The 56126-nt window shown below is 63.0% G+C and carries 56 protein-coding genes (2 of these 56 running past the window's edge); 23 read left to right on the forward strand and 33 right to left on the reverse strand.

From position 1 onward, the window contains the following. Positions 1-550 carry the 3' end of a methyl-accepting chemotaxis protein gene (locus LAC81_RS16970; RefSeq protein ID WP_223725746.1) on the forward strand. It extends 1235 nt beyond the left edge of the window, so 550 of the gene's 1785 nt are visible here — the last part of the coding sequence; its start codon lies beyond the left edge, outside the window; it ends in the stop codon at positions 548-550. Between the two features lie 145 nt (positions 551-695). On the opposite strand, the gene LAC81_RS16975 is transcribed toward LAC81_RS16970, so the two are convergent. The 7 genes from LAC81_RS16975 to LAC81_RS17005 form a co-directional block, all read right to left on the reverse strand. Beyond that, positions 696-929, reverse strand: coding sequence for a formate dehydrogenase subunit delta (locus LAC81_RS16975; RefSeq protein WP_113541011.1), 234 nt, complete (start codon positions 927-929; stop codon positions 696-698). Next, on the reverse strand, positions 919-1758 hold the full coding sequence (gene fdhD / locus LAC81_RS16980) for a formate dehydrogenase accessory sulfurtransferase FdhD (RefSeq protein WP_223725747.1): 840 nt from the start codon (positions 1756-1758) through the stop codon (positions 919-921). Before fdhD ends, LAC81_RS16975 begins: the two co-directional genes overlap by 11 nt. Before the next feature lie 21 nt (positions 1759-1779). Beyond that, entirely contained in the window at positions 1780-4659 is a 2880-nt protein-coding gene (gene fdhF / locus LAC81_RS16985; protein ID WP_223725748.1) for a formate dehydrogenase subunit alpha, read from the reverse strand. Positions 4660-4670: 11 nt separating this feature from the next. Continuing rightward, positions 4671-6227 carry a formate dehydrogenase beta subunit gene (locus tag LAC81_RS16990; RefSeq protein WP_223725749.1) on the reverse strand — a complete coding sequence of 519 codons (1557 nt, stop codon included), beginning with the start codon at positions 6225-6227 and terminating at the stop codon, positions 4671-4673. Continuing rightward, complete coding sequence (locus LAC81_RS16995) at positions 6224-6703, reverse strand: formate dehydrogenase subunit gamma (protein WP_223725750.1); 480 nt, start codon at positions 6701-6703, stop codon at positions 6224-6226. Before LAC81_RS16995 ends, LAC81_RS16990 begins: the two co-directional genes overlap by 4 nt. 179 nt (positions 6704-6882) lie before the next feature. After that, a complete protein-coding gene (locus LAC81_RS17000; RefSeq protein WP_223725751.1) occupies positions 6883-7776 on the reverse strand; it encodes a LysR family transcriptional regulator in 894 nt (297 codons plus the stop codon). 159 nt (positions 7777-7935) lie between these two features. Continuing rightward, positions 7936-8703 (reverse strand): SDR family NAD(P)-dependent oxidoreductase, encoded by a 768-nt coding sequence (locus LAC81_RS17005; protein ID WP_223725752.1) that lies wholly within the window; start codon positions 8701-8703, stop codon positions 7936-7938. Between the two features lie 172 nt (positions 8704-8875). Between LAC81_RS17005 and LAC81_RS17010 the strand changes: the two genes are divergently transcribed. The 8 genes from LAC81_RS17010 to LAC81_RS17045 all read left to right on the forward strand — a co-directional run bounded on the left by LAC81_RS17010 (position 8876) and on the right by LAC81_RS17045 (position 17527). Then, complete coding sequence (locus tag LAC81_RS17010; protein WP_077967971.1) at positions 8876-9640, forward strand: DeoR/GlpR family DNA-binding transcription regulator; 765 nt, start codon at positions 8876-8878, stop codon at positions 9638-9640. Between the two features lie 131 nt (positions 9641-9771). Next, on the forward strand, positions 9772-11289 hold the full coding sequence (gene glpD, locus LAC81_RS17015; RefSeq protein WP_223725753.1) for a glycerol-3-phosphate dehydrogenase: 1518 nt from the start codon (positions 9772-9774) through the stop codon (positions 11287-11289). Between the two features lie 139 nt (positions 11290-11428). Then, positions 11429-12499, forward strand: a complete 1071-nt coding sequence (locus tag LAC81_RS17020) for an ABC transporter ATP-binding protein (RefSeq protein WP_223725754.1) — start codon at positions 11429-11431, stop codon at positions 12497-12499. A 21-nt stretch (positions 12500-12520) separates the two neighbouring features. Next, positions 12521-13591: an ABC transporter ATP-binding protein gene (locus LAC81_RS17025; RefSeq protein ID WP_223725755.1), complete on the forward strand. Its 1071-nt coding sequence runs from the start codon at positions 12521-12523 to the stop codon at positions 13589-13591. Positions 13592-13593: 2 nt separating this feature from the next. After that, complete coding sequence (locus LAC81_RS17030) at positions 13594-14460, forward strand: carbohydrate ABC transporter permease (protein WP_223725756.1); 867 nt, start codon at positions 13594-13596, stop codon at positions 14458-14460. A gap of 22 nt (positions 14461-14482) precedes the next feature. Beyond that, positions 14483-15301, forward strand: a complete 819-nt coding sequence (locus LAC81_RS17035; protein ID WP_113540999.1) for a carbohydrate ABC transporter permease — start codon at positions 14483-14485, stop codon at positions 15299-15301. Next, a complete protein-coding gene (locus LAC81_RS17040) occupies positions 15301-15723 on the forward strand; it encodes a DUF2160 domain-containing protein (protein WP_223725757.1) in 423 nt (140 codons plus the stop codon). The genes LAC81_RS17035 and LAC81_RS17040 overlap by 1 nt, the downstream gene beginning before the upstream one ends. Positions 15724-15805: 82 nt before the next feature. After that, complete coding sequence (locus LAC81_RS17045; RefSeq protein WP_223725758.1) at positions 15806-17527, forward strand: ABC transporter substrate-binding protein; 1722 nt, start codon at positions 15806-15808, stop codon at positions 17525-17527. Positions 17528-17622: 95 nt separating this feature from the next. Here LAC81_RS17045 and LAC81_RS17050 read toward each other — a convergent pair whose 3' ends face one another. Then, a complete protein-coding gene (locus tag LAC81_RS17050) occupies positions 17623-18843 on the reverse strand; it encodes an MFS transporter (protein WP_223725759.1) in 1221 nt (406 codons plus the stop codon). A gap of 94 nt (positions 18844-18937) precedes the next feature. Continuing rightward, positions 18938-19306: an antibiotic biosynthesis monooxygenase gene (locus tag LAC81_RS17055; RefSeq protein WP_223725760.1), complete on the reverse strand. Its 369-nt coding sequence runs from the start codon at positions 19304-19306 to the stop codon at positions 18938-18940. Between the two features lie 155 nt (positions 19307-19461). Here LAC81_RS17055 and LAC81_RS17060 point away from each other — a divergent pair, with 155 nt between their 5' ends. Further along, positions 19462-20367 (forward strand): LysR family transcriptional regulator, encoded by a 906-nt coding sequence (locus tag LAC81_RS17060; RefSeq protein ID WP_223725761.1) that lies wholly within the window; start codon positions 19462-19464, stop codon positions 20365-20367. A 109-nt stretch (positions 20368-20476) separates the two neighbouring features. Here LAC81_RS17060 and LAC81_RS17065 read toward each other — a convergent pair whose 3' ends face one another. Next, positions 20477-20932 carry a hypothetical protein gene (locus LAC81_RS17065; RefSeq protein WP_223725762.1) on the reverse strand — a complete coding sequence of 152 codons (456 nt, stop codon included), beginning with the start codon at positions 20930-20932 and terminating at the stop codon, positions 20477-20479. A gap of 336 nt (positions 20933-21268) precedes the next feature. On the opposite strand from LAC81_RS17065, the gene LAC81_RS17070 reads away from it, so the two are divergent. Together LAC81_RS17070 and LAC81_RS17075 are read left to right on the forward strand one after the other, a co-directional pair. Then, positions 21269-22753, forward strand: a complete 1485-nt coding sequence (locus tag LAC81_RS17070) for a nucleobase:cation symporter-2 family protein (RefSeq protein WP_223725763.1) — start codon at positions 21269-21271, stop codon at positions 22751-22753. 160 nt (positions 22754-22913) lie between these two features. Then, positions 22914-23828 (forward strand): DMT family transporter, encoded by a 915-nt coding sequence (locus LAC81_RS17075; protein WP_223725764.1) that lies wholly within the window; start codon positions 22914-22916, stop codon positions 23826-23828. A gap of 64 nt (positions 23829-23892) precedes the next feature. Here LAC81_RS17075 and LAC81_RS17080 read toward each other — a convergent pair whose 3' ends face one another. Then, entirely contained in the window at positions 23893-24321 is a 429-nt protein-coding gene (locus LAC81_RS17080) for a Fur family transcriptional regulator (RefSeq protein WP_034802472.1), read from the reverse strand. Positions 24322-24442: 121 nt separating this feature from the next. On the opposite strand from LAC81_RS17080, the gene LAC81_RS17085 reads away from it, so the two are divergent. The 4 genes from LAC81_RS17085 to LAC81_RS17100 are packed head-to-tail and all read left to right on the forward strand — an operon-like array spanning position 24443 to position 27985. Then, the gene (locus LAC81_RS17085) at positions 24443-25348 is read left to right on the forward strand and encodes a metal ABC transporter substrate-binding protein (protein ID WP_223725765.1); all 906 of its coding nucleotides are present in this window, start codon (positions 24443-24445) and stop codon (positions 25346-25348) included. Then, on the forward strand, positions 25345-26280 hold the full coding sequence (locus LAC81_RS17090) for a manganese/iron ABC transporter ATP-binding protein (protein WP_223725766.1): 936 nt from the start codon (positions 25345-25347) through the stop codon (positions 26278-26280). Before LAC81_RS17085 ends, LAC81_RS17090 begins: the two co-directional genes overlap by 4 nt. After that, the gene (locus LAC81_RS17095) at positions 26277-27137 is read left to right on the forward strand and encodes a metal ABC transporter permease (RefSeq protein WP_223725767.1); all 861 of its coding nucleotides are present in this window, start codon (positions 26277-26279) and stop codon (positions 27135-27137) included. Before LAC81_RS17090 ends, LAC81_RS17095 begins: the two co-directional genes overlap by 4 nt. Then, positions 27134-27985, forward strand: coding sequence for a metal ABC transporter permease (locus LAC81_RS17100; protein WP_223725768.1), 852 nt, complete (start codon positions 27134-27136; stop codon positions 27983-27985). The genes LAC81_RS17095 and LAC81_RS17100 overlap by 4 nt, the downstream gene beginning before the upstream one ends. A 40-nt stretch (positions 27986-28025) precedes the next feature. On the opposite strand, the gene LAC81_RS17105 is transcribed toward LAC81_RS17100, so the two are convergent. Next, positions 28026-28775: a F0F1 ATP synthase subunit A gene (locus LAC81_RS17105; RefSeq protein WP_223725769.1), complete on the reverse strand. Its 750-nt coding sequence runs from the start codon at positions 28773-28775 to the stop codon at positions 28026-28028. Between the two features lie 331 nt (positions 28776-29106). Beyond that, positions 29107-30009, reverse strand: coding sequence for an aminoglycoside phosphotransferase family protein (locus LAC81_RS17110; RefSeq protein WP_223725770.1), 903 nt, complete (start codon positions 30007-30009; stop codon positions 29107-29109). 275 nt (positions 30010-30284) lie between these two features. Between LAC81_RS17110 and LAC81_RS17115 the strand changes: the two genes are divergently transcribed. Then, positions 30285-31175 (forward strand): DUF6030 family protein, encoded by an 891-nt coding sequence (locus tag LAC81_RS17115; protein ID WP_223725771.1) that lies wholly within the window; start codon positions 30285-30287, stop codon positions 31173-31175. A 36-nt stretch (positions 31176-31211) separates the two neighbouring features. Here the strand turns inward: LAC81_RS17115 and LAC81_RS17120 are convergent, their stop codons facing one another. Further along, the gene (locus tag LAC81_RS17120; protein ID WP_223725772.1) at positions 31212-31643 is read right to left on the reverse strand and encodes an Lrp/AsnC family transcriptional regulator; all 432 of its coding nucleotides are present in this window, start codon (positions 31641-31643) and stop codon (positions 31212-31214) included. Positions 31644-31768: 125 nt separating this feature from the next. Between LAC81_RS17120 and LAC81_RS17125 the strand changes: the two genes are divergently transcribed. Further along, positions 31769-32872 (forward strand): saccharopine dehydrogenase family protein, encoded by a 1104-nt coding sequence (locus LAC81_RS17125; protein ID WP_113535242.1) that lies wholly within the window; start codon positions 31769-31771, stop codon positions 32870-32872. 122 nt (positions 32873-32994) lie between these two features. On the opposite strand, the gene LAC81_RS17130 is transcribed toward LAC81_RS17125, so the two are convergent. The 8 genes from LAC81_RS17130 to LAC81_RS17165 form a co-directional block, all read right to left on the reverse strand. Then, positions 32995-34422, reverse strand: coding sequence for a mannose-1-phosphate guanylyltransferase/mannose-6-phosphate isomerase (locus LAC81_RS17130; RefSeq protein WP_223725773.1), 1428 nt, complete (start codon positions 34420-34422; stop codon positions 32995-32997). Between the two features lie 257 nt (positions 34423-34679). Next, positions 34680-35081, reverse strand: coding sequence for a F0F1 ATP synthase subunit epsilon (locus tag LAC81_RS17135; protein ID WP_223725774.1), 402 nt, complete (start codon positions 35079-35081; stop codon positions 34680-34682). A gap of 119 nt (positions 35082-35200) precedes the next feature. Beyond that, a complete protein-coding gene (gene atpD / locus LAC81_RS17140; protein WP_113535244.1) occupies positions 35201-36718 on the reverse strand; it encodes a F0F1 ATP synthase subunit beta in 1518 nt (505 codons plus the stop codon). Between the two features lie 24 nt (positions 36719-36742). Continuing rightward, the gene (locus tag LAC81_RS17145) at positions 36743-37624 is read right to left on the reverse strand and encodes a F0F1 ATP synthase subunit gamma (RefSeq protein ID WP_223725775.1); all 882 of its coding nucleotides are present in this window, start codon (positions 37622-37624) and stop codon (positions 36743-36745) included. 27 nt (positions 37625-37651) lie between these two features. Further along, positions 37652-39181, reverse strand: a complete 1530-nt coding sequence (gene atpA / locus LAC81_RS17150) for a F0F1 ATP synthase subunit alpha (protein WP_057255020.1) — start codon at positions 39179-39181, stop codon at positions 37652-37654. Further along, entirely contained in the window at positions 39181-39741 is a 561-nt protein-coding gene (locus tag LAC81_RS17155) for a F0F1 ATP synthase subunit delta (RefSeq protein ID WP_291153236.1), read from the reverse strand. The genes atpA and LAC81_RS17155 overlap by 1 nt, the downstream gene beginning before the upstream one ends. Positions 39742-40003: 262 nt before the next feature. After that, positions 40004-40390 carry a DUF4345 domain-containing protein gene (locus LAC81_RS17160; RefSeq protein WP_223725776.1) on the reverse strand — a complete coding sequence of 129 codons (387 nt, stop codon included), beginning with the start codon at positions 40388-40390 and terminating at the stop codon, positions 40004-40006. Between the two features lie 140 nt (positions 40391-40530). Then, positions 40531-42747 carry a primosomal protein N' gene (locus LAC81_RS17165; protein WP_223725777.1) on the reverse strand — a complete coding sequence of 739 codons (2217 nt, stop codon included), beginning with the start codon at positions 42745-42747 and terminating at the stop codon, positions 40531-40533. Between the two features lie 179 nt (positions 42748-42926). Between LAC81_RS17165 and fsa the strand changes: the two genes are divergently transcribed. Next, complete coding sequence (gene fsa, locus LAC81_RS17170) at positions 42927-43580, forward strand: fructose-6-phosphate aldolase (RefSeq protein ID WP_043613920.1); 654 nt, start codon at positions 42927-42929, stop codon at positions 43578-43580. Between the two features lie 53 nt (positions 43581-43633). Here the strand turns inward: fsa and LAC81_RS17175 are convergent, their stop codons facing one another. Next, positions 43634-44767 (reverse strand): AAA family ATPase, encoded by a 1134-nt coding sequence (locus tag LAC81_RS17175; protein ID WP_223725778.1) that lies wholly within the window; start codon positions 44765-44767, stop codon positions 43634-43636. A 62-nt stretch (positions 44768-44829) separates the two neighbouring features. Continuing rightward, positions 44830-45753 (reverse strand): GNAT family N-acetyltransferase, encoded by a 924-nt coding sequence (locus LAC81_RS17180; RefSeq protein WP_223725779.1) that lies wholly within the window; start codon positions 45751-45753, stop codon positions 44830-44832. A gap of 134 nt (positions 45754-45887) precedes the next feature. Between LAC81_RS17180 and LAC81_RS17185 the strand changes: the two genes are divergently transcribed. Further along, positions 45888-46823 (forward strand): tyrosine recombinase XerC, encoded by a 936-nt coding sequence (locus tag LAC81_RS17185; protein ID WP_113535251.1) that lies wholly within the window; start codon positions 45888-45890, stop codon positions 46821-46823. Positions 46824-46922: 99 nt separating this feature from the next. After that, positions 46923-48008: a TraB/GumN family protein gene (locus tag LAC81_RS17190; RefSeq protein WP_223725780.1), complete on the forward strand. Its 1086-nt coding sequence runs from the start codon at positions 46923-46925 to the stop codon at positions 48006-48008. A gap of 38 nt (positions 48009-48046) precedes the next feature. Here the strand turns inward: LAC81_RS17190 and LAC81_RS17195 are convergent, their stop codons facing one another. Then, positions 48047-49285 (reverse strand): MFS transporter, encoded by a 1239-nt coding sequence (locus tag LAC81_RS17195; RefSeq protein ID WP_223725781.1) that lies wholly within the window; start codon positions 49283-49285, stop codon positions 48047-48049. A gap of 143 nt (positions 49286-49428) precedes the next feature. Here LAC81_RS17195 and LAC81_RS17200 point away from each other — a divergent pair, with 143 nt between their 5' ends. After that, a complete protein-coding gene (locus tag LAC81_RS17200) occupies positions 49429-50001 on the forward strand; it encodes a TetR/AcrR family transcriptional regulator (RefSeq protein ID WP_223725782.1) in 573 nt (190 codons plus the stop codon). Here the strand turns inward: LAC81_RS17200 and LAC81_RS17205 are convergent. Then, a complete protein-coding gene (locus LAC81_RS17205; protein ID WP_223725783.1) occupies positions 49998-50477 on the reverse strand; it encodes a DUF2867 domain-containing protein in 480 nt (159 codons plus the stop codon). The genes LAC81_RS17200 and LAC81_RS17205 overlap by 4 nt on opposite strands. Before the next feature lie 213 nt (positions 50478-50690). Here LAC81_RS17205 and LAC81_RS17210 point away from each other — a divergent pair, with 213 nt between their 5' ends. Beyond that, a complete protein-coding gene (locus tag LAC81_RS17210) occupies positions 50691-51185 on the forward strand; it encodes an acyl-CoA thioesterase (protein ID WP_223725784.1) in 495 nt (164 codons plus the stop codon). A 138-nt stretch (positions 51186-51323) separates the two neighbouring features. Here LAC81_RS17210 and lpdA read toward each other — a convergent pair whose 3' ends face one another. The 7 genes from lpdA to odhB form a co-directional block, all read right to left on the reverse strand. Further along, the gene (gene lpdA, locus LAC81_RS17215) at positions 51324-52730 is read right to left on the reverse strand and encodes a dihydrolipoyl dehydrogenase (protein WP_223725785.1); all 1407 of its coding nucleotides are present in this window, start codon (positions 52728-52730) and stop codon (positions 51324-51326) included. A 25-nt stretch (positions 52731-52755) separates the two neighbouring features. After that, positions 52756-53508 carry an SDR family oxidoreductase gene (locus LAC81_RS17220; RefSeq protein ID WP_223725786.1) on the reverse strand — a complete coding sequence of 251 codons (753 nt, stop codon included), beginning with the start codon at positions 53506-53508 and terminating at the stop codon, positions 52756-52758. Continuing rightward, positions 53505-54005: a hypothetical protein gene (locus LAC81_RS17225; RefSeq protein ID WP_223725787.1), complete on the reverse strand. Its 501-nt coding sequence runs from the start codon at positions 54003-54005 to the stop codon at positions 53505-53507. Before LAC81_RS17225 ends, LAC81_RS17220 begins: the two co-directional genes overlap by 4 nt. A gap of 2 nt (positions 54006-54007) precedes the next feature. Next, the gene (locus tag LAC81_RS17230; RefSeq protein ID WP_223725788.1) at positions 54008-54649 is read right to left on the reverse strand and encodes a LysE family translocator; all 642 of its coding nucleotides are present in this window, start codon (positions 54647-54649) and stop codon (positions 54008-54010) included. Then, positions 54646-55071 (reverse strand): VOC family protein, encoded by a 426-nt coding sequence (locus tag LAC81_RS17235; protein ID WP_223725789.1) that lies wholly within the window; start codon positions 55069-55071, stop codon positions 54646-54648. Before LAC81_RS17235 ends, LAC81_RS17230 begins: the two co-directional genes overlap by 4 nt. A gap of 31 nt (positions 55072-55102) precedes the next feature. Continuing rightward, the gene (locus LAC81_RS17240) at positions 55103-55516 is read right to left on the reverse strand and encodes an MAPEG family protein (RefSeq protein ID WP_223725790.1); all 414 of its coding nucleotides are present in this window, start codon (positions 55514-55516) and stop codon (positions 55103-55105) included. Between the two features lie 155 nt (positions 55517-55671). Further along, positions 55672-56126, reverse strand: partial view of a 2-oxoglutarate dehydrogenase complex dihydrolipoyllysine-residue succinyltransferase gene (gene odhB, locus LAC81_RS17245; RefSeq protein WP_223725791.1) — the 3' end only. Its footprint extends 781 nt past the window's final position; the window shows 455 of its 1236 coding nt (coding positions 782-1236); its start codon lies off the right edge, out of view; it ends in the stop codon at positions 55672-55674.

Raw genomic sequence — 56126 nt, forward strand, 5'->3', positions numbered from 1 at the left:
CGAGGCGGCGCGGGCCGGAGAAGCCGGCAAGGGTTTTGCGGTCGTCGCCCAGGAGGTGCGCGAACTGGCGCAACGATCGGCCAGCGCGGCCAAGGACATCAAGGCACTGATCGGCGCCTCGACCGAACACGTCAAGAACGGCGTGTCGCTCGTCGGCCAGACCGGCACAGCCCTCGAAGAGATCCTGACCCAGGTCCAGGAAATCAACGCCAACGTCTCGGCGATCGTCGAGGCCGCCCGCGAACAATCGACCGGCCTCAAGGAAATCAACCAGGCGGTCAACTCGATGGACCAGGCGACCCAGCAGAACGCCGCGATGGTCGAAGAAAGCACGGCCGCAAGCCACGCCATGGCCCGTGAAGCCGAAGCCTTGCACGAACTGCTGAGGCAGTTCCGCTACGGCCATGAAGCCCAGATCATCGACGCGAATCGCCACTTCGACGATCGCGCGCAGCCAACCCGGCTGCATTCAACCGCCCGCGCCATGCGCGGCGGACAAAGAACAAGCCTTGCCGCGGCACCGGCCGCGGATGGCTGGCAGAATTTCTGAGCGCACATCCCTGCACCCCGCGCTCGGGAATGGGGAAGGCGGCGACCGGTCGTCGCCTTCCCTTAAATCTTTTCAGGAGAAGTGCTCGTTTGGAAAGCGCTCTATCGGCTGAGCGCGTAGAGCCTGCCGCGGTGGCGAAGGTAGGTTAAGCGGCTTCCGGACGTTTGATCTTCGGCGCCGCTTCCAGCACCAGCGGCGTCAGCCCCTCGCCGCCCTTGTCGATGTGCTCGAACAATTTGCGCCGCATGCGCGGCTCCCAGTATTTGTTGATATGGGTTGCGACGCCCTGGGCCGCCTCGCTCTGCGGCTGGCTTTTGAAGAAAGTGGCGATCTGGTTCGCCATGTAGATCAGCTTGGCGTTGGTGTTGTCATGCGACATCGGCTACAGCTCCGGACTTGATACGTTCGGCATGGGTGAAAATCTCGAATTCATCGCCGCGCACGAGCGCAATCAGCGTCATGCCCGCGGCTTCGGCCGTGCGGATGGCAAGCGCCGTCGGTGCCGAAATGGCGATGATGACGGGGCTGCCGACGACGGCCGTCTTCTGCACCATCTCGACGGACACCCGGCTGGTGACGACGACGGCGCCCTCGCTCCCCTTGAAGCCGGCGCGCGCGGCAGCACCCACCAGCTTGTCGAGGGCATTGTGGCGACCGACATCCTCACGGACTGCGATGAGCCCGCGGCCCGGGACGTAGAAAGCGGCACCGTGCACGGCGCGCGTCTCGAAATGCAGCGGCTGCTGGCCGTTGAGCAGCGACACGGCCGAAACCACATCCTCTTGCGACAGCGTCAGCTTCGAGCGGGAAACATCCGGCGTCGGCCGCACCGCCTGCTCGATCGATTCGATACCGCAAAGGCCGCAGCCGACCGGCCCCGCCATGTGGCGGCGGCGCTTGCGCAGCATGTCGTTCTCTTCGTCCTGAAGCACGATCTGCAAGTCGATGCCGAGATTGCCGGCGACCGTCTCGGCGACGACCTCGACCGTTTCGATCTGACCGGGATCGGTAATGATGCCCTCGGTCAGGCTGAAGCCGACGGCGAAATCCTCGAGATCACCGGGTGTCGCCATCATCACCGCATGGGTCGAACCACCATAGCTGAAGGCAATCGGCGTCTCCTCGGGCACGGCACGCGCGCCGTCCCGAAGCGCGCCGTTGCGGCGGGCGGCCTCGGGTACGGTCTTGGATGTTTTAAACGTCGCCATGATCGATCGCGGTGCGAGCCGTCACTCCGCCGCCTCCAGCTTGCCGGAAATCCGGCGCGACTGGCGGGCTTGCTCGTCGTAATCCTGTTGCCAGTCGGACGGCCCGTTCGACGGCATCACCTGCACCGCGGTCACCTTGTATTCCGGGCAGTTCGTCGCCCAGTCGGAGAAGTCGGTGGTGATGACGTTCGCCTGCGTCGTCGGATGGTGGAAGGTCGTGTAGACGACGCCGGGCGCGACGCGATCGGTGATCAGCGAGCGAAGGGTCGTTTCTCCCGCACGGCTGGTCAGCCTGATCCAGTCGCCGTCACGGATGCCGCGCTGTTCGGCATCGTGCGGATGGATTTCCAGGCGGTCTTCCGCATGCCAGACGACGTTGTCTGTGCGCCGCGTCTGGGCGCCGACATTGTACTGGCTGAGGATACGGCCTGTCGTCAGCAGCAACGGGAAGCGCGGGCCGGTGCGTTCGTCCGTCGCAACATATTCGGTGCGGATGAACTTGCCCTTGCCGCGCACGAAGCCATCGACATGCATGATCGGCGATCCCTCGGGATGCGCCTCGTTGCAGGGCCACTGCACGGAACCCATCTTCTCGAGATAGTCGTAGGAAACGAGCGCGAAGCTCGGTGTGGTCGCGGCGATCTCGTCCATGATCTCGGAGGGGTGGCGGTAGTTCCAGTTGAGCCCCATCGCCTGGGCGAGCTTCTGCGTGACTTCCCAGTCGGCATAGCCGTTCTTCGGCGTCATCACCTTGCGCACCCGGTTGATGCGGCGCTCCGCATTGGTGAAGGTGCCGTCCTTTTCGAGGAACGTCGAGCCCGGCAGGAAGACATGCGCATAGTTGGCCGTCTCGTTGAGGAAGAGGTCGTGCACGACGACGCATTCCATCGCGGCGAGGCCGGCGGCGACATGCTTGGTGTCCGGGTCGGACTGCAGGATGTCCTCGCCCTGGATGTAAAGGGCCTTGAAGGTGCCGTCGACCGCGGCATCGAGCATGTTGGGGATGCGCAGGCCGGGCTCGTTGGAGATCTCGACGCCCCAGAGCTTCTCGAAAGTCTCGCGGGTCGCGTCGTCGGAGATGTGGCGGTAGCCCGGCAGCTCGTGCGGGAACGAACCCATGTCGCAGGAGCCCTGCACGTTGTTCTGGCCGCGCAGCGGGTTCACGCCGACGCCGGGCCGGCCGATGTTGCCGGTGACCATGGCGAGGTTGGCGATCGCCATGACCGTGGTCGAGCCCTGGCTGTGCTCGGTAACGCCGAGGCCGTAATAGATCGCGCCGTTGCCGCCGGTGGCATAGAGCCTGGCCGCGCCACGCACGAGATCGGCCGGTACGCCGGTATAGGCTTCCGTCGCTTCCGGGCTGTGCTGCGGCTCCGCAACGAAGGCTGCCCAGTCTTCATATTCCGACCAGTCGCAACGCTCGCGGATGAACTTTTCGTCCGAGAGGCCTTCAGTGACGATCACATGGGCGATCGCCGTCAGGATCGCGACATTGGTGCCGGGTTTCAGCGGCAGGTGATAGGCGGCTTCCACATGCGGCGAGCGGACGATGTCGGTGCGGCGCGGATCGATGACGATCAGCTTGGCGCCTTCACGCAGCCGCTTCTTCAGCCGCGAGCCGAAGACCGGATGACCGTCGGTCGGGTTGGCGCCGATGATGACCGCGACATCGGTGAATTCGACCGAATCGAAATTCTGCGTGCCGGCCGACGTGCCGAAGGCCTGGCCGAGACCGTATCCGGTCGGCGAGTGGCACACGCGGGCACAGGTGTCGACATTGTTGTTGCCGAAGCCGGCGCGCACCAGCTTCTGCACCAGGTAGGTCTCTTCATTGGTGCAGCGCGACGAGGTGATGCCACCGACCGAATCGCGGCCGTACTGATACTGGATCCGCCGGAACTCGGAAGCCACATGCGCATAGGCCTCCTCCCAGGTGACCTCGCGCCAGGGATCGGAGATCTTCTCGCGGATCATCGGGTTGAGGATGCGGTCCTTGTGGTTGGAATAGCCATAGGCGAAGCGGCCCTTGACGCAGGAATGGCCGCGGTTCGCCTGACCATCCTTCCACGGCACCATGCGCACCAGTTCTTCGCCGCGCATTTCCGCCTTGAACGAGCAGCCGACGCCGCAATAGGCGCAGGTCGTCACGACCGAATGCTCGGGCTGGCCGATCTCGATCACCGACTTCTCGGTGAGCGTCGCGGTTGGACAGGCCTGCACGCAGGCGCCGCAGGAGACGCATTCCGAAGACAGGAAGTCTTCCGCCATGCCGGCCGAAACGCGGCTGTCGAAACCACGGCCGCCGATCGTCAGCGCGAACGTACCCTGCACTTCCTCGCAGGCGCGCACACAGCGCGAGCAGACGATGCATTTGGCGGGATCATAGGTGAAGTAGGGATTGGACTCGTCCTTCGGCATCCACTTGGCGTTGATCTCGCCATTGTTGCGCGCCGTCACGTGGTTCTCGCCCTCATAGCCGTAGCGCACGTCGCGCAGCCCCACGGCGCCGGCCATGTCCTGCAACTCGCAATCGCCATTGGCCGCACAGGTCAGACAGTCGAGCGGGTGGTCGGAGATATAGAGCTCCATCACCCCGCGCCGCACATCCTTCAGACGCGGCGTCTGGGTGGAGACTTCGATGCCGGCTGCGACCGGCGTCGTGCAGGATGCCGGCATGCCGGCGCGTCCCTTGATCTCGACGAGACAGAGCCGGCAGGAGCCGAACGCATCCATCATGTCCGACGCACAGAGCTTCGGCACTTCGATGCCGGCATCCATCGCCGCCCGCATGATCGAGGTACCCTCGGGCACAGTAACCTCGCGCCCGTCGATCTTGAGCGTCACCAGCTTTTCGGACTTCGAAGCAGGAGTGCCGTAGTCGATTTCATGAATGAGAGACATGGTCTTCCTCCTCACTCCGCCGCTTCAACGCGCGGTGCCGGCTGAAAATCATCCGGGAAATGGGTCATGGCGCTCATGACGGGATAGGGCGTAAAGCCGCCCAGCGCACAGAGCGAACCGAACTTCATCGTGTTGCAGAGATCGGCGAGCAGTTCGCGGTTCTTCTCCGGCTCGATGCCGGCGGCGATCTTGTCGGCGACCTCGACACCGCGCGTCGACCCTATGCGGCAGGGCGTGCACTTGCCGCAGCTTTCGACCGCGCAAAACTCCATGGCGAAACGTGCCTGGTGCAGCATGTCGACGGTATCGTCGAAGACGACGATGCCGGCATGGCCGATGAGGCCGTCACGCGCGGCAAAGGCTTCGTAGTCGAACGGCGTGTCGAACAGCGCCCGCGGGAAATAGGCGCCGAGCGGGCCGCCGACCTGCACGGCCTTCACCGGCCGGCCGCTTGCCGTGCCGCCGCCGATGTGATCGACGATCTCGCCGAGCGCCAGGCCGAAGGCGGTCTCAAAGAGGCCGGCATGCTTGACGTTGCCGGCGATCTGGATCGGGATCGTGCCGCGCGAACGGCCCATGCCGAAGTCGCGGTAGTAGGCAGCGCCCTTGTCCATGATGATGGGGACGGAGGCGAGCGAGATCACGTTGTTGATCACGGTCGGGCAGTCGAAGAGGCCCTTGTGCGCCGGAAGCGGCGGCTTGGCCCGCACGATGCCGCGCTTGCCTTCGAGGCTGTTCAGAAGCGCCGTCTCCTCGCCGCAGACATAGGCGCCGGCGCCGGTGCGCACCTCCATGTCGAAGGCACGGCCGGAGCCGAGCACCGAGGTGCCGAGCACGCCGGCCTTGCGGGCGATCTCGATCGCCTCGGCCATCGCCGCGATCGCATGCGGGTATTCGGAGCGGGTGTAGATGAAACCCTTGCTGGCGCCCGTCGCGATGCCGGCGATCGCCATGCCCTCGATCAGCACGAAGGGATCACCCTCCATGATCATCCGGTCGGCAAAGGTGCCGCTATCGCCTTCATCCGCGTTGCAGACGATGTACTTCCGGTCGCCCGCAGCATCGAGAACGGTCTTCCACTTGATGCCGGTCGGAAAGCCCGCGCCGCCACGACCGCGAAGGCCGCTTTCGGTCACCTGCGCGACAATGTCCTGCGGCGCCATGGCAATGGCATTGCGCAGACCGGCGAGCCCACCATGGGCCTGGTAGTCGTCGAGCGACAGGGGATCGATGATGCCGCAGCGGGCAAAGGTCAGTCTCGTCTGCTGCTTGAGGAAGGGGATGTCCTCGGTCTTCCCGAGACAGAGCGCGTGATCGCCGCCGTCAAGCAGGCCGGCATCCAGCAGCGAGATCACGTCGCGGGCCTTGACCGGGCCATAGGCAACACGGCCACCCGCCGTTTCCACCTCGACCAGGGGTTCCAGCCAGTGCATGCCGCGCGAACCGTTGCGCACGATCGTGGCATCGAGGCCGCGTGCGCCGATCGCCTCGGCCATGGCCTTGGCAACCTTCTCCGCACCGAGCGCTATCGCCGCGGCATCGCGCGGGATGTAGATCTTGGCCGTCATCGCCGGGCCTCCTGAACGAGCGCTTCGAGTTCAGCGGCATCGACCCGGGCATGCACCTCTCCGTCGAGCATGGCGGAGGGTGCGCAGGAACAGAGCCCGAGACAGTAGACCGGCTCCAGCGTCACGGCGCCATCCGGGGTCGTCTGGTGAAAATCGATGCCGAGCAACCGCTTCGCCCGCTCGGCAAGCTGATCGCCACCCATCGACTGACAGGCTTCGGCCCGACAGAGCTTCAGCACGTGGCGCCCGGCCGGATGCTCGCGGAAGTCATGGTAGAAGGTCATGACCCCGTAGACTTCGGCGCGCGACAGGTTGAGCTCGCGCGCTATCACCGGAAGACATTCCTGCGGCACATGGCCGAATTCTTCCTGGATCTCGTGCAGGATCGGCAGCAGCGGCCCTTCGAGCCCCTTCAGCGCCTCGACGATGGCGAGCGTGGTATCCGCGATATCGGCGCGCGGCTGATGGATATTCAACGGGAGCCCTCCCGGCTCGTGGGCGAGGCGGCGACACCCGAAACGGGCGAGCGGCCCAGCCGACATTTCACTTCTGGCGAAGGCCGTTCCTCGGCGGTCTCCGGCCATGATCAAAAAGCTTCGCGCTTATGGCCCCATGGGTCAATAAGGCTGTTCCGTCGATCGATAGAAAAAATCTATCAAGCCTGGTTTCGCTCGCCCAGGATACGCGCCTCGTGCAGCAAAGCGGAGACGAGTGGCGTAAACGGTTCGCGATGTGTCGCAACCAGGCCGACCGTGTGGCGGGCATCCGGATCGACGATCGGGATCATCCGGATATCCTCGTGAAAACCAAATGATTTCGCGACGTTGAACGGCATGATGCTGGCCCATCGGCCGGTGCGCACGTGCGAAAAAAGCACGATCATCGAGTTCGATTCGAGCGTCGGCTTGGCCACGGCGCCCGCTTCGGAAAAATGCTGGTTTATGATGCGACGGTTCTGCATGTCGGCCGTCAATAGACAAAGCCGAACGTCGCTAACCTCTTTCCACGTCACGCTTTCCCGCTCCGAAAGCGGCGTACCGGCGGCGGTGACGAGGTGGTAGCGCTCGACCTGAAGCGGAACGCTGGTCACCCGGCCGAGCGGCTCGTTCTCCAGATAGGTCAAGCCGGCATCGATCTCGAGGTTTTCGAGCAGCGCCAGGATCTGCACCGATGTCGTCGACAGCACGGAAAAGGTAACGTCCGGGTGCTTTTCCTGGAACGGCGCCGTCAGCATCGGCACCATGGCGAGCGTCGTCGGCACGGCCGCCAGGCGGATGTGACCGGAAAGACCCTTGCGCGCCGCCCGCATCTCCTCCCGCATGGTGCGGGTGTCGCCGACAATGCGCCGAGCCCATTCGAGCACCCGCTGACCCTCCGGCGTCAGCCCCTGGAAGCGCGAACCACGGCTGACCAGCATGACACCGAGCTGATCCTCCAGCTGGCGAATGGCCGCAGACAGCGTCGGCTGCGTCACCCCGCATTCCTCCGCCGCGCGACCGAAGTGCCGTTCGCGCGCAAGGACGAGGAACATTTCCAGCTTATCGATCATATCCGGCTTTCAGTTATTGTGGCTCTGCCCCTCACCCTGACCCTCTCCCCGCTTGCGGGGCGAGGGGACGTGGCGCTTCGCGTGGTAGCCCCTTCAGGATGCGAGCCCCGAATGGAGTGGACGAAGCCAGCGGACGCCGCAGCCGACTTCATCTACCGCTCAAACGATCAACTGGCCACCATTGACCTCGAGCACCTGCCCCGTGATGTAGCCCGACAGCGCATGCGAGGCGAGGAAGAGATAAGCAGGCGCACAATCCTCCGCCGTTCCAAGCCGCCCGAGCGGGATGGTCTTGCGGGTCGCCTCCAGTTTCTCCGGCGACGAATAGCGTTCGTGGAAATCGGTGGTAATCGTGCCGGGCGAGACGCAATTGACCCGGATCCCCTCGGGCGCGAGTTCGCGGGCCAGCGCCTTGGAATAGGTGGAAACGAAAGCCTTGGTCGCCGAATAGATCGAAGAGCCGGCGCTGCCCCCGGTCAGTGCCGAGATCGACACCGTGTTGACGACGGCCGGATGCGTGCCCTTGCGCAGGAGCGGCAGCATGGCCCGCGTCATCTCTACGACCGCCGTCTGGTTGAGCTGAACGACAGTCTGATACTGCTCGTCAGTGAGCTCCGCCGCGGGAAAGCGACCGACCATCGTGCCGGCATTGTTGATGAGGATATCGACGCTGCCGAACCGGCTGCGCACCACGTCGGCCAGCCCCTCGACACCACCGGGTGCCAGGAAGTCTGCAGTGGCGACGTGCGCCCGGCCTTCCGTTGCCGCCGATTCGAGAAAATCGGGCAATTCACCGATCGACCGGCCGGCATGAACCAGCACGTGCGCGCCGCAATCCAGAAACTGCCGCGCCACCTCCAGCCCGATGCCGCGCCCGGCCCCGGTGACGACGACGGTCATGCCTTTGAACAAGGCCGGATGAAACATGTCTTTCCCCTCTTCATTCCTCGGGCAGCGTCGCCCATCGCCGAAACGAATGCAACGCGCTCCGGCATTTTAAACCATGACGAAACCGGTTTCACGATAAACGCCGATTTAGGAAATTGCGCAGCTTTCGTTTTCGCATATTATGAAAGAAAACGAAAATGAGGAGGATGGAATGTATCTGACAGGTCGGCAGGCGGAGATTCTGGAATTGGCAAAAAGCGAAGGTCGTGTGCTCGTGGAAGAGCTGGCGCAGCGCTTTTCCGTGACCCCGCAAACGATCCGAAAGGACCTGAACGATCTCTGCGACGCCAAGGTTCTGAACCGCATTCACGGCGGTGCGATCTTCCCGAGTGGCAAGGAAAACGTCAAATACGATGCCCGCCGCCAGATCGCGGCGCCGGAGAAACAGGCAATCGGCAAGGCTGCCGCCGAGCTCATCCCCGACAATGCCTCGCTCTTCATCAATATCGGCACTACGACGGAAGCCGTCGGCGAGGCCCTTCTCGACCACAAGGAATTGATGGTCATCACCAACAACATCAATGTCGCCAACCGCTTACGTGTTTTCCCCTCGATCGAGGTGGTGATCACCGGTGGCGTCGTGCGCGGCTCGGACGGCGGCATCGTCGGCGAGGCCGCCGTCGACTTCATCAAGCAGTTCAAGGTCGACTTCGCCGTCATCGGCGCCTCGGCGATCGACCATGACGGCGCGCTGCTCGATTTCGATTTCCGCGAAGTGAAAGTCGCGCAGGCGATCATCGCCAATGCGCGCCATGTCATCCTCGTTTCCGATTCGACCAAGTTCGAAAGAACCGCACCGGTGCGTATCGGTCATATCTCGCAGGTTCAGACCTTCATCACCGATCGTTGCACACTCGAAAACGTGAGAAAAATCTGTGCTGAACAGGACGTTCGGCTGATCGAAACCGACGCCTGAATCGGGAGGATTAGGCACCCCTAAAGATTCGGGGCGCATTCGTTTGACATTCGATATGTTTTCGTTTTAACTGATTTCACTTTCGCTGACGCATCAATTTGTGCATCGCGAAACGTGGAGGGGAAACAGCAGTGTCAGAGCAGGCAATCTACGACGTCTTCGTCATCGGCGGCGGCATCAACGGATGCGGCATCGCGCGCGACGCGGTCGGCCGCGGATATTCGGTCGCATTGGCCGAAATGAACGATTTCGCTTCCGGCACCTCTTCCGGCTCCACCAAGCTCATTCACGGCGGCCTGCGCTATCTCGAACATTACGAGTTCCGGCTGGTGCGCGAAGCGCTGATGGAGCGCGAAGTGCTCTGGGCGATGGCGCCGCATGTCATCTGGCCGATGCGCTTCGTGCTGCCTTATCACAAGGGTGGCCTGCGACCGGCCTGGCTCATCCGCCTCGGCCTCTTCCTTTACGATCATATCGGCGGCCGAAAGCTGCTGCCGGCGACGGCGACGCTGGACATGAACCGCGACCCAGCCGGAAAGCCGCTGAAGCGCCTGTTCAACAAGGCATTCGAATACTCCGACGGCTGGGTCAACGATGCCCGCCTCGTGGTCTTGAACGCCCGCGACGCAGCAGACCGCGGCGCCGTCATCATGGCGCGCACCCGTGTCGTCTCCGCGCGCCGCGACGGCGCGCTCTGGACGATCGAAACCGAAAACCAGGCGACGGGCGAACGCAAGACCCTGAAGGCCCGCATGCTCATCAATGCCGCCGGTCCCTGGGTCGATGCGGTGCTTTCCGGCGCGCTCGGCAAGAACGATGTCCACAATGTCCGCCTCGTGCAGGGCAGCCACATCGTGGTGAAGAAGAAGTTCGACGATCCGCGCGCTTATTTCTTCCAGAACCCGGATGGCCGCATCATGTTCGCCATCCCTTACGAAGAAGATTTCACGCTGATCGGCACCACCGATCGCGATTACGCGGGCAATCCCTCGGACGTCCGCATTAGCGACGCCGAGATCGACTATCTCTGCAGCGCGGCGAGCGAGTATTTTCTGGAGCCGGTAAGGAAAGACGACATCGTCTGGACCTATTCGGCCGTGCGCCCGCTCTATGACGACGGCGCCAGCAAGGCACAGGAAGCAACCCGCGACTACGTGCTGCGCGTCGAGGGCGACAAGGACACAGCCCCCCTGCTCAATGTCTTCGGCGGCAAGCTCACGACCTACCGCCGCCTCGGCGAATCCGCGCTGGAAAAGATCGGTGAAACGATCGGCGTCAAAGGGGCGAAATGGACGGCGGGATCGAAGCTTCCGGGCGGTGATTTTCCGGCTCAAGGCTATGCCGATGAGGTCGCAAGGCTGCGGAAACAATACTCTTTCCTTGCCCCCGCACATGCCCGCCGCCTCGTGCGCCTTTACGGCACACGCGCCGCGGCGCTTCTGGGTTCGGCTTCGAACGAGGCCGGCCTCGGCCACCGCTTCGGCGCCGATCTCTACGAGGTCGAGGTCCAGTGGTTGATGACGCAGGAATGGGCACGGCACGCCGAGGACGTGCTGTGGCGCCGGACCAAGTTGGGACTGAAGCTGACGCCCGGCGAGGCGGCAGCGCTGGAGGAATACATGCGGGGCGCGGCTAACGCAGCCGCCTGAGGACGCTCGCATTCAGAAGCATTTCCAGCGAAATCGCGCAGCGGTTTCTGCGTCCGGAGATGTGAAATACGACGACATGGAGCGTTTCCGCACGGCGTGGAAACGCTCTGGACTGCCGACAGGCTGGGTGGAGAATTCAATGCTTGAAATGAAGAAGATATCCAAGGTCGTGGGCGGGGAGACGCATATCTACCCGACCGACCTGGTGCTGGAGAGGGGGTCGCTGAACGTGCTGCTCGGCCCGACCCTTTCCGGCAAGACGTCGCTGATGCGGCTGATGGCCGGTCTCGACAAGCCCGCTTCCGGTTCGCTGACTTTCGATGGTGCCGACGTCACCGGCTTGCCGGTACAAAAGCGTTCGGTCGCCATGGTCTACCAGCAGTTCATCAACTATCCGGCGATGACGGTCTATGAGAACATCGCCTCGCCGATGCGCATCAGCGGCGCGGATGCTGCTACCATCGACCGCGAAGTGCGCAAGGCTGCCGATCTCCTGAAGCTGACACCTTATCTCGATCGCACACCGCTCAATCTCTCGGGTGGCCAGCAGCAGCGCACGGCACTCGCCCGCGCCATCGTCAAGAACGCCGATCTCGTGCTGCTCGACGAACCGCTCGCCAACCTCGACTATAAGCTGCGCGAGGAACTGCGCGAGGAGCTGCCGAAGATCTTCGCCGCGTCCGGCGCCATCTTCGTCTATGCGACGACCGAACCTTCGGAGGCATTGCTGCTCGGCGGCAATACGGCGGCCCTCAGCCAGGGCCGCATCACCCAGTTCGGCAAGACGATCGACGTCTATCGCCGCCCGGTCGACCTCATCACCGCCCGCACCTTCGCCGACCCGCCGCTGAACTGCATCGAACTGGTCAAATCAGGCTCCGCCTTCACGCTCGACAGCAAGTCCGTGCTCGCCGTTCCGGCGCATCTGGCTGGCATCGCCGACGGTCGTTGCACCGTCGCCTTCCAGCCGCATCACATCTCCTTCGACCGCCCCCAGGGCGGCGGCGATGCGCTCACCGTCAAGACGGCGATCTCCGAAATCGCCGGCTCGGAAAGCTTCATTCACGTCGGCTTTGCCAATGCGCGCTGGGTCATGCTGGCGCCGGGCATTCACGACATCGAACCAGACGCGACCCTCGAGGTCTTCGTCGATACCCGCCATCTCATGGCTTTCGGGCCGGATGGTCGCGCCATCGGCGGCACGGCCTAAAGGAGGCGCTGGGAGGAAAACATGGCACGCATCGACCTTGAACATATCCGCCACGCCTATGGCGCCAAGCCGAAGTCGGAAAACGACTACGCGCTGAAGGAAGTGCATCACGAATGGAACGACGGCGGCGCCTACGCGCTGCTCGGTCCGTCCGGCTGCGGCAAGACCACGCTGCTCAACATCATCTCGGGCCTGATCAACCCGTCGGAAGGACGCATCCTCTTCGACGGCAAGGACGTGACGCATCTCTCCACGCAGGAACGCAACATCGCCCAGGTGTTCCAGTTCCCGGTCATTTACGACACGATGACGGTCTACGACAATCTGGCCTTCCCCTTGCGCAACCGGCATGTGCCGGAAGCCGAGGTCGATCGCCGGGTCAAGGAGACGATCGAGATGATCGGCCTTGGCGGCTGGGCGAAGAAGACCGCCCGCGGCCTTACCGCCGACCAGAAGCAGAAGATCTCGCTCGGCCGCGGCCTCGTGCGCAACGACGTCAGCGCCATCCTGTTCGACGAGCCGCTGACCGTAATCGATCCCGAAATGAAATGGGTGCTGCGCTCGCAGATCAAGCGGCTGCACAAGCAGTTCGGCTTCACCATGGTCTACGTCACCCACGACCAGACCGAGGCGCTCACCTTCGCCGACAAGGTCGTCGTCATGTATGACGGCCAGATCGTGCAGATCGGCACACCGGCGGAACTCTTCGAGCGCCCGCGGCATACCTTCGTCGGCTACTTCATCGGCTCGCCGGGCATGAACGTGCTGCCGGTCAAGCTCGACGGCAGCACCGCGACGGTTGGCGGCGAGCAGGTGGGTCTCACCTTCCAGCCCAAGGTCAGGGCCGGCGCCAAGACCGAGCTCGGCATCCGCCCGGAATTTGTTTCGCTCAGCCGCGAAGGCATGCCGGTCGCGATCACCAAGGTCGAGGATATCGGTCGCCACAAGATCGTGCGCGCCCGTTTCGCCGATCAGCCGATCTCGATCATCGTCGATGAAGACGGCGAAATCCCTGCCGAGCCGCGCGTCACCTTCGATCCGAAAGCCATCAACATCTACGCCGATTCCTGGCGCGTCGGCGAGGAGGCCTGACCATGGAGAAAACCTGGAACAACAAGGCCTGGTTCATGGTGCTGCCGGTCCTCGTGCTGGTCGCCTTCTCGGCCGTCATCCCGCTGATGACCGTCGTCAACTATTCGATCCAGGACACCTTCGGCAACAACCAGTTCTTCTGGGCCGGCACCGACTGGTATGTCCAGGTGCTGACGTCGGACCGCTTCTGGGACGCGCTCACCCGCAACCTGATCTTCTCGGCGATCATCCTCGCCATTGAAATTCCGCTCGGCATCGTCATCGCGCTCAACATGCCGAAGAAGGGTCTCGGCGTGCCGGTCTGCCTCGTCCTGATGGCGCTGCCGCTCCTGATCCCGTGGAACGTCGTCGGCACCATCTGGCAGGTCTTCGGCCGTGTCGACATCGGCCTGCTCGGCCGCACGCTCGAGGCGATCGGCATCAACTACAACTACGTACAGAACCCGGTCGCCGCCTGGGTGACACTGATCGTCATGGACGTCTGGCACTGGACGAGCCTCGTCGTTCTGCTCTGCTATGCCGGCCTCGTCTCGATCCCGGACGCCTATTACCAGGCGGCCAAGATCGACGGCGCCTCGCGCTGGTCGGTGTTCCGCTACATCCAGCTGCCGAAGATGAAGCGCGTGCTTTTGATCGCCTTCCTGCTGCGGTTCATGGACTCATTCATGATCTACACCGAGCCCTTCGTCGTCACAGGCGGCGGCCCCGGCAACTCGACCACCTTCCTGTCGATCGACCTCGTCAAGACGGCCATCGGCCAGTTCGACCTCGGTCCGGCGGCAGCGCTATCGATCATCTACTTCCTCATCATCCTGCTGCTCTCGTGGATCTTCTACACCGTGATGACCACGAGCGACGCGCAGGGCTGACAAAGGCGGGAGGAGAAACAAAATGCAGACAAAACCGCTTACCGAACGCCTCTCCTGGCTGGTGCCGACGATCTACATCGTCTTCCTGCTCCTGCCGATCTACTGGCTCGTCAACATGAGCTTCAAGGAAACGAGCGAGATCCTGAGCACCTTCTCGCTCTGGCCGGTCAACCCGACGCTCCGGAACTACCAGGTGATCTTCACCGATCCCTCCTGGTACAACGGCTACATCAACTCGATCATCTACGTCGTCATGAACACGGTGATCTCGGTGACGGCGGCGCTGCCGGCAGCCTATGCCTTCTCGCGCTACCGCTTCCTCGGCGACAAGCACCTGTTCTTCTGGCTCTTGACCAATCGCATGGCGCCGCCGGCCGTCTTCGCGCTGCCCTTCTTCCAGCTCTATTCGGCCTTCGGCCTGATCGACACGCACATCGCGGTTGCCCTTGCGCACTGCCTGTTCAACGTGCCGCTCGCCGTCTGGATCCTGGAAGGCTTCATGTCCGGCGTGCCGAAGGAAATCGACGAGACCGCCTATATCGACGGTTACTCGTTCCCGCGGTTCTTCGTGAAGATCTTCATGCCGCTGATCGCTTCGGGCATCGGTGTCGCCGCCTTCTTCTGCTTCATGTTCTCCTGGGTCGAACTGCTGCTTGCGCGCACGCTGACGACCACGGACGCCAAGCCGATCGCCGCCACCATGACCCGCACGGTCTCGGCCTCCGGTCTCGACTGGGGCGTGCTGGCGGCCGCCGGCGTGCTCACGATCATTCCGGGCGCGCTCGTGATCTATTTCGTCCGCAACTACATCGCCAAGGGCTTTGCCCTGGGGAGGGTATGATGACCACTCAACCCGTTCGCAAGGCCCGCTGGCAACTGCCGTTTGCCGCCGTCCTCATCGTCTATGGTGCGGCCGCCGGGCTGCTCATGAGCATGCTGCCAATCAAGGACGGCGCGCGCGACTGGTTCGCGCCGCTGGTCGCCGGCGGCTGGATGGCCTGGTCGTTTCCATCGGCCATGTTCTTCCTGACCATCTTCGCACTGCTGTCGATGATGGCGGTCTGGGAATATGCCTCGCCGGGCGGCAATCCGCGCGTCGGCATCCTGCGCTTCGAGACGACACGGGGCGATCGGCTCTTCGTGTCGCTGCTCGGCAGCGCCTTCATTCACCTCGCATGGCTCGGCTTCGTCGGCGGGCAGAACCTGTGGTGGGCGCTCGCGCTCTCCCTGGTCTATGCCGTCGGCGTCTTCCGCTACGTCTGAGGCGAACCGATTTGAAGGGCCGCCTGAAAGCGGCCCTTCGAAAGCTAAAGAACCGCACTCGCAAACCTAAAGGGAGGGAATTATGCGACGGCATCTTTTGACTACGACGGCGGCTATGCTGCTGGCCTTTACCGGTTCGGCATTCGCCGGCATGGATGAGGCGAAGAAGTTCCTCGACAGCGAGATCGGCGACATGTCCTCGCTCGACCGCGCCGGCCAGGAAGCCGAAATGCAGTGGTTCGTCGATGCGGCGAAGCCTTTCGCCGGCATGGAAATCAAGGTCGTTTCCGAAACGCTCACGACGCACGAATACGAATCGAAGACCCTGGCCAAGGCCTTCTCCGACATCACCGGCATCAAGATCACGCACGACCTGATCGGCGAAGGCGACGTCGTCGAAAAGCTGCAGACACAGATGCAGTCGGGCGAAAACGTCTATGACGCCTACATCAACGACAGCGACCTGATCGGTACCCATTGGCGCTACCAGCAGGCCCGCAACCTGACGGACTGGATGGCGAACGAAGGCAAGGACGTCACCAATCCGAACCTCGACGTCGACGACTTCATCGGCAAGTCCTTTACGACCGCGCCAGATGGCAAGCTCTACCAACTGCCCGACCAGCAGTTCGCGAACCTCTACTGGTTCCGCTACGACTGGTTCAACGACGAGAAGAACAAGGCAGACTTCAAGGCGAAGTATGGCTACGACCTCGGCGTTCCGGTCAACTGGTCGGCCTATGAGGACATTGCCGAGTTCTTCACCGGTCGCGAAGTCGACGGCAAGAAGGTCTATGGACACATGGACTACGGCAAGAAGGACCCGTCGCTCGGCTGGCGCTTCACCGACGCCTGGCTGTCGATGGCCGGCAACGGCGACAAGGGCATCCCGAACGGCAAGCCGGTCGACGAGTGGGGCATCAAGGTCGACGAGAACTCGCGCCCGGTCGGCTCCTGCGTTGCCCGCGGTGGCGACACCAACGGCCCGGCCGCCGTCTACTCCATCCAGAAGTACCTCGACTGGATGAAGGCCTATGCACCGGCTGCTGCCCAGGGCATGACCTTCTCGGAATCTGGCCCGGTTCCGTCGCAGGGCGAAGTCGCCCAGCAGATGTTCACCTACACGGCGTTTACGGCCGACTTCGTCAAGCCGGGCCTGCCGGTTGTCAACGAGGACGGCACGCCGAAGTGGCGCTTCGCTCCGAGCCCGCACGGCGTCTACTGGAAGGACGGCATGAAGCTCGGTTACCAGGACGCCGGTTCCTGGACGCTTCTGAAGTCCACGCCTGACGACCGCGCCAAGGCCGCCTGGCTCTATGCGCAGTTCGTGACCTCGAAGACCGTCGACGTGAAGAAGAGCCATGTCGGTCTCACCTTCATCCGCCAGTCGACGCTGGACCACAAGAGCTTCACGGACCGCGCTCCGAAGCTCGGCGGTCTGATCGAGTTCTACCGTTCGCCGGCCCGCCTGCAGTGGTCGCCGACCGGCACGAACGTTCCGGACTATCCGAAGCTGGCTCAGCTGTGGTGGCAGGCGATCGGCGATGCATCCTCGGGCGCCAAGACCGCGCAGGAAGCCATGGACTCGCTCTGCGCCGAGCAGGAGAAGGTTCTCTCCCGTCTCGAACGCTCGGGCGTTCAGGGCGACATCGGTCCGAAGCTGGCCGAAGAGCACGATCTCGAATTCTGGAACAAGGACGCCGTATCCAAGGGCAACCTCGCTCCGCAGCTGAAGATCGAGAACGAGAAGGAAAAGCCGCAGACCGTCAACTACGACGATCTGGTCAAGAGCTGGCAGAAGTAAGAAACCAACGGCCGCCTGCAAAACGGGCGGCCCTCATCTCCTCGGGAGATGCGGCACCGGGGTCGGCAACGGCCCCGGTTTTTCGTTGCAAGGGCCTATCGGAGGCGTGCAAGAAATCCGTGGCGGCCGGCCCAAGCCACGATCAATGCCGGCAGAAGGCACGCAAGCAACGCGGCTGGGAAGATCGTCGCGCCGACGCCGGCGAGAAGCAGGCCGCCAAACAGTCCGCCTCCGGCCATTGCGGCATTCCAGGCCGTGACGATCATCGCTTGGGCGGTGTCCGCATGCGCCCCTGCAACCTTTGCCGAGGCGGTCTGAAACAGCGTCGGCGCGCCGCCGAAAGCCAATCCCCAGACGACGACACCGAGGTAGATCGCAACCGACCGGTCCCCGAAAATGAGAAACAGAAGGGAAGCCGCTGCGAAAAGCGCGATACTCGCGAGGGTCGCCACCCGCAAATGACGATCGACGATCGCACCGATGACCGGGATGACGACCAGCGATGCGACACCGAAAACAAGTAGGACCTTGTCTGCCCGTCCACTCAGCCCCGCAGGCTCCAGAAAGGGCACGATGTAGGTGTAGAGGATGTTGTGGGCGAAGACGACGGCGAAGGTAACGAAGAGTGCCGGCCGAACGCCCGGCAATCGCCACACGGACGACAGCCTGTTTGCCGTTTCTGCTCGTTCTCCCTGGAAGTCGGGCAGGGCTCGCAACGCCCAGCCAATGACCAGCACGGTGATGATGCTCAGGAATGCGAAAGCCCATCGCCAGCCGGTCAAATCCCCAAGGAACGCTCCGCCGGGGATGCCGATCGAGAGAGCCACGGGTGCGCCGAGCATGGCGATGGCTATCGCCCGACCCTGCTGATGCGGCTGCACCATACGGCTCGCATAACCTGCAGCCAGCGCCCACAACAGACCGGCAAAAACGCCGGCGAAGAAGCGGGCAGCCATCGTGACCGCATAACTCGGCGAAAGGGCCGTCACGGTATTTACGATCGCAAATCCCGAAATGGCCGCGATCAGCAAGGGTCGCCGTCGCCATGTCTTGGTCAGTTCTACGAGAGGAATGGCAGCGACCAGCGAACCAACGGCATAGATGGTCACCATCTGTCCGGCCATTGCCTGCGAGATACGCAGGTCGGCAGCGATGTGCGGGAGCAGGCCAGCCGGCAATGCCTCGGTCAGGATCGTGATGAGCCCGGCGGTTGCCAGCGCGAGCAGCCCGGAGAGTGGAAGCCGCGCGCTGATCGCAGCAGTTTGTGCCCGCATCGCGTCCGATCGGGATCGCGTCAAGCAGTCGGTCGATGGCATGGGATCTCTCTTTCGAAAGGCCGGCGGTGCGTTTCCCTAGATAGCGGAGGCGCCGCCGGGCTGATGTTTCATCGGCGGCTAAGGCAGCGCCGCGCTATTTCGAATCGTCGCTGCCGCCGGCACGCCGGGGAAGCACGAGATCATCCACGCGGTAGGTGTGGAACTCGCTGGACGAGACCGCATCGAGAGCGCGAAATTTCGCCAGGAAGACCGGGTCGGAAAAGAACTCCCCGACATTCCCTTCGTCGGCGATCGCTTCGACATTGACGACCGTCTTGCCATCCGTGCTCTTGGAAAGATTGCTCCAGAGGAAGCCTTCCTTCCGCGCGGCCACGTAGTGCACGACATCCTGGATCAGCCGAAAGGCCTCATCCTGTTTGCCCGGATGCGCGTGGATGACATTGACGATGAACACGGTGGGCTGAGGACCGGCGCTGAAACCGGCAATAGGTGGCTGCTGCATGTTTTCTCCTTCGTCACCGCAGATCCTCCGCGTAGCGAACGCGGGTTGGCGGCGCGAAGGACTATGCCCGGCTCCCAATCCGAGAAAAATGCGCTACAACTCCGATGATACCGGACAAAAATATCCATAATGCCAGCACCCGTAAGGAACCTGAATTGGACAGTCTTGGAGCCCTCAATGCCTTCGTGCGTGCTGCCGACGCGCGTAGTTTCACCGAGGCTGCCGCGCAACTCGGCGTCTCGCCTTCGGCCGTCGGCAAGGCAATTGCCCGCCTCGAGGACCGATTGAACGTCAGGCTTTTTCATCGCAGCACGCGCAGCGTCACGCTCACGCCGGAGGGCTCGCTTTTCCTTGAGCGATGCCGGCGTATTTTCTGCGAGGTGGAAGCCGCCGAAACAGAACTGATGCAGACCCAGGAAGCGCCGCGAGGAAAGCTGCGCGTCAGCCTGCCAATGGCCGGCATGCTGCTGATGCCGACATTGACGGCCTTCATGCGCGCCTATCCCGACGTCGAGATCGACCTCGACTTCTCCGATCGCCTGGTCGACGTCATCGACGAAGGATTTGATGCCGTGGTGCGAACCGGCGAGATCGGCGATTCCAGACTGATGACCCGCCTGATCGGGACCTACCACCCCGTTCTGGTGGGCTCTCCCGCCTACTTTGAGACCCATCGCATACCTCGGACGTCGCATGAACTCTCACATCACCTCTGCCTGCACCATCGGTTTCCCTCAACCGGCAAGCTCGAGCCATGGCCGCTCGCGCATGACGGTTCTCCGCTCGACATCGATCTGCCGAAGACGGCCGTGTCCAATGCGTTGGAGCCCTTGATCCATATGGCCGAGCAGGGTCTTGGCATTGCCTGCCTTCCGGATTTCACGGTGAGAGAGCAGCTTGCTGCCGGCACGCTCGTGGCGGTGCTTGAAGGGCATCTGATCCAGTGCGGCAGCTATCGCATTCTTTGGCCGTCGAGCCGGCACCTGTCGCCGAAGTTGCGCGTCTTCGTCAACTTCATGGCCGCAAACCTCTTCGCTCCGGTTCGGCCATCGGCTCAATAGGTACAACACCAACCCGTCGATGTGGCCCAGCACGTACCGTTTTCAAACGCGATCAAAAGCAGCGGAAAGGTGCTCCGAAATCGAAGCGCGCCTCCGAATGCATGACATGCTAGGAATGGATCACCGGCAAACGCGACGTTTTCGCCGTCCGGCGCTTGTCGAAGATCGCCCTGACAGCGCGTGTCGAACCGTCTTCCATCTTCACGGTCATGTCCATGTAAAGGTGTCTGTCGACAAGCGCGATGCGGATATCGAAAGGCTGACCGCGGTAGTGGCTGTCGCCGCCGTCGCTCCAGCGGCCGATCCCTTCGGCGCTAAAGCCGCCTCCGGCACGCCCGAGATGCATCACCGCGAACCATCCGTCCTTACCCGTCACCTTGAGGACCGGACCGTTTCGGCTGATTTCGACCCAGCAGGTCGCGCAGCCGTCGGTGCCTGAGGCAACCTGCTGCCATTGCCCCGGGAAGCTGGCGCTGCTGGCGTTGACGATAGCCGGACAGAGAACGACCGCCAGCATGAGCAACAGACCGGGCAGGTAACAGAAGATCAATCTCCAAGAAATCATCGAACAGGATCCCAAGCGAACGGCACCGGATTTCGCTCCGGCGCATTGGACCATCGCTGTTTCGCATTGCGGCAACGTTGCATGGTCGCTAACATCATTCAGACCCCGACAGCGGGTTTGCGGACAGTGCCCGTATGCTTGGCCGCGATAACCGCTCCATGGCCGATCTAGGACACCTTTCCCGCTTGAGTTGTCCCTCGACAATTTCCCCCGGAATCCGGAAAGTGTTTTCGCTCCGGCGATACTTGCGACATTCTGTCTCGACAACCGAAGATGGCAGTTCCCCTGTTGGAGGACGGGGGAGCCGGACTGGTCGATGTAATGGGAGGAGGAACCATGAGCGACGTTTCCAGCATACACCCGGTGGACGAGAAGCTGCCGGTAGGCAGACTTGCCACCCTTGGGATCCAGCATGTGCTTGTCATGTACGGCGGCGCCGTCGCGGTACCGCTGATCGTCGGCCGCGCGCTGCAGCTCAGCCCCCAGGACGTCGCCTTCCTGATTTCCGCAGACCTTTTCGTCTGCGGTCTCGTCACCATCATCCAGTCGCTCGGCATCGGCCGCAGCATCGGCATCCGCCTTCCTGTCATGATGGGCGTCACCTTCGCATCCGTCGGCCCAATGGTCTCGATGGCGGCGATGACACCCGGGCAGGAAGGGGCACGCATGATTTTCGGCGCGATCATCGGCGCCGGTCTCGTCGCGCTGCTGCTCGCGCCGCTGATGGGCAGGTTGCTCAAATTCTTTCCGCCGATCGTCACCGGCACCATCATCCTCGTCATCGGCGTTTCGCTGATGCGGGTGGGTGTGAACTGGATTTTCGGCAACCCCTTCGGCCCGACGGCGCCAAAGCTTGTCGATCCGACCCACGCGGAATGGCTGGCCGAATTGAAGAAAGTGGCGGCGACCGGTGGTCCAACGGTGCCGGATGGCCTGGTGCTGGGCGCCACGGTGCCGAACCCTCTCTATGCGGAGCCGAGCCATATCGCGCTGGCTGCCTTCGTGCTTGTCTCCATTCTCGTGATCGCGCGCTTCGGGCGCGGGCTGATCAGCAACATCGCGGTGCTGACCGGCGTCGTCGTCGGCTGTGTCGCCGCCGCAGCACTCGGCATGATGCATTTCGACCGGGTGGCCGATGCCGGCTGGTTCGCCGTGGTCACGCCGCTGCGCTTCGGCATGCCGATCTTCGATCCGGTGCTGATCGCCACCATGTCGCTCGTCATGATCGTGGTCATGATCGAATCAACAGGCATGTTCCTGGCGCTGGGCGAAATGACCAACCGCGAGGTGTCGCAACAGCAATTGACGGCGGGTCTCAGGGTCGATGGCCTTGGCACCATGATCGGCGGCCTGTTCAACACTTTCCCCTATACGAGCTTCTCGCAGAATGTCGGCCTCGTCGGCGTCACCGGCGTGAAGAGTCGCTATGTCTGCGTGATGGGCGGCGTGATCATGATTGTGCTCGGTCTGATCCCGAAGATGGGAGCGCTGGTCGAGGCGGTCCCCACCTTCGTGCTCGGCGGTGCCGGCCTCGTGATGTTCGGCATGGTCGCGGCCACCGGCGTTCGCATCCTGTCGACCGTCGACTTCAAGTCCTCGCGCAACAACCTCTTCGTCGTCGCCGTCTCCGTCGGCTTCGGCCTGATCCCGCTGATCGCGCCGAACTACCTGATGTGGCTGCCACATGCGATCCACCCGATCATCGAGTCCGGCATCGTGCTTGCCTCGATCTCCGCGGTGGTGCTCAACGCCTTCTTCAACGGACTGCGCATCGAAAACTCTGCCTGCGTCGACGCCGCGAAGCTCGCCGACAGCCATTGACCTGACCAGAAGACCGAAGCCCCGGCCCTCCGAAGGGAGAGCCGGGCTTTGCCGTTTCAGCCACCTCGAGGAAGCTCGACACTTCGACCGCCGCCGAAGCATTCGCCGTCACCATCGTCCTAAAAGGATGGCAACGACGACGACACGAAGGTTTCGATCCATGGCCAAGCCCAACAACCTCACCCTCGAGCTCTCCCTGCTGCTCGCGCTCGCCACACTCTGGGGCGCCTCCTATACCTTCATCAAGATCGGCATCGGCACCATTCCGCCGGTCACGCTGATCGCCGCGCGCACGCTGATTGCCGGCATGCTTCTTCTTGCCGTTCTGCGCTGGCGCGGCCTCAAGCTGCCGCGCGACGCTGCAACCTGGCGACGCTTCCTGTTCCAGGCTTGCCTCAACAGCGTCGTGCCCTTCACTCTGATCGCCTGGGCCGAACAGACGATCGACGCCGGCATTGCCTCCATCCTCAATGCCACGACCCCGATCTTCGCCTTCCTGATGACGGCGCTGGTCACCCGCCATGAACAGGTGACGGTGCGCAAACTCGTCGGCGTCGTCGCCGGCATGACCGGCATCAGTCTGATCATCGGCATGGAGGCTTTTGGCGGCCTCGGCGAGCAATTGCTGCCGCAGCTGGCCGTGGTGTCGGCCACTGTCTGCTACGCGGGGGCGGCTATCTTCGGTCGCAGTTTCAAGGGGCTCGACCCGATGATGCCCGCTGCCGGCTCGCTGTTATCGGGCGCTGTGCTGCTGATCCCGACGAGCCTTATTGTCGACCAGCCCTGGACGCTTGCTCCATCGGTGGAGTCGCTGCTGGCACTCCTCGGCCTCGCTGTCTTTTCGACGGCCCTCGCCTTTGCCATCTATTTCAGGCTGATCCAGACATTGGGCTCGGTCGGCGCCACGGCCCAGGCCTATCTGCGCGTGCCGATCGGGGTTGCCATCGGCACAGTCTTCCTCGGCGAGAAACTATCCGACACCGCCTGGGTCGGCCTCGCCTGCGTCATCGTCGGCGTTGCCGCCATGACCATGCCGGCGCGCCATCGCCCGTCCGCCATTGCGGACCGCGGCTGACACGCTTCCCTCATGAGTGAAACAAGGACCGTTGCCATCGCAGAACGGTCCTGACGGACCCGGCTCAGTCCTTGCGCTTGCGGCAATAGAGCTCAAGACGGTGGCGCACCAGATCATAGCCGAGTTCTGCAGCAATCTCCGCCTGCAGCTGCTCGATCTTGTCGGAGCGGAACTCGATCACAGCACCGGTGTCGATATCGATCAGGTGGTCATGATGCGGCGCGTCCGCGGTCTCGAAACGAGCGGTCGCGCTCTCAAAGGCGTGGCGCTGCACCACGCCCTGTTGCTCAAGCGCTGACAACGTCCGGTAGACCGTCGATAGCGAGACGGTGGCGTCGATTTCCTTCGCCCGGCGATGCAATTCGTTTGCATCCGGATGGTCTTCGGCGGTGGCGAGGATCTTCAGGATTGCGGCACGCTGGCGCGTCACGCGCACGCCGCCATCCCTCAAAACGCCTTCCAGTTCTTCGACACGATTCTTGTTCTGTTTCATGGTCGTACACTAGCCAAGGGCACAGCCTTTGAAAATAGCCAGTTGCGAATGCTTCTCATTTGCATTGACTTATGCAAATCATTCCCCTACTCCTGTTGATGTCAACATCTGGGAGTAGCGAATGATCGATCAGACGAAGCGCGCGATGCTGGCAGCGGCAGCTGCCCTGGCAACCATCGCGCTCGTTCCCGGCGCCGGCTGGGCGCAGGAGAAGTTCAAGGCAGTGACGACCTTCACGGTCATTGCCGACATGGCCAAGAACGTCGCGGGTGACGCCGCAATCGTCGAATCGATCACCAAGCCGGGCGCCGAGATCCACAACTACCAGCCGACCCCGCGCGATATCCTGAAGGCGCACGATGCAAAGCTGATCCTGTGGAACGGCCTGAACCTGGAGCGCTGGTTCGAGAAATTCTTCCAGAACTTCGATGATGTGCCGGGTGTTGTCGTCTCGACAGGCATCGAGCCGATGGGCATCGCCGAAGGCCCCTACAGCGGCAAGCCCAATCCGCATGCCTGGATGTCGCCATCGGCCGCGTTGATTTATGTCGACAACATTCGCGATGCCTTCGTGAAGTACGATCCCGCCAATGCCGAGGCCTACAAGGCCAATGCGGAGGCCTACAAACAGAAGATCGAGGCCGCCATCGCGCCGATCCGCGCCGAGATCGCCAAGATCCCCGAGGACAAGCGCTGGCTGGTCTCGAGCGAAGGCGCCTTCAGCTACCTGATCCGCGATTTCGGCATGAAGGAACTCTACCTCTGGCCGATCAATGCCGACCAGCAGGGTACCCCGCAGCAGGTGCGCAAGGTGATCGACGCCGTGCGGGCCAACCACATCCCGGTGGTCTTCTCCGAAAGCACGATCTCGCCGGACCCGGCTGAGCAGGTAGCGCGCGAGACCGGTGCAAAATACGGCGGCGTGCTCTACGTTGATTCCCTGAGCGAAGCGGACGGACCGGTTCCGACCTATATCGATCTGCTGCGAGTGACATCCGAAACCATCGCCAAGGGCCTTTCGCAATGAACCTCCAGGTCAAAGCCCGCCCCGGCCAGACAGCGGCATCCGGCGAGCAAGGCACCGGCATCCGTGTGACCGGAGCAACCGTCACCTATCGCAACGGGCTGCGCGCCCTGCGCGACGCGACCTTCGAAATTCCGACGGGCACCATTACGGCGCTCGTCGGCGTCAACGGCAGCGGCAAGTCGACGCTCTTCAAGGCGATCATGGGCTTTGCCCGCCTGTCGCGCGGCGAAATTTCGATCCTCGGCCTCTCGGTACCGGAAGCCCTCAAGAAAAACCTCGTCGCCTATGTGCCGCAGGCCGAAGAGGTCGACTGGAACTTCCCCGTCCTGGTCGAGGACGTTGTCATGATGGGCCGCTACGGCCACATGAACATGCTGCGCATCCCCAAAAGAGCAGATCACGAAGCGGTCGAAGCAGCCCTCGTCCGCGTCGGCATGAGCGACTACCGCAAGCGCCAGATCGGCGAGCTCTCGGGCGGCCAGAAAAAGCGCGTCTTCCTCGCACGCGCCCTTGCCCAGGACGGCAAGGTCATCCTGCTCGACGAGCCCTTCACCGGCGTCGACGTCAAGACCGAGGACGCGATCATTCGCCTGTTGATCGGGCTTCGCGACGAAGGCCGGGTCATGCTGGTCTCGACCCATAATCTCGGCAGCGTTCCGGAGTTCTGCGACCGCACCGTGCTCCTGAAAAACACGGTCCTCGCCTACGGCCCGACCGAAACCACCTTTACCCGCGAAAACCTGGAGCTCGCCTTCGGCGGCGTGCTCCGGCACTTCGTGCTCGGCGGCGAAAACCTGCACGATGACGCCGACCCGCGGCAGCTCGCCGTCATCACCGACGACGAGCGTCCGCTGGTCATGTATGGCGACAAGGACCGCATGGTGGCGCAGCCGGCGAAGCCCGAAACGACTTCGGAGACGAAGGGCAAATGATCGCCACGCTCACCGAACCCTTCACCTATGGCTATATGCTCAATGCCATGTGGGTGAGCGCACTGGTCGGCGCCGTCTGTGCCTTCCTCTCCTCCTACCTGATGCTGAAGGGCTGGTCGCTGATCGGTGACGCACTCTCGCACTCGATCGTCCCAGGTGTCGCCGGCGCCTATATGCTCGGCCTGCCGTTTTCGCTCGGCGCCTTCTTCTCCGGCGCTCTTGCCGCCGGCGCCATGCTGTTTCTCAACCAGCGCACCAGGCTCAAGGAAGATACAATCATCGGTCTGATCTTCACCTCCTTCTTCGGCCTCGGGCTCTTCATGGTCTCGCTGTCGCCGACGTCGGTGAACATCCAGACCATCGTGCTCGGCAATATCCTGGCGATCACACCCGCCGACACGCTGCAGCTTGCCATCATCGGCATCGTCTCGCTGGTCATCCTGACGGCCAAGTGGAAGGACCTGATGGTGACCTTCTTCGACGAGAGCCATGCGCGCTCGATCGGCATTCCCACCACCTTCCTCAAGGTGCTGTTCTTCACGCTGCTTTCGGCCTGTACGGTCGCAGCGCTGCAGACCGTCGGCGCCTTCCTCGTCATCGCCATGGTGGTGACACCGGGCGCCACCGCCTATCTGCTGACGGACCGCTTCCCGCGGCTGATCCTGATCAGCGTTACCATCGGCGCGCTGACGAGCTTCTTCGGCGCCTATTTCAGCTATTTCCTCGATGGCGCTACCGGCGGCATCATCATCGTGCTGCAGACGCTGATCTTCCTGACGGCCTTCGTCTTCGCCCCGAAACACGGGCTTCTCGCCGCCCGCCGGCGCGGCGCCGAACCGGCGGAGATTAGCCGATGATCTCGCTCGACATGATGCTTGCCGTCTTCGAATTCGAGTTCATGCGCAACGCGCTTTTGATCTCGGTGCTGGTGGCGATCCCGACCGCGATGCTCTCGTGCTTCCTGGTGCTGAAGGGCTGGTCGCTGATGGGCGACGCGATCTCGCACGCCGTCTTCCCCGGCGTCGTCATCTCCTACATCGTCGGCCTGCCGCTGGCCGTCGGCGCCTTTGCCGCCGGCATGTCCTGTGCGCTCCTGACGGGCTATCTCAAGGAGAACAGCCGCATCAAGCAGGACACGGTCATGGGCGTGGTCTTCTCCGGCATGTTCGGTTTCGGCCTCGTGCTCTACACCAAGATCCAGAGCGACGTGCACCTCGACCATATCCTCTTCGGCGACATGCTCGGCATCGGCTGGCCCGACATCGTCGAGACCGGCGTGATCGCGTTGGTCGCCACCGGCATTCTCGCCGTCAAATGGCGCGATTTCCTGCTGCACGCCTTCGATCCCGCCCAGGCCAAGGCCGTCGGCCTGCCGGTCAACTGGCTGCACTATGGCCTGCTGGCAATCCTGTCGTTGACGATCGTCGGCGCGCTCAAGGCAGTGGGGCTGATCCTTGCCATCGCCATGCTGATCGCGCCTGGCGCCATCGCGTTCCTGATCACCCGCACCATGGGCGCAATGCTCATCGTGGCCGTGCTGATCGCCATGACGGCCTCCTTCTGTGGCGTCTATCTCTCCTTCTTCATCGACAGCGCACCGGCGCCGACCATCGTGCTCTTGATGACCGCGATGTTCCTCATCGCCTTCGCCTGGTCGTCCTGGCGGACCTATCGCAACGAAGCCCGGCGCGTGGCGGCCGAATGAAAAAAGAGGCTCCCCTCGCGGGGAGCCTCTTGACCTGTTCTCAGTGGCTCGGATGGAGCGCGTCGTTGAGATACATGCAGGTCAGCATGGTGAAGATGTAAGCCTGGATCAGTGCCATCAGCAGTTCCAGCCCCGTCAGCGCCACCGTCATCAGCAACGGCATGATCGCCGCCAGGATCCCCAGCGCCCCGAAGCCACTAAGGCCCACCACGAAGCCGGCGAATACCTTGAGCGTGATGTGGCCGGCCAGCATGACCGCAAACAGACGCACCGAGTGGCTTACGGGACGCGAGAGGTAGGAGACCACCTCGATCGGGATGATGATCGGCGCCAGGATCAGCGGCACGCCCGACGGCATGAACAGCCGCAGAAAGCCGAGGCCGTGCCGGTAGATGCCATAGAGCGTAACCGTCAGGAACACGAGCATCGCCAGGGCGAAGGTCACGGCGATGTGGCTCGTCACCGTGAAGGCATAGGGGAACATGCCGATCAGGTTGGCGGTAAGGATGAACATGAACAGCGAAAAGACCAGCGGAAAGAAGCGCATGCCCTTCTCGCCTGCATTGTCGCGCAGCGTCTTTGCCGCAAATTCATAGAGGATCTCGGCCGCCGACTGCGCCCGGTTCGGCACAAGGCCCCGTCTCCGCGTCGACAGGATCAGGAAGAGACTGGCGACCGCAATCGTCAGCACCATATAGGCGGCCGAGTTGGTAAAGCTGATCTGGTGGCCGCCGACCTCGGCGATCGGAAGGAGCGAATTGATCTCAAATTGTTCGATGGGTCCAGCCATCATCAACCTCGTGCGTTGGTGACGAAACTTCGGCGGCACGCGACGGTGACCGCCGACGCGTCAATGTGTGGGATAAGCGATCGGCGGCCGAGATCGTTCCACGAAGCGCGCGCTTGCAATGGATTGATCAGGCTTTTTCGGGAAAGGAAAGCTCGCGCGGACGTGTCCCGCGCTTTGGGACTGCATGATGCGATAGACTCCAAGTATCTCGATCGAGATACTGGGGCCGTCCCCATGCGCAGCACCGACGCGGGTCGTCCCGCGTGCGCCTGACCTAGAGGCAATTTGCAGTCGGGTCAAGTCGACGCTTGCCGGCCCATGCGGACGCAGGCTAGCCGAAACGGCGATGATCGGCGAGCACGTCTTCGATCACCGCAGCTTGCTTCGCCTTCTCATTGTCGGCCGCCCCGGTCATGCCGGCCAGCACGATCAGCGCCTTCCAGAGCGTCCAGCCACGGCCGCGGGCCCAGGCGCCGCGATCGAGCGCCATGCCATCGCGGAAGACTTCACGGCTTTCGCCATGGAAGAACGTCCAGGCGATCGCGAGGTCGCAGGCGGGGTCGCCGACGCCAGAAGTGCCAAAATCGATGACGGCACTTAAACGGCCATTCTCGACCAGAAGATTGCCCCAGGCGATGTCACCGTGAAACCAGACTGGCGCGCCCTCAAACGGTTGGGCGAGTGCTGCGTCCCACACCTCGCCTGCCGCCGCCGTATCGACCTGCCCGTCGAGCAGCGTGAGCGCCTGGCGCGTCTGCTCATGATAGAAGGCCGGCGGACCGCCGCGGTGGAAATTGTGGTCGCCGGGCAAGGGTCCGCCGGCGGCATCCGCCTGCCGCAACGCACGCAGAAACCGCGTGAGATCCTTTGCCCCCTCGCGAAGATCTGCAACCCGCTCCACCGTCAATGTCTCGCCCCGAAGCCAGCGATAGACCGACCAGGGCCGCGGAAACCCTTCGCCCGGCACACCCCTGGCCAGAGGCACCGGTATGGGCAACGGCAATTGCGGCGCCAACCGCGGCAGCCAGCGGTGCTCCTTCTCCACCTGCAGCACGTAGTGTTCGGCGCTCGGCAGGCGCACGGTCATCTCTTCGCCGAGCATGAACGTCCTGTTGTCCCAGCCGCCGGGCTCGATCGGGCGCACCTCAAGATCTGACCACTGCGGAAGCTGTGTCGCGATCAGCCGCCGTACCAGCGACGCATCGATCACGAGTTCGGCCGGATTTTCTGCCATGGTATGTCCCATCTGCTGTGTTGGCCCCGAAACTATGTGATTGCTCCTGGATTTCAACTTCCTGGTTCACCGAAACTCTCCTTCAGCGGCGCGTTGTGCCGGGATGCAACAGCCACTCGCCGATATCGGCGGTTGCATATTGCCGCCGCAGCGGATTTCGGGGATGAAGAGGGTCCAGACCCGTTGATAACCGAGACCATGGAAGCCCGGCCGACCGATCACCTTTTGCTGGAGGTCCCGCGCCTCGTCGCGCCCCGTCGGGCAGGCGGGGCAGCATGAGCGCGACCCGTGGCAAGATACCGGCTCCAAAACGTGCTGGGCGAACGGGACTTCGGTTCTTTCTCATCGCCCTCATCCTGATCGTTACCGCCATTCTCGCGACGGCCCTGCTCGCCAACGAACAGCGCAACCTCAGGAAAGTGCTCCTGGCGCTGGGCCTGCCGACGACCCTCCTTGACAAGAGCAAGCCCCCCGAACCGATAGGCGACAAGCCCGCGAAGCGTGAACAACCGCGCATCGCACTGCCCGTCTGGACCTTCCAGGATCTGCGGACGCCGGAGCAGCAGTTCCTGCGCGTCATCCGCAGCGACCCAAAGGCGCTCTGCGACGAGTTGCGTGACGCCGGCTTCCGTGAGCTCGAATGGAAAGCGGGTGCCGGTGAGCGTGCCCAATGGGAATGTTCGTCGCTTGTCTCCTTCCCGCGCCCGGGCGAGGGCAAGCCCTCATCGATCTTCATCTTCGTCAAGGGCAGCGGCGAGGAGGAAATCTCTTCGTTCCGCGTCAAGCTCAACATCGAACGACCGGAGGACCGCCAGGCCGTAACCACGGCCGCAGCGCGGGCGGCGTCCGTGTTCCTCGACCACGTGCGCTGGGCCGATGCTGCAAGCGTCACTCTGCAGATCCAGGCACTGAAGGAATTTGACCTCAAGCGCTTCGGCAGTCGCATCCAGTTCAAGCGCGAATCCGACGAAGCGACGACGCGCTTCAACTTTCTTGCCAATCAGCCGCCGCGGGCGCGACCGAAAAGCATTGCCGAACTCTATTTCGACCGGAGCAAATGGCTCGCCTATGGCGATGCCGAACTGCGCAGCTTTATCAAGGGCCCGACGGACTGGAACGTGCCGGCAAAAGTGCCGGATGGGAAGGAACCCGCCACGGTGCCATGACGATCTCGTCGTGCGCCGACAAAGTGAGGCGGACGCCTACCGATCGATCCGAGTCGAAAGGATGATGGACGACAGCGTCCGGTCGACGCCGTCGATCTCGCCGATGCGGTCGATCAGCAGATCGAGTTCGCTGATCGATGTCGCCGCGACCACGGCGATGAGATCGAAGCTCCCGCTGACCGAATGCAACGTCTGAATTTCGCGGATGGCGCTCAGCTCCGGGGTCACGCGAGAGAGCGCCCGCGGCGCGATGGTGATCAGCACATGCGCCTTGACCAGCCCCTTCTCGTAGCTCTCCGACAGCCGCACGCCATAGCCGGCGATGATCCCCTCCCGCTCCAGCCGTTCTATTCGCGCCTGCACGGTCGTGCGCGACAGGCCAAGCCGCCGGGCAATCGTTGCGGTCGGCATCCGGGCGTTTTCGCTGAGGATGGCCAGGAGCTCCCGATCCTTGTCGGCGATTTGCATATCGTCCGTCCGTTTAGGCAATCTGCCGAATATCACTAGTCGATTTATTCATTTTGGCGCTTCAAATCAACAGTCCCCAAGTGGACAATAGCGACAGATACAGTTCTCATACCCCGGGGGAAAGAATGAAGAATATCGTCGTCATCGGAGCAGGCAAAATCGGCTCCACCATCGCTCGCATGCTCGCCCACACCGGCGACTACAGCGTCTGCGTCGCCGACCGCAGCGCCGAGCAGCTGGAGCAGATCGAGAAGCATGCCGCGATCACGACGGCAACCGTCGACATCGGTGACAAGAAGGCGCTCGTCGCCCTTCTCTCCGGCAAATTCGCCGTGCTCAGCGCCGCTCCGTTCCACCTGACGGTCGCAATCGCCGAAGCTGCTGCAGAAGCCGGCATCCACTATCTCGACCTCACCGAAGACGTAGAATCCACCCGCCAGGTCAAGGCGATCGCCGCCAAGGCAAACACCGCCTTCATTCCGCAGTGCGGCCTCGCACCGGGCTTCATCTCGATCGTCGCCAACGATCTCGCCAGCCGCTTTGAGACGCTGGAAAGCGTGCGCATGCGCGTCGGCGCCCTGCCGCAGTACCCGTCGAACGCTCTGAACTATAACCTGACCTGGAGCACCGACGGCGTCATCAACGAATACATCGAGCCCTGCGAAGCGATCGTTGAAAGCAACCTCATCGAAGTGCCGGCCATGGAAGAGCGCGAAGAATTCTCGCTCGACGGCGTCACCTACGAAGCCTTCAACACTTCCGGCGGCCTCGGCACTCTCTGCGAATCGCTGAAGGGCAAGGTTCGGACGCTCAACTACAAGACCATCCGTTATCCGGGCCACGCCGCCATCATGAAGGCGCTGCTCAACGACCTCGGCCTGCGTCATCGCCGCGAAGTCCTCAAGGACATCTTCGAGAACGCCCTGCCGACCACCACCCAGGACGTCGTCGTCATCTTCGTGACGGTTTCGGGCTTCCGCGACGGTCGCCTGATCCAGGAAACCTACGCCAACAAGGTCTATAGCGGCGTCGTTGCCGGCCGCATGCAGAGCGGTATCCAGATCACCACGGCAGGCAGCATCTGCGCCGTGCTTGACCTGCTCGCCGACGGCAAGATCGCCTCGAAGGGCTTCGTCCGCCAGGAAGACATCGGCCTCGACACCTTCCTCGCAAACCGCTTCGGCCATTACTACGCTCAGAAGGGCGAAACCGCGCGCGTCGCCGGCTGATCCGTCAGCTGAAACGTGCCGGAATTTGGAGCGGGACAGACATCCCGTTCTCACCTAAGCAAAGCCCGGGTCTTGGCCCGGGCTTTTTTCTTTCCGTCAGGTGCTTGGCTGTCAGCATAGCCTTAGCTCCGTCCGAATTCGTCCTCTATGCGGATGATATCGTCTTCGCCGAGATAGGAGCCGGTCCGCACTTCGATCAGTTCCAGCGGGATCTTGCCGGGGTTATGAAGCCGGTGAACGATTCCCGGCGGAATGTAGACCGACTCGTTCTCGTGCAGCATTCGGGTTTCCCCGGACATCGTGATCTCCGCTGTGCCGCGTACCACGATCCAATGCTCTGCCCGATGATGATGCTTCTGCAGCGAAATCTTCTTGCCGGGGTTCACGCGCAGCCGTTTGACCGCGAAGCGCTCTCCGTCCGAAATGGCGGCAACCGCCCCCCAGGGGCGATAGGACGTCGGGTGGATCTCCGTCAGGGCCGTCGTCTGCGGCGATTTCGCCAGCGTCTTGACGATAGCACCGACGCTCTGGCTATCGGCCAGCCGGCCGACATAGACGGCATCCTCACCTGCAATGACGGCAACATCATCGAGCCCCTGAACCGCCAGGTGGATGTCGCGCGACAGGACGAGTGAGTTGCGCGTGTTCGACACCGTCGCCTTGTCGGTGACGACGTTGCCGTCGGCGTCCTTCTCTCCCGTCTTCCAGACAGCGTCCCAGCTGCCAAGATCCGACCAGAGGAAGGACGACGGCACCACGGCTGCCCGCTCGGTCTTTTCAAAGACCGCATAATCCACCGAGATGTCGGGTGCAGCGGCAAAGCTCGCTGCATCCAGCCGCGTGAAGTCGAGATCCTTCTGCGCCCTGTCGAGTGCGAGCCTCGTGGCTTCCCAGACCTGTGGCGCGTGACGCTTCATCTCGTCGAGGAAAGGTTTTACCGGCAGCATGAACATGCCGGAGTTCCAGAGATAGCGTCCGGTTTCAAGCATCGTTTCGGCCTTGGCGCGGTCGGGCTTCTCGACGAAACGGGCCACGCGGTTCGTGCCCGCCGTCAATTCCTCGCCACGCTCGATGTAGCCATAGCCGGTGGCGGGTTCGGTCGGCGTGATGCCGAAGGTCACCAGTTCTCCGTGACGGGCAGCCTGATGCGCCCTGAGGATACAATCGCTGTAGACATCGCCGGCATCGATCTCGTGATCCGAAGCAAGCACCTGCATGACGGCGTTCTTGCCGAAGCGGGCGAGAATCTGGAAGGCCGCGGCAGCAAGCGCAGGAGCAGTATTGCGCGCAACCGGCTCCAGCAGGATGTCACCGAGGTGAACGTCGATCGCCCGGGCCTGCTCGGCGACGATGAAGCGAAAGTCGCTGTTTGTGACGATGATGGCCGGCTCGAACTGGCTGGCATCGCGAACGCGCTCCAGCGTTTGCTGAAACAACGAACGATCTGAAAGGATCTGCAGGAATTGCTTCGGCGCGGCGGCGCGGGAAAGCGGCCAGAGGCGTGTACCCCGTCCGCCTGCCATGATCACCGGAACAATCTTCGACGTCATGCCGGCGCCTCTTGTCTTTGAGTTGATTCTTCGGAGAACACTAAAGGGCTTCTCGTGAAGAATAGCTAAAGCGCCGTTCCGGGCAAGCTGTTCGCCGCAGTGAAGGTTAGGCAGTATGACGAAAAGCGGACGCGGCATCCCGCTCGTATCCCGTTGCAGGATCCTGATCCCAAGTGCCGCAAGAATCTTGCCGCCAACAAAAAACCCCGCTCGAAGGCGGGGCTTTCTCATTCGCGTCACCCTTCCGGGTGTCCCTTTCAGGCAGGGATCACGACTTCGCCAAGCTTAGTCAGTTCGGCAATGAACTGCTCCAGGCGGGTCTTCTTCTCGTCGCCGGCGCCATCCAGCTCGGCACGAACCGAATCGATGCGGTTTTCGAGGATCGAGCGGTCCAGTTCGTCGACATGAACGGCGGACGCGGCAAGCAGCGTGCAGCCGGTCGGCAGGATATCGGCAAACCCGCCGAACACTGCAAAGCGCTCGATCTTGCCGTCGGCCGTCTTCACCGTGACCACGCCGGGCTTGACCGTCGTCATCGTCGGAGCGTGATTGGCCATCACGGTCATCTCGCCCTCGGTCGCCGGGATGACGACTTCGGTCGCCTTTTCGGAAACGAGCAGGCGCTCGGGGGAAACAAGCTCAAAGTTGAAATCGGCCATGACCATTCACTTCTTCGTGGGCGCGCCACCCGAAGGCGGCTGTGCATGTCTTCCCTGCCTTTCGCGGAAGGCAGGATGAAAGCCTCGGCGCGCGGTCGCGCCGAGGCTTAACAGTGCTATCAAGCGGCTTCTGCAGCCAGCTTCTTGGCCTTTTCGATCGCTTCTTCGATCGAGCCGACCATGTAGAAGGCAGCTTCCGGCAGATGGTCGTACTCGCCGTTGACCAGGCCCTTGAAGCCCTTGATCGTGTCTTCGAGAGCGACGAGCTTGCCCGGCGAACCGGTGAAGACTTCGGCTACGAAGAACGGCTGCGACAGGAAGCGTTCGATCTTACGAGCGCGGGCAACGGCCAGCTTGTCTTCTTCAGACAGTTCGTCCATGCCCAGGATGGCGATGATGTCCTGGAGAGCCTTGTAGCGCTGCAGGGTCGTCTGAACCTTACGCGACACTTCGTAGTGCTCTTCGCCAACGATCATCGGGTCGAGCATGCGCGACGTGGAGTCGAGCGGGTCAACGGCCGGGTAGATGCCCTTTTCAGCGATCGAGCGCGACAGAACGGTCGTTGCGTCCAGGTGGGCGAACGAAGTTGCCGGTGCCGGGTCGGTCAAGTCGTCAGCCGGAACGTAGATGGCCTGAACCGAGGTGATCGAGCCCTTGGTCGTGGTGGTGATGCGTTCCTGCATCTGACCCATGTCGGTCGCCAGCGTCGGCTGGTAGCCCACGGCCGAAGGAATACGGCCGAGCAGAGCCGATACTTCGGAACCTGCCTGGGTGAAGCGGAAGATGTTGTCGACGAAGAACAGAACGTCCTGGCCCTTGTCGCGGAAGTCTTCAGCGATCGTCAGACCGGTGAGAGCAACGCGAGCGCGTGCGCCCGGCGGTTCGTTCATCTGGCCGTAAACCAGCGCAGCCTTGGAGCCTGCGCCGCCGCCGTGCTTGTTAACGCCGGACTCGATCATTTCGTGGTAAAGGTCGTTGCCTTCGCGGGTACGTTCACCCACGCCGGCGAATACCGAGTAACCACCGTGCGCCTTGGCGACGTTGTTGATCAGTTCCATGATGAGAACGGTCTTGCCGACGCCTGCACCGCCGAAGAGGCCGATCTTGCCGCCCTTTGCGTAAGGAGCGAGAAGGTCGACGACCTTGATGCCGGTGACGAGGATCTGCGCTTCCGTCGACTGTTCGACGTAGGACGGCGCTTCCTGGTGGATGGCGCGCTTGCCGGAGGTGACGAGCGGACCCGCTTCGTCGACCGGCTCGCCGATGACGTTCATGATACGGCCGAGCGTTTCGTCGCCGACCGGAACCGTGATCGGTGCACCGGTGTCGGTGACCGACTGGCCGCGAACCAGACCTTCGGTCGAGTCCATGGCGATCGTGCGAACGGAGTTTTCGCCGAGGTGCTGTGCAACTTCGAGAACGAGGCGGTTACCGTTGTTGTCGGTTTCCAGTGCGTTCAGGATCTGCGGAAGCTGGCCTTCGTCAAACGCGACGTCGACGACGGCGCCGATGACCTGCGTTACGCGACCGACAGCGCCGGTTGCGGCAACTGCTGCGGTCTTGGCGGAAGCTGCCTTCCTCGGTGCAGCGGGCTTCTTTTCCGCTACGGTTTCTTTCGGGGTAGCTGCCTTAGCCATAATCCTTACCCTCTTCTCGTAACCTTAGAGCGCTTCCGCGCCCGAGATGATTTCAATGAGTTCCTTGGTGATCTGAGCCTGGCGCTGACGGTTGTAGTTCAGCGTCAGCTTGTTGATCATCTCACCAGCATTGCGCGTCGCGTTATCCATCGCGCTCATCTTCGCACCCATTTCGCCGGCGACGTTCTCGAGCAGGGCCCGGAAGATCTGCACCGAAATGTTGCGCGGAATGAGGTCGCTCAGGATCGCGCCCGCGTCCGGCTCATATTCGTAGACGGCCGAAGCATCCGATGCTTCCGCTGCGACCGGGCCGGCCGAGGCGGGGATCAACTGCTGTGCCGTCGGAATCTGGGCGATAACGGACTTGAACTCGGAGTAGAACAGCGTGCAGACATCGAACTCGCCCTTTTCGAAGAGCGCGATGATCTTGTGGCCAATCTGGTCAGCGTTTTCAAAGCCGATCTTCTTGACTTCACGCAGGTCGACACGATCGATGATCAGCGACGCGAATTCGCGACGCAGAATATCGAAGCCCTTCTTGCCGACGCAGATGATCTTGACCGTCTTGCCGGCTGCGAGCAGCTTGCGAACGTGGTCGCGGGCATGACGGGCGATCTGCGAGTTGAAGCCGCCGCAAAGACCGCGTTCAGCCGTGCAGACGACCAGAAGATGCGTGTCATCCTTGCCGGTTCCCGTCATCAGCCGCGGCGCGCCGTCGTCCGCGCCAACCGCCTGGGCGATGTTGGCGAGAACGGCAGCCATGCGCTGCGAATAAGGCCGGGCGGCCTCGGCCGCCTCCTGCGCACGCCGAAGCTTCGCCGCGGCGACCATTTTCATCGCCTTGGTGATCTTCTGCGTCGCCTTGACGGAGGCGATCCGGTTCTTCAGATCCTTAAGTGAAGGCATCCGTTATCCGTCCTAAATGAAATCCGCTCAGGCGAAAGACTTGGCGAAGCTGTCGATTGCAGCCTTCAGCTTGCCCTTGACGTCGTCGGAGATCGCCTTGTCCTTGCGGATGGTTTCCAGGATGTCCTTGCCTTCCGAACGCATGTAGGAAAGCAGGCCCTGCTCGAACTTGCCGACCTGGTTGACCGGAAGCTTGTCGAGGTAGCCGTTGACGCCAGCGAAGATCACAGCGACCTGCTCTTCCGTCTTCAGCGGCGAGAACTGCGGCTGCTTCAGGAGTTCGGTCAGGCGGGCACCGCGGTTCAGGAGGCGCTGCGTAGCGGCATCGAGGTCAGAGCCGAACTGCGCGAAGGCGGCCATTTCGCGATACTGGGCGAGTTCGCCCTTGATCGAGCCGGCAACCTGCTTCATCGCCTTGATCTGAGCGGCCGAGCCAACGCGCGAAACCGACAGACCGACGTTAACGGCCGGACGGATGCCCTGGTAGAACAGGTCGGTTTCAAGGAAGATCTGGCCGTCGGTGATCGAGATCACGTTGGTCGGGATGAACGCCGAAACGTCGTTGCCCTGCGTTTCGATGACCGGCAGAGCCGTCAGCGAACCGGCGCCATTGTCGTCCGAGAGCTTTGCAGCGCGCTCGAGCAGGCGGGAGTGCAGGTAGAAAACGTCGCCCGGGTAAGCTTCGCGGCCCGGCGGGCGGCGCAGCAGGAGCGACATCTGACGGTAGGAAACAGCCTGCTTGGACAGGTCGTCGTAGCCGATCAGGGCATGCTTGCCGTTGTCACGGAAGTATTCACCCATCGCGCAACCGGCGAACGGTGCGAGGTACTGCATCGGAGCCGGATCGGACGCCGTCGCAGCAACGATGATCGAGTACTGCAGAGCGCCGCGCTCTTCCAGAACCTTCACGAACTGGGCAACCGTCGAACGCTTCTGGCCGATTGCGACGTAGACGCAATACAGCTTGTCACCTTCTGGACCATTGTCGTGAATGGCCTTCTGGTTGAGGATCGTGTCGAGGATGATGGCGGTCTTGCCGGTCTGGCGGTCGCCGATGACGAGCTCGCGCTGGCCACGGCCAACCGGGATGAGGGCGTCGATGGCCTTGAGGCCGGTCGACATCGGCTCATGCACCGACTTGCGCGGAATGATGCCCGGAGCCTTGACGTCAACGCGCGAGCGCTGCTTGGCGTTGATCGGACCCTTGCCGTCGATCGGGTTGCCGAGCGCGTCAACGACGCGGCCGAGCAGTTCCGGACCAACCGGTACGTCCACGATGGCGCCAGTCCGCTTTACGGTGTCGCCTTCCTTGATGTCACGGTCCGAACCGAAAATAACGACACCGACGTTGTCGGCTTCGAGGTTCAGCGCCATGCCGCGAATTCCACCCGGGAATTCGACCATCTCGCCTGCCTGGACATTGTCGAGGCCGTAGACGCGGGCAATACCGTCACCGACGGAAAGCACCTGACCGACTTCGGAGACTTCTGCTTCCTGGCCGAAATTTTTGATCTGATCTTTGAGAATTGCGGAAATTTCCGCGGCGCGGATATCCATCAGCCGACCTCTTTCAGTGCAAGCTTAAGGGTAGAGAGTTTGGTGCGAAGGGAAGTGTCAATCTGGCGGGACCCGACCTTGACGATCAGACCTCCAAGAATAGACGGGTCGACGGTGACGTTGACCGCCACGTCTTTGCCGGTGACGCTCTTCAGCGTCGCCTTCAATTCGTTTTCCTGCGCTGCGGTGAGCGCATGGGCCGACGTGACGTCGGCGGAGATTTCGCCACGATGGCGCGCGGCGATCAGGCGGAACGCCTTGATCATGCCCGGCAGCGCGAAGAGGCGACGGTTACGGGCAACGACCTTGAGGAAGTTGCCGACGAGCCCGGAGATACCAGCCTTTTCGGCAACCGCCGAAATGGCCTTGAACTGGTCGTCTGCAGAAAAGACCGGGCTCGCGATCAGCCGCTTCAGGTCGTCGCTGCCATCGATCAGGGCCTGGACGCGGGTAAGATCCGCACCGACTGCCTCGATGGAACCGGCGCTGAGCGCAAGTTCAAAAAGCGAGGACGCATATCTTTCTGCAACACCGGAAATAAGCTGGGATGTGTCTGCCACGGGCACAAGCTTCTCTCAATTTCATCCAAGAACCGAGCTGGCGGTGGGCCGTCAACTTAACATCTTGAATTTGCTGCAATAACTTGCAGGATATCGAGGCCTGGCGACCCACTTCCCCCGCAATTCGCGGTTCGTCTAGCATAGGATGTTTGGACTCGCAACACGCGAACGGCAGGAATGCGGCATAAGTCGGCCACCTTTGGCCGAATTTTGCCGTAAATTCGTTTCCTGCGTTGTGAATCGCGGAATGACCCGCGCGCGATCAGATCATGCCGAAGACGTAGGCGAGCGGAAGGATGGCGAGTGCCGCCTGAACGAAGAGCGCCAGCCAGTTGTAGACCGTGCCGCCATTGTCACTCATCATCGAGAGAATTCGGCCGAAAGCGGCAAGGGCGAAAGCTGCCCCCATGGCAAGGTAGACCATCGGCTGCGCCAGCAGGATCGCAGCAAGTCCCAGCCCGATATGCATGCCGCCCATGGTGGAGCGCGCTTCGGCGTAGCCGCCGCGCCGTCCCTCGGCAAGGCCGATGCCGGCCGCGCGAAAGGCGAGCCGCGGCGCAAACAGCATGACGATGCCGATCAGCGCCGCGGCCGCGGCGGCGCAGAAGGCGAGGAATTCGCCGGTTTCCGTCGGAATGTAGAATTCCATGTCCGTTCCCGCAGATGAGCCCGTTATCATGCCGCCCCATCCTGTTGCCGAGACGAAGCGTGCCTGACCTCTAGCGCATGTCGTAGCGGTTGTGAATCGCCCGCGGCCTCATCAATGCGACGATCACAGGAAACTTGAGCCTAAAGGAAGCTCTGGGGATCGATGTCGAGCTGGACGCTGATCGAGCCGCGCTCCTTGGGGCCGGCGGCGATCATCGCCTTGACGAAGGCCTGCATGTCGCTGTTGCGCCGTCCATGCACCAGCAGGCGGAAGCGGTGCCGCCCGCGGATCAGCGCCAGCGGCGCTTCCGCGGGGCCGAGAATGGTGATGCCATCGGTCCGGGGTGCGGCCATGCGCAGGCCTCGCGCATGGCCTTCGGCGTCCTGGCGACTATCGGCCGAGACGATCAGCGAGGCGAGCCGGCCGAACGGCGGCAGCAATGCCTTCTCGCGCTCGGCGATCTCGCGGTCGTAGAAAGCGTCGGCATTGCCGGAAACGATCGCTTGCATCACCGGATGCTGCGGCTGGTAGGTCTGCAGCAACCCAAGGCTCTTGAGGCCGGTTCGCCCGGCGCGGCCGGTGACCTGCGAGAGCAGCTGGAAGGTCCGCTCCGCCGCCCGTGGATCGCCGTTCGCCAGACCGAGGTCGGCATCGACAATGCCGACCAGCGTCATCAGGGGGAAGTTATGCCCCTTGGCAACGAGCTGGGTGCCGATGACGATATCGGCTTCGCCACGCGTGATGGCTTCAAGCTCCAGCCTCAGCCGTTTGACGCCCATCAGGTCCGAAGAAAGCACGATGGTACGCGCCTCGGGGAAATGCCGCTCCACCTCTTCGGCGATCCGCTCGACCCCCGGGCCGCAGGCGACCAGATGATCGAGCGTGCCGCATTCCGGGCAGGCTTCCGGCGTGCGTTCGGAATAGCCGCACTGGTGGCACTGGATCTGCCCGCGGAAGCGGTGTTCGACCAGCCAGCTTGAGCAATCAGGGCACTGGAAGCGATGGCCGCAGACGCGGCAAAGCGTCAGCGGTGCGTAGCCACGCCGATTGAGGAAGAGCAGCGCCTGTTCGCCACGCTCGACCGCCTTGCCGATCTGGTTGATGAGAACCGGCGAAAGGAAGCCACCGCGCGCCGGTGGATGCTGGCGCATGTCGACCACGCCGAGCCGCGGCAGCGCCGCATCGCCGAAGCGGGTCGGCAGGTGGATCGGCTTGTAGCGTCCGACCTCGCCATTGACCCGGCTTTCGAGCGATGGCGTCGCCGAGACGAGCACGACGGGAAAGCCGGTGATGCGACCACGAACGACCGCCATGTCGCGCGCATTGTAGAAGACGCGGTCCTCCTGCTTGTAGGCCGGGTCGTGCTCTTCGTCGACAATGATGAGCCCCAGTTCCTCGAAGGGCAGGAACAGCGCCGAGCGGGCGCCGGCAACGACCCGGACCGTGCCTGTCGTCACTTGGCGCCAGACTTTTTCGCGGGTACGCGGTGCGAGGTCCGAATGCCACTCGGCGGGCTTCGCGCCGAAGCGATCCTGGAAGCGTTCGAGGAAGCTCGACGTCAGCGCGATCTCGGGAAGCAGGATCAGCACCTGCTTGCCGGCGCGAAGCGTCGCGGCAATCGCCTCGAAATAGACCTCGGTCTTGCCCGAACCGGTGATGCCGTCGATCAGCGACACCGAAAAGCCCCCCTCCTCGACCGCAGCGAGCAGATCGGCCGCCGCTTCCTTCTGCGGGCCTTCGAGCCTGGGGGCGGTAAAATCGGGATCGGGCAAGGCAACGACCGGAGGCGGCGCCATGAAGACGGTCTCGAAGACGCCTTGCTGAGTCAGCCCTTCGATCACACTCGACGAGGTGCCAGCGGCATGCGCCAGCCCCGAGCGCGTCCAGGAAAAACCGTCGCTGGCGGCAGCGATCACGCGCTCGCGCGCCGCCGTCATGCGCTCCGGCCGCATCTCCGTCAGCCGCAGGGCTTCCACCATCGGTTCCGGATCGAAGGCCGCCGGTGCGCGTAGCGCCATCCGCGCAACCAGCCCAGGCGGCGTGACGGTATAGGCGGCAACCCAATCGAGAAAGGTCCGCATGTCGCGCGTCAGCGGCGGGCAGTCGAAAGCCTTCTCGATCGTCTTGAGTTTCTTGGCATCGACGCTCCCGTCATCGTCGCCATCCCAGACGACGCCGACGACGAGGCGCGGCCCGAGCGGCACCTGCACGATCGAGCCCGGCTCAACCGCCATGCCGTCGGGAACCGCATAGGAATAGGCTTTCGGCGCCGGCATGGGCACCAGGACCGGCACGACGCGACGGACCGAAACGGGCCCGAGCAAATCGCCGAATAAATCGGTTGAATCGCGAGTCATTTTGCCGTGACCTTGCCACGTGTTTCGGTTAAAGAAAACTGCGCTGCGAACCGCAGCCTTGCAGGCCGCAGGGTTTGTCACGGTTCCACCAGAGTTTCAACGCGCGCGATCTCTGCCAACGGAATTCCTCCCCGGTAGATATGCGCCGAACGGCAATCGTGCCCCAAGGGAGTGACCCCATGAAATTTTTCGTTGATACCGCCGACGTCAAGGAAATCCGCGAGCTGAACGATCTCGGCCTTCTCGATGGCGTCACCACAAATCCGTCGCTGATCCTGAAGTCGGGCCGCGACATCACGGAAGTCACCAAGGAAATCTGCTCGATCGTCGACGGCCCGGTTTCGGCTGAAGTGACCGCCACCGAATACGCCGAGATGATGAAGGAAGCGGCCGTTCTCGCGAAGATCGCCGACAATATCTGCATCAAGCTGCCGTTGACGCTCGACGGCCTCAAGGCCTGCAAGGCGCTGACCTCGGACGGCCACGAGACCAATGTGACGCTGTGCTTCTCGGCCAACCAGGCGCTGCTTGCCGCCAAGGCCGGCGCCACCTTCATCTCGCCCTTCGTCGGCCGTCTCGACGACATCGCCTTCGACGGCATGGACCTGATCCGCGAGATCCGCCACATCTACGACAACTACGGCTACGAGACCGAGATCCTTGCAGCCTCGATCCGCACCGTGAACCACGTCAAGGAAGCGGCCCTCATCGGCGCCGACGTCGTCACCGCGCCGCCAGCCACGCTGAAGGCGCTGGTCAAGCACCCGCTGACTGACAAGGGCCTCGAAACCTTCCTGGCCGACTGGGCCAAGACCGGCCAGAAGATCGCCTGATTGTTTCGGGAATGAACAAGAAAACCCCGCAGCGATGCGGGGTTTTTTGTTGCCTACTCGTCGTCGTCCATCAACCCCGTCAACCGCATGCCGTCGATCCAGGTGGCGCTGTCCTTGCGGATCACCCGGCGCGGACGGATGCCTGAGCGCTGCCGCACTTCCTCCGCCAGTCGTTCCGAATGGGTGACGATCCAGATCTGGCTTTCACGTGAGGCGCTGGCGATCATGTCGGCAAGCGCCGGCAGCATCTCCGGATGCAGGCTGGTCTCCGGCTCGTTCAGCGCGATGAAGCGGGGACGACGGTAAGATAGCAGCGCCGCCGCCAGCGCCAGGAACCGCATCTGCCCGTCGGAAAGCTCGCGCGGCGAAAACGGCCGGCTGGGAAAATCCGGAAAGACCAGCGAGAATTCGGCGAACTGACCGGGCTCGGGAACATCGAGATAGGCACCACCGAAGGCATCGGCGATAGCACGGTCGAGGTCGACCGTATCCTGCCGTGTGTGCCTGAGCGTCGCAAAGACTGCGGCCATGTTGACGCCAGTCTCGTCGAGCATCGGCGCCGTCACGGCAAGACAGGGCAGCCGAAGAGGCGAATCGCGATCCGTGCGGAAGCCGTGGAAGAACCGCCATTGATCGACGGCACGGCGAAAGGTCCCGACCTCCGGATAGTGACCGGCATCGCCGAGCAGCGAGATCGCCGTCTCCGAGGTCAGCGCCGTTTCCGGATAGTCCTCCATCCGCCCGCGCTCGCCGCGCACGAAAATGCCGGGGCCGGATCGCTTCATCATCGTCACCGGCCGCCTGCCGGTTTCGACCGTCAGTTCCTCTTCCTTGACCTGGGGCTCATAGGCAAAGCCGGCGGCAGCCAATGGCGGACGAAGTCCTGCCTCGATGCGGTAGCGAAAGGTGATCGCCTGCTCCTCGTCCAAGAGTTCGGTTTCCAATCGTATGCGCGCCGGCTTGTCGGCGCGGCGGCGGCCGCTCCAGAGCGCCGACGACATGCCGCCCTCTTCGGCGATCTCGCGCGCCAAGGTCCCGCGCGTGGCGGACTGCACCAGCTGAAGCGCCCGATAGAGGTTGGATTTGCCGACGCCGTTCTCGCCGATGAACAGGTTGACCCCGGTCAGATCCATGCGGATCGACTTCAACGAACGGTAGTTTTCGGCGAACATGGATTGAAGCTGCATGGCTCAAGACCTACCCGATCCGCCGCCCGGCGTGAAGCCGGCAGACATGGCGCGGCCGGTCGTTAGAGCGCGGCCGCCGCCTGCAACCGGGGCTGGAACGATGCGTCCGCATCCATGGCCAGATCGAAGACCGTGTGCCGTTCGAGCGCCTTCGTCACCTCGCCGGGCTCGCCTTCCAGCGCCTCCGGCGGGATCAAGTTGCCGATGCGGAAGTCGAAGTGGTCGCCCTTCTTGTTGAGCAACTCATGAAACACGGTCATGTCGCGCAGTTCCGTCGACCACTTGGCGAACCAGTAGAACAGGCCGGAATTGCGGGCGCTCATATGCACCGGCAGGATCGGCAGGCCGTACTTGCGTGCAAACCCCACCGCGGACGTCTTCCATGGCCGCTCGTTGAGGCAGCCGTCCGCCCAGAAGGCGATGCGCCCGGACGGAAAGAGCACCGTCGCCTTGCCTTCGCCGATCGCCCGGTTGGTCACCTGCAGCGTCTCGCGCGCCTTCAGCTTGCTCTTGTGCTCTTCGCGCCATTCGACCGGGATGACCATTTCGACGAAACGCGGATTGACGCGGATGGCGTCGCGATTGGCGAAGAACATCATGTCCGGCCGTCGTGTTTTCAGCAGGTCGAAGACGGCGATCCCGTCGGCAATTCCGGTCGGGTGGTTGCTGACCAGCAGGAAGCCGCCCTTGGTCGGAATCCGCTCGGCCCGGTCGACCCGCACATCCAGCGACAGAAGCGAACTCAGATGTTCGAAGGCCTGAAAGCCGGGCATGTTGGCGACCGCATCGGCAAACTCGTGTGCCTTGCGATAGTTCAGCAATGCATAGAGGAAGGGTCGCACCAGCGGCCACATGGGGCTCTTGACGATGCGCTGCCCGCGCTCGGCAATCAGGGTATCGACGATGTGACCAGGCTGCCCCTGTGAGACCAGGGCGATTACTTCAGCAAAATGCGCGAATCCGTTCACCGAATCCCGTCCCGCCATAGTCCGATCCGATTCTTTCCGGCTGAACATCGCAATTCTATATGATCGAAGAATGACAGATTCCAAGGGCGCATTAGCAAAAACATAAGACGCATCAGAGCATTGTCGCGGATGAAACATCTTGGAAAATGACAATGAACGAGCTCCTCGTCATCGGCCATCCGGAACTCCTCGCCGAGCGTCAGCGTTGGCTCGACGGGCTGATGCGGGAACGTCGCCTCTCGGATAACACCGTCGAGGCCTATGAGCGTGACACGCGCCAGTTCCTGACGTTCCTGACCGGGCATCTGGCCGGACCGCCGCGACTTTCCGATATCCGCACGCTGCGGCCGGCGGATCTGCGTGGCTTCCTCGCCCAGCGCCGCAAGGGAGGCGCCGGCGCTCGCACGCTCGGCCGCGGGCTCGCCGGCCTGCGCTCCTTCCTCCGCTTCCTCGAGCGCAACGGTCTCGCCAATGCCGCCGGCGCCACTGCGGTGCGCTCGCCGAAGCAACCGAAATCCCTGCCGAAACCGCTGACCGATCGCGATGCGCTCAACGTCGTGACCGCGGAGGCGCAGCTTGCCGAGGAGCCTTGGATCGCCGCCCGCAATGCCGCGGTATTGACCCTGCTTTACGGATGCGGCCTGCGCATTTCCGAGGCGCTCGGCCTGACCCCGGGCGATTTTACCGGCGCGCCCTCGTCGCTGCGCATCGTCGGCAAGGGCGGTAAGACCCGCCTCGTGCCGCTGATCGAAGCGGCGCGCCAAGCCGTTGCCACCTATATCAAGCTCTGCCCCTACCAGATCGCGGCCGATGAGCCGCTGTTTCGCGGCGCCCGCGGCGCCAAGCTGCAGCCCGCGATCATCCAGCGCGAAATGCAGAAGCTGCGCGGTGCCCTCGGCCTGCCGGACACGGCAACGCCGCATGCGCTGCGCCACTCCTTCGCCACCCATCTGCTTGCCGGCGGCGGCGATCTCAGAACCATTCAGGAGCTTCTTGGCCATGCCAGCCTGTCCACGACGCAGGTCTATACCGGCGTCGATTCCGCACGGCTTTTGGAAATCTATGACCGCGCCCATCCGCGCGCCTGATTTTCGGCGAAACGATGGATTAACCATGCCCCTTAAGGAAGCCGTGACCGGCCCGGGCCTAGGGTTCTGCAACGACCGTCCGACCGTCGGGGAACAATGATGACCGCCTTTGCGAGACCTGATCGAAACCTGCCCCGCAACCTGCTCGCATGGGTCTCGGACGGTACACTCTGGCTGATTGCCCTGTTGCACGTTGTCCTGGCCGCCAGCCTCGTCGTGACCCTCTTCTTTGTCGCGGAAGCCGATGCGAAGGAAGCCGAATGCGGCGGTTCGAATGTCCTGACCGCCCTTGCCAAGTCGGACCCGACAAGGTTCGCAGCACTCGAAGCCGAAGCCGCAGCCGTCCCGAACGGCAAGGGCATCTTCTGGAAGATCGAGAAGGACGGCATCGCACCTTCCTGGCTGCTCGGCACCATGCACGTCACCGATCCGCGTGTGCTGGCGCTTCCGACCGAGGCGCCGGCCGCCTTCGAGGCAGCGTCCACCGTCATCGTCGAATCGGACGAAATCATCGACGAGAAGAAATCGGCCGCCGCGATCCTGATGCGGCCCGACCTCACCATGTTCCCGGACAACAAGACGATCGCCGACTTCCTGAAGCCCGGCGATCGTGAAAGGCTTGAAGCGGGTCTCAAGGCGCGCGGCATTCCGCTGACGCTGGTGGCGCGCATGAAGCCGTGGATGATCGCAAGCTTCGTCGCCTTGCCCGCCTGCGAGATCACCCGCAAGGCGACGGGTGCCTCCTTCCTCGACAAGAAGATTGCCGAAGATGCGGTCAGCCAGGGCAAAGCGCTCAAGGGCCTGGAGTCGCTGATCGAACAGCTCGCGGCGATGGACTCTCTTCCGACCGAACTGCACCTGCGCGCCCTTATCGAGACGCTGGCGCTCGGCAAGACGATCGACGACGTCTTCGCGACGATGACCGACCTGTACCTTGCCGGTGATACCGGCATGATCATGCCGATGATGAGGGCCGTCGACACGACGTCGAGCGACGATTTCGGCTATGCCGATTTCGAGCAGCGCATTATCGTCGACCGCAACAGGACGATGGCAACGCGCGCCGAACCGATCCTGAAGAACGGCGCGGCCTTCATGGCCGTCGGCGCGCTGCACCTTCCGGGCAAGGAAGGTCTGGTCGAACTGCTGCGCGCCCAGGGCTTCACGGTCACGCGCGCCAACTGACAGCGCCGGCCGGTGGAGGATGTCGGCCGGATTTACGTTTAATTCTGCACGGGCGTGCGCGAAGCGACTTCGGAGGTACGCGCCATAGCGCCGTCACCCTCGATCCTGCCCAGGCGGCGAAAACCCCAAAACGCAGCGCCAACGATCAAGGCACCAGCCGCCAGCGCGATGGTGAAGCCGGCTTGCACACCGAAGCGCGCGACCACCGCCCCTGATACCGCCGCCCCTGCCGCAACGCCGACCCCGAGACCGGTGGTCAACCAGGTCAGCCCCTCCGTCAGCTTCGACGGCGGCACGGCGATTTCCCCAATGCTCAGGGCGACGATCATCGTCGGTGCGAAGAACACGCCCGAAACGAACATCATCGTTGCAAGGCTGCCGATCCCGCCGACGAACAGAAGCGGCAACGTGCTGGCGGCCGTCATGCCCGCGCCGATCAGGAACAGCTTCGGCAGCGGCAGGCCGAGCCTGACTGCACCAAACGCCAGACCGGCGATGCAGGAACCGAGCGCATAAAGCGAAAGCACGAGGCTCGCAGCGGCCGGTCGTCCTTCGGCCTCGGCAAAGGCCACGCTGACCACATCGATCGTGCCGACGATCACGCCCATGCCGGCAAGCGCCACGATAAGCACACGCAGCGCCGGGTAACGAAGAACCGAACCCGGCGCCATCGTCTCGGCCAGTATGACGGGTGGCTCGGTTCCTTTCTGCAGCACGAAGGCGGTAACGCCGACGGCAAGGAATACCGCGGCTGCCAGCGGTCCGGCCTCGGGAAACAACCCGACACTCAGTCCTACCGCAATGGGAGGCCCGACGATAAAGCAGATCTCGTCGAAAACCGATTCGAGCGAAAAGGCTGTCTTCAACGCGGGACGACCGCGATAGAGTTCGGTCCACCGCGCTCGGGTCATCGCCGACATGCTGGGCGTGCATCCCGCGAGGATCGCAAAGACGAAGAGCGTCCAGTCCGGGGCCCGCCAATGGGTTGAAGCCAGCAGAGCCGACGTGCCGAGAATACTGAGCACCGTGGCAAGCGGCAGGATGCGGCTCTGGCCGAACCGATCGACGAGCCGTGAAACCTGCGGCGCCAGCAGTGCCGAGGCAAGCGTGAACGCCGCGGCAACGCCGCCGGCGAGCCCATAGCTGCCGCGCGACTGAGCCAGCATGGTGATGATGCCGATCCCCATCATCGACAGCGGCAGGCGCGACACCAATCCCGCCAGGGTGAAGCCCAGCGTGCCTTTGACGGCGAAAATCTGTCGGTAGGGATTGGCCATGAAAACTCCGGTAATGCGCCTGCACGTCGCGCCAATGACATACGCGACGCATGCAAGTGATATTGACATACGCTTCGCATGTCAATTAACATACGATACGTATGCAAAAGGAGCGGCAAATGCCAAGGCGCGCACGCAGCGACATGATCGCGGAGACCAGGGGAAAGCTGATCGCCGCCGCGCGGGATGCCTTCAGCCGGCGCGGTTACGCCGAGACCTCCATGGACGACTTCACCGCTTCGGCCGGCCTCACCCGCGGCGCGCTCTATCACCATTTCGGCGACAAGAAGGGCCTGCTGCAGGCTGTCGTGGAAACCCTGGACGCCGGGATGGATGTGCGGCTCGATGCCGCCTCCGAGGCCGCGGATCTATGGGAAGGGTTCGTGCGCCGCTGTAAGCTCTATCTGGAGATGGCGCTCGAGCCGGAGATTCGACAAATCGTGTTGAAGGACGCACCGGCAGTTCTCGGCGCAAGCGTGCTGGAGCCGAGCAGGCGGCAATGCCTCGCTTCGCTCGCCGCCCGGCTTTCGGCCATGATGGCCGGGGGCATCGTGCGTCAGGGGGATGCGGAGACATTGGCGCGGCTGATCAATGGCGCCCTCGCCGATGCGGCGCTCTGGATTGCAGAGGCGGATGATCCGGCCACGCGCTTGGCCAGCGCGAGCGACAACTTGGACCTGCTGCTCTTCGGGCTGAAGAACGAGATTTCAGCTTAGCCGCCCGGACCCGCCACCCGCGCCAAAAGGGTCGGCACGATCATCTTGTGAAACGGCGTGACCGCCGCAAGGTAAACCCGCCCGAACGCATTGTGCCGCCGGACGAGTGTGGTGACGCCGACGATCTGGTTGACGGCCGATCCTGCCCTGACGTCCACGACGATGCGAAAATCGAGATGTTTGTCGTCGAAGCCGAGCACCACTTCGTCATCGCTTTTCGACAGCACCGGGAACGCCCCGACCAAGCCGAAACGACCCGGCTTCGGCGCGGCCGACTTCAGGCCGACGATCGAGACTACGCCGTTGCGAAGCCGCAGAAGCTCGCGGATCCATCGCGGCGAACGGCCCAGCGAACGTTCGGCCGCTTCCGCAGCGGTCACGCCCTTGCCGTCAAGGGCAAGCTCGAATCGGTCGGCCCAATCTGCTTCCGGTAGATGCCGGTTCGGCAGAGAGATGGCCACGGCTCTCGGTTTCATGTTTCCTCCTGATGCCTCGGCATCGCTTGTGGTGTGAAACATGATTGCGCCGCCCACCGCCACTGGACAGGGGGCCGCTTGTCGCAGCCCTCGGGCCAATCGTCACATCCCGCCCTGCGCAACAGACCATTGCTCGCCAAGCACCAGGCTCTTCCCTTCCATCGGCCAAGCTGCATAACTCAAGCGGAACGGTGCAAATTCTGGAGACGAACAATGGAAACCAGCTACGACACGCGCGAACTCGAAATGGTCGTGCTGATGACGCCTGATATGGCGAACTTCAGCGGCAAGGTCCACGGCGGCGCGCTGCTCAATCTCCTGGATCGCGTGGCCTTCTCCTGCGCTTCGCGCTATTCGCAACAATATGCGGTGACCCTTTCGGTTGACCAGGTGATCTTTCGCCAGCCGATCCATGTCGGCGAACTCGTCACCTTCCGCGCTGCGGTCAACAATGCCGGCCGCACCTCTATGGAAATCGGCATCCGGGTCGAAGCCGAAAACATCCGCAGCGGCGAACGCCGCCATACCAATTCCTGTTATTTCACCATGGTCGCGGTCGATGCCGACGGAAGCCCGACGCCTGTTCCCGCCCTTGTCACCGATACCGCCGACCGCAAGCAGCGGCAGCGCGCGGCAGAGGCACGGCGCACCCTCAGGCGCGAGTTCGAAGAGCGTTTCCACGCGATCAGGTCTGCTTCTGAGGAGTGAGGCCGTCGCCAGGACCAGAAAGGCCGATGGCAATAATGTCAGCAAGCGCTGACGTTGCGCAGGTGAACAGCAGCCAGCACGCCTGAAACGCGCGGCTGGAAACAGGGGGCCGCGTTGGCGCAGCCCCCTGCATGATCCTTACATGTGGATCGGCTTGAAGAAGGTCGAAAGTGCGGCTTCCTTGACCGCTTCCGACATGGTCGGATGCGCATGGCAGGTGCGGCCGAGGTCTTCCGACGAACCGCCGAATTCCATCAGCACGGCAATCTCGTGGATCATCTCGCCGGCGCCGAAGCCGACGATATGGCCGCCGAGAACGCGGTCGGTTTCCTTGTCCGCAAGGATCTTCACGAAGCCGTCGGTGGCGAGCATTGCGCGCGCGCGGCCGTTGGCGGTGAACGGGAACTTGCCGACCTTGTAGGCGACGCCTGCAGCCTTCAGCTCTTCCTCGGTCTTGCCGACGGAAGCGACTTCCGGCTGGGTGTAGACGACACCAGGGATCACGTCATAGTTCACGTGACCGGCCTGACCGGCGAGGATTTCCGCAACGGCGACACCCTCATCCTCGGCCTTGTGGGCGAGCATCGGGCCGCGCACGACGTCGCCGATCGCGTAGATGCCGGCAACGCTGGTCTGGAAGTGGTGGTCGATCTCGACGCGGCCGCGCTGGTCCATGACGACGCCGGCTTCCGCAAGGCCGAGACCTTCTGTGTAGGGCTTGCGGCCGGTGGCGATCAGCACCACGTCCGCATCGAGCGTCACGGCGTCACCGCCCTTGACCGGCTCGAAGGTCACCTTGGCGCCCTTGCCGTCCTTGACGACGCCGGTCACCTTGGCGCCTAGCTTGAAGTCCATGCCCTGCTTGGCGAGCATGCGCTGGAACTGCTTGGCAACCTCGCCATCCATGCCGCCGAGGATCGAATCGAGATACTCGACGACAGTCACCTTGGCGCCGAGACGCGCCCAGACCGAGCCGAGTTCGAGGCCGATGACACCGCCGCCGACGACGATCATGTTGGCCGGGACCTTTTCGAGCGCAATGCCGCCCGTCGACGAGATGATAACCTTCTCGTCGATGTCGACCTTGACCCCCGGAATGCCGGCGACGTCGGAGCCGGTGGCGATCACGATGTTCTTGGTTTCGAGAATCTGCTCCTCGCCCTTGTCGTTGGTGACCGAGACCTTGCCCTGGCCAAGCACCTTGCCGGTGCCCTGGATGCCATCGATCTTGTTCTTCTTGAACAGGAACGAGACGCCTTCGACGTTGGACTTAACGGTCGCGTCCTTGTGGGCCATCATCTTTTGAAGGTTCAGCTTGGGTGCTGCAACCTCGACGCCGAGCGCGTCGACGCCGTGGGCGACCTGGTGGAACATCTCGGAGGCATGCAGCAGCGCCTTCGACGGGATACAGCCGATGTTGAGGCAGGTGCCGCCATAGGTGGCGCGCTTCTCGACGACGCCCACCTTCAGGCCGAGCTGTGCCGCCTTGATGGCGCAGACATAGCCGCCGGGGCCGCTGCCGATAACGATGAGATCATAAGCCATTTGAAGATCCTTCCTTCAGGGACGGTTACCGCCCGCCGCTGACATTGAGAATTGCTCCGGTCACATAAGTCGCCTTGTCCGACAGGAGGTAGAGAACCGCGTCAGCGACTTCTTCGGCGGTGCCGGGTCGCTGGACGGGAATGGTGTTGGCGAGATCGCGCGCCCTGTCCGGCAGGCCGCCGGACGCGTGGATCTCGGTATCGATGATGCCGGGCCGGACCGCGTTGACGCGAATGCCCTCCGCCGCCACCTCGCGCGAAAGGCCTGTCGTGAAAGTGTCGATCGCACCCTTCGAAGCGGCGTAGTCGACATATTGCGCCGACGAACCGAGCACGGCGGCCATCGAGGAGATGTTGACGATGGCGCCGCCCTTGCCGCCGTAGCGCGTCGACATGAGACGAACGGCTTCCGCCGCGCAACGGATGGAGCCGGTGATGTTGATGCGGAACATGCGCTCGAGCCGGTCGGCGGACATCTCGTCGACGCGGGCCGTCTGGCCAACGATGCCCGCATTGTTGACGAGGCCATCAAGCCGGCCAAAGGCCGCATCGACCGCGGCAAAGAGCGCCTGGATATCAGCCTCGGAACCGACATCGCCCTGAACCGCGATCGCCGTGCCGCCCGCCGCTTCGATCGCATGCACGACGGCTTCGGCCGCATCGCGGTTGGACGCATAGTTGACGACGACGCGCCAGCCAGCCTTTGCGGCGCCAAGGCAGATGGCAGCACCAATGCCGCGGCTACCGCCGGTCACGAGAAGAACAGGGTTATGGTTCATGCGGCGCATCCCTTGAGCGCGAAGGAATCCCAACTGTCGGCTTCGGCTTTACCCTTGCCCCAGGCGCCCGATGCCCTGAGGGATGGACCGAAATCGGGCAGCAGCAGCTGCGCGGCCGCCGGCTCGCTCTCAGCCGGGATCTCACCGATCGCGCCGGCCTTGTCGAGCGCATAGACCACACCCTGCCACACGGTGCAGGCGCGCAGTTCTTCGCCGGTCGCATCCCCTTCCGGGCAATTGTGCATGATCAGCCCGGTCGCGCGCTCCGGTTCGCCCGCCGGCATCACCACGCCGTCGAGCAGCAGCCCGGGCTTCAGCACCGCCACCTTGAAGTGGTTGCTGGTTGCCGCACTTGGTGAGCCGACCGGCTCGAAGCGCAGCTCGTAGCCGCCGTCGCGATCGGCATAGATCGCGTGCGACTGCTTGCAGTCGGCGGCAGCGGCGGGCGCGGCAAGCGCGCTTGCCAACAGGATCAGGGCGAGGCGACCGGAAACCATGATCAGGCAGCCTTCTCCGTCGCGAGCTTGAGACCGAGCGCAATGAAGACCACGCCGCTGGCGCGGTCGATCCACTTGCTGGCGCGGGTAAAGGCGGCGCGCATGCGCGGCGTCGTCATGAACAGGCTGACGCCGACGAACCAGAGGATCAGGCAGGTGGCCATGACGAGGCCGTAGCCGAACTTGACGAGGATCGGCGTGTGGGCGCTGACGACGGTCGAGAAGATCGACAGGAAGAAGAACACCGGCTTCGGATTGAGGGCATTGGCGGCGAAACCGAGGCCGAAAGCCTTGGCGGCCGACTGGCCCTTACCCTGCTCATTGCCGTCCGCGCGCTCCACCTTGATCTCCGTCTGGCCGGCGCGCAGCGCTTTGATGCCGATATAGATCAGGTAGGCGACGCCGCACCATTTGACGATGTTGAAGAGGTAAATCGACTGCGAAATGATCAGGCCGAGGCCGAGGATCGTGTAGGTCACGTGGAACATCAGCGACGTGCCGATGCCGAAGGAGGTGATGATCGCCGGGCGGCGTCCATGCACGATCGACTGGCGCATGACCATGGCAAGGTCGGCGCCGGGAGAAACGATGGCGAAGGCGAAGATCGCCATCAGCGATGCGAGTTCGAAAAGATACTGGCTCATGATTTTGCGACCGGTGCGTTGAAGGCCCAGACGTGGCCGAAGGGATCCTGAATACGCGCGTAGCGTGCGTGCCAGAAGGTATCCTGCGGCTCCAGCACTGTCGATGCCCCGGCGGCAACCGCCTTGTCATAGGCTGCATCGACGTCGGCTGACACAGGAAGGTTGATGCTGATCGCCACCCCGGTGCCGCCGATGGTTTTCGGCGACAACACGCTGCCGCCGAATTCGGGGAACTCGTCGTGCAGCATGACCTCGCCGCCATAGATCGCGAGATTGGCGTGCATCACCCGTTTGCCGTCCTCGGCCATCGCATGGAAGCTGTTCACCGCGCCCAGGGCCTTCTCGTAGAAAGCAATGGCAGCAAGCCCGTCCTTGACGCAGATATGCGCCTGGATCGGCGGAACGTTGGGTCCGAATGCCATGCCAATCTCCTCTTGCCTTGCCGCAGGGATGCTATGCCATGAGCCGAGCGACCATCAGCAACAGTGCGATGATCGACACGAACCAGACGATGGAGCGCAACACAGGAATGCCGGCCACATAGAGGCCGGTATAGACCACCCGTGCCAGAATCCACGTCACCGCACCGACCGCGCCAAGACCGCCGGTCTTGCCGGTCACCGCCAATGCAAGCGCAAGGGCGACGAAGGCAGGGTAGGTTTCCAGCATGTTGCGAAGCGACCGCAGCAGACGTCCTGCCACGATGCTCTTCGAAACGCGCTGCTCATCCCGGGGGCCAAGCAGGTATTTGACACCGAGGTCTCCGGCGAGGTCCAGCGACAGCGCCTGCACCAGGATGTGAGCGACTAGCAACACGACGCTCCAGCCGAGCACCCAGATTTCAGTCGACGCGGCTGCGGCTTCCATCACCCCTCGCACTCTCAGGATCAATCCAGATCAGTATCACGTTCCCGCCGTGGCAAACCACCTCGGCAAGGGTGGCGGGTGAACGCTCAACCACTGTCTCCGACAGGCATGACGATCGACGGGGGCGCGCAGAGGCGCCCCCGTCTGTTCAAAGATTAGAGATCGAGAACCAGACGCTCCGGATCTTCCAGGCTTTCCTTGACGCGAACGAGGAAAGTCACGGCTTCCTTGCCGTCGACGATGCGATGATCGTAGGAGAGCGCGAGGTACATCATCGGGCGGATGACGACCTGGCCGCCGATGGCGACCGGGCGATCCTGGATCTTGTGCATGCCGAGGATACCCGACTGCGGCGCGTTGAGGATCGGCGAAGACATCAGCGAGCCGTAGACACCGCCGTTGGAGATGGTGAAGGTACCACCCTGCATGTCGGCCATCGACAGCGCGCCGTCACGGGCGGCTTTGCCGAGGCGGCCGATGTCCTTCTCGACTTCGGCGATCGACATCTGGTCGGCATCGCGAACGATCGGAACGACAAGACCCTTGTCCGTGCCGACGGCGACGCCGATGTGGCAGTAGTTCTTGTAGATGATGTCGGTGCCGTCGATCT

The sequence above is a fragment of the Ensifer adhaerens genome (genome assembly GCF_020035535.1).
GTDB lineage: Bacteria > Pseudomonadota > Alphaproteobacteria > Rhizobiales > Rhizobiaceae > Ensifer.

Coding starts and splice junctions, on each gene's coding strand:
- LAC81_RS16975 (WP_113541011.1), bottom strand. CDS start 929: ATGTCGCATGACAACACCAACGCCAAGCTGATCTACATGGCGAACCAG.
- fdhD (WP_223725747.1), bottom strand. CDS start 1,758: ATGGCGACGTTTAAAACATCCAAGACCGTACCCGAGGCCGCCCGCCGC.
- fdhF (WP_223725748.1), bottom strand. CDS start 4,659: ATGTCTCTCATTCATGAAATCGACTACGGCACTCCTGCTTCGAAGTCC.
- LAC81_RS16990 (WP_223725749.1), bottom strand. CDS start 6,227: ATGACGGCCAAGATCTACATCCCGCGCGATGCCGCGGCGATAGCGCTC.
- LAC81_RS17000 (WP_223725751.1), bottom strand. CDS start 7,776: ATGATCGATAAGCTGGAAATGTTCCTCGTCCTTGCGCGCGAACGGCAC.
- LAC81_RS17005 (WP_223725752.1), bottom strand. CDS start 8,703: ATGTTTCATCCGGCCTTGTTCAAAGGCATGACCGTCGTCGTCACCGGG.
- LAC81_RS17010 (WP_077967971.1), top strand. CDS start 8,876: ATGTATCTGACAGGTCGGCAGGCGGAGATTCTGGAATTGGCAAAAAGC.
- LAC81_RS17020 (WP_223725754.1), top strand. CDS start 11,429: ATGCTTGAAATGAAGAAGATATCCAAGGTCGTGGGCGGGGAGACGCAT.
- LAC81_RS17025 (WP_223725755.1), top strand. CDS start 12,521: ATGGCACGCATCGACCTTGAACATATCCGCCACGCCTATGGCGCCAAG.
- LAC81_RS17030 (WP_223725756.1), top strand. CDS start 13,594: ATGGAGAAAACCTGGAACAACAAGGCCTGGTTCATGGTGCTGCCGGTC.
- LAC81_RS17035 (WP_113540999.1), top strand. CDS start 14,483: ATGCAGACAAAACCGCTTACCGAACGCCTCTCCTGGCTGGTGCCGACG.
- LAC81_RS17040 (WP_223725757.1), top strand. CDS start 15,301: ATGACCACTCAACCCGTTCGCAAGGCCCGCTGGCAACTGCCGTTTGCC.
- LAC81_RS17045 (WP_223725758.1), top strand. CDS start 15,806: ATGCGACGGCATCTTTTGACTACGACGGCGGCTATGCTGCTGGCCTTT.
- LAC81_RS17050 (WP_223725759.1), bottom strand. CDS start 18,843: ATGCCATCGACCGACTGCTTGACGCGATCCCGATCGGACGCGATGCGG.
- LAC81_RS17055 (WP_223725760.1), bottom strand. CDS start 19,306: ATGCAGCAGCCACCTATTGCCGGTTTCAGCGCCGGTCCTCAGCCCACC.
- LAC81_RS17065 (WP_223725762.1), bottom strand. CDS start 20,932: ATGATTTCTTGGAGATTGATCTTCTGTTACCTGCCCGGTCTGTTGCTC.
- LAC81_RS17070 (WP_223725763.1), top strand. CDS start 21,269: ATGAGCGACGTTTCCAGCATACACCCGGTGGACGAGAAGCTGCCGGTA.
- LAC81_RS17075 (WP_223725764.1), top strand. CDS start 22,914: ATGGCCAAGCCCAACAACCTCACCCTCGAGCTCTCCCTGCTGCTCGCG.
- LAC81_RS17080 (WP_034802472.1), bottom strand. CDS start 24,321: ATGAAACAGAACAAGAATCGTGTCGAAGAACTGGAAGGCGTTTTGAGG.
- LAC81_RS17085 (WP_223725765.1), top strand. CDS start 24,443: ATGATCGATCAGACGAAGCGCGCGATGCTGGCAGCGGCAGCTGCCCTG.
- LAC81_RS17090 (WP_223725766.1), top strand. CDS start 25,345: ATGAACCTCCAGGTCAAAGCCCGCCCCGGCCAGACAGCGGCATCCGGC.
- LAC81_RS17095 (WP_223725767.1), top strand. CDS start 26,277: ATGATCGCCACGCTCACCGAACCCTTCACCTATGGCTATATGCTCAAT.
- LAC81_RS17100 (WP_223725768.1), top strand. CDS start 27,134: ATGATCTCGCTCGACATGATGCTTGCCGTCTTCGAATTCGAGTTCATG.
- LAC81_RS17105 (WP_223725769.1), bottom strand. CDS start 28,775: ATGGCTGGACCCATCGAACAATTTGAGATCAATTCGCTCCTTCCGATC.
- LAC81_RS17110 (WP_223725770.1), bottom strand. CDS start 30,009: ATGGCAGAAAATCCGGCCGAACTCGTGATCGATGCGTCGCTGGTACGG.
- LAC81_RS17115 (WP_223725771.1), top strand. CDS start 30,285: ATGAGCGCGACCCGTGGCAAGATACCGGCTCCAAAACGTGCTGGGCGA.
- LAC81_RS17120 (WP_223725772.1), bottom strand. CDS start 31,643: ATGCAAATCGCCGACAAGGATCGGGAGCTCCTGGCCATCCTCAGCGAA.
- LAC81_RS17125 (WP_113535242.1), top strand. CDS start 31,769: ATGAAGAATATCGTCGTCATCGGAGCAGGCAAAATCGGCTCCACCATC.
- LAC81_RS17130 (WP_223725773.1), bottom strand. CDS start 34,422: ATGACGTCGAAGATTGTTCCGGTGATCATGGCAGGCGGACGGGGTACA.
- LAC81_RS17135 (WP_223725774.1), bottom strand. CDS start 35,081: ATGGCCGATTTCAACTTTGAGCTTGTTTCCCCCGAGCGCCTGCTCGTT.
- atpD (WP_113535244.1), bottom strand. CDS start 36,718: ATGGCTAAGGCAGCTACCCCGAAAGAAACCGTAGCGGAAAAGAAGCCC.
- LAC81_RS17145 (WP_223725775.1), bottom strand. CDS start 37,624: ATGCCTTCACTTAAGGATCTGAAGAACCGGATCGCCTCCGTCAAGGCG.
- atpA (WP_057255020.1), bottom strand. CDS start 39,181: ATGGATATCCGCGCCGCGGAAATTTCCGCAATTCTCAAAGATCAGATC.
- LAC81_RS17160 (WP_223725776.1), bottom strand. CDS start 40,390: ATGGAATTCTACATTCCGACGGAAACCGGCGAATTCCTCGCCTTCTGC.
- LAC81_RS17165 (WP_223725777.1), bottom strand. CDS start 42,747: ATGACTCGCGATTCAACCGATTTATTCGGCGATTTGCTCGGGCCCGTT.
- fsa (WP_043613920.1), top strand. CDS start 42,927: ATGAAATTTTTCGTTGATACCGCCGACGTCAAGGAAATCCGCGAGCTG.
- LAC81_RS17175 (WP_223725778.1), bottom strand. CDS start 44,767: ATGCAGCTTCAATCCATGTTCGCCGAAAACTACCGTTCGTTGAAGTCG.
- LAC81_RS17180 (WP_223725779.1), bottom strand. CDS start 45,753: ATGGCGGGACGGGATTCGGTGAACGGATTCGCGCATTTTGCTGAAGTA.
- LAC81_RS17185 (WP_113535251.1), top strand. CDS start 45,888: ATGAACGAGCTCCTCGTCATCGGCCATCCGGAACTCCTCGCCGAGCGT.
- LAC81_RS17190 (WP_223725780.1), top strand. CDS start 46,923: ATGACCGCCTTTGCGAGACCTGATCGAAACCTGCCCCGCAACCTGCTC.
- LAC81_RS17195 (WP_223725781.1), bottom strand. CDS start 49,285: ATGGCCAATCCCTACCGACAGATTTTCGCCGTCAAAGGCACGCTGGGC.
- LAC81_RS17200 (WP_223725782.1), top strand. CDS start 49,429: ATGATCGCGGAGACCAGGGGAAAGCTGATCGCCGCCGCGCGGGATGCC.
- LAC81_RS17205 (WP_223725783.1), bottom strand. CDS start 50,477: ATGAAACCGAGAGCCGTGGCCATCTCTCTGCCGAACCGGCATCTACCG.
- LAC81_RS17210 (WP_223725784.1), top strand. CDS start 50,691: ATGGAAACCAGCTACGACACGCGCGAACTCGAAATGGTCGTGCTGATG.
- lpdA (WP_223725785.1), bottom strand. CDS start 52,730: ATGGCTTATGATCTCATCGTTATCGGCAGCGGCCCCGGCGGCTATGTC.
- LAC81_RS17220 (WP_223725786.1), bottom strand. CDS start 53,508: ATGAACCATAACCCTGTTCTTCTCGTGACCGGCGGTAGCCGCGGCATT.
- LAC81_RS17225 (WP_223725787.1), bottom strand. CDS start 54,005: ATGGTTTCCGGTCGCCTCGCCCTGATCCTGTTGGCAAGCGCGCTTGCC.
- LAC81_RS17230 (WP_223725788.1), bottom strand. CDS start 54,649: ATGAGCCAGTATCTTTTCGAACTCGCATCGCTGATGGCGATCTTCGCC.
- LAC81_RS17235 (WP_223725789.1), bottom strand. CDS start 55,071: ATGGCATTCGGACCCAACGTTCCGCCGATCCAGGCGCATATCTGCGTC.
- LAC81_RS17240 (WP_223725790.1), bottom strand. CDS start 55,516: ATGGAAGCCGCAGCCGCGTCGACTGAAATCTGGGTGCTCGGCTGGAGC.